Below are 55,242 nucleotides of genomic sequence, written 5' to 3'. Positions count from 1 at the left end.
TTACCGATCACACTTGAAAATCAGCAAGGCAGTAAATTCAAGCTGGCGAGCCAGGCAGGACATATCGTGATCACCAGCATGTTCTATAACTCATGTGAATATGTATGCCCGATGCTGATAGACACCATAAGAATGCTGGAGAAAAAACTGGATGAAAAAGAAAAATCCCGTCTATCCATCTTGCTGGTGACACTCGATCCTGCCAGGGATGATATCGCCACCTTACAATCAATTGCAAAAACCAGGGAGCTGGACATACAGCACTGGCTGCTGGCACGCACCACTGAAAAATCTGTGCGGCAATTGGCGGCTGTATTGAATATCCAGTATCGTCAAATGGAAAGCGGTGAATTCAACCATACCAGCGCCCTGATTTTACTAGATAAAAATGGCCGCATTCTCGCCCGTAGCAGCACCTTGGGAACGGTGGATGATGAATTTTTAAAGACGATAAAATCGGCACTCAAGAACCCGGATGTCAATTCCACTCAGTAAATTATTACTTCCTAACCGTCGCAAAAAAGCCGGGCTACTGATTGGTAGCCCGGCTTTTTAGATGAATAGGACTGAGGTATCAACTACGTACCTGGTTATCCGTTTTTTCTTTGTGAATTATTTTTGACTGGTGATTTTCTGCATGCTGTACGGCATGTTGTTCGGCAGCGCTGACGTGCCCATTTTTGGCAACGACCGCCTCTTTATGCTCCACTTTCGCCTGCCCTTTTTCGAGCCTGGCGACTTCGTGATTGGTCAGAGCGCCGCTCTTGACACCGTTTTCTATACGCTGTTGTTGGCTCACATTTCTTTGCACATCGGCCTGCATGCGTTTGCTTGATACAGAATTTGGGTTGCCAACTTGTCCGTCATGTTTTTCGGCATGAATATCGGCACTGGCCTTGTTTTGCATCCTGTCAATTTTTGCTTTTTCGCCGGCACTTACTTTGCCATCTTTCAGGGCTTTACGTTCTTCCCGCGATATCGCAGCCTGTTCACGCTCCAGTTTGCCCGCTTCTTTGGTCGTCAACTGACCTGTTTTCAAGCCATCTTCTATTCGTGTTTGCTGACTGACATTGCGCTGTACATCGCTGCTCACGCTTTGTGCAAATACTGGAGCAGTCAGCAAGCCAGCCAATAATAAAGGAATGAATTTCGTGTTCATGATAACGTCCTTGTAAAGTAATCAGAGAATTTTCGTGCTAGCCACAAGCCTATAACGAACAAACAAAAGTGAGCGATGACAGAAAACCTGTAAGAGAGCGTAACAAGCGTAAGTTTCAAAATGTAATGGCATTGCGAAATACAGACGAAAAAAAAAAGACCGATCTCGCAATCGGTCCTTTCTTTGCTTACTTTGACTAGCAGTTCTTGGCCCACATATCTTATTTACTGGCCAGACTTTCAGGCTTGGTCCAACCGCCACCGACTGCCTTGTAAATACTGACGATGGAAGACAGGTGCGCGCGCTTGGTATCGATCAGGCTGGATTGTGCCTGGAACAAATCCCTTTGTGCATTCAAGACTTCCAGAAAACTGCTATAGCCGTTCTTGTAGCGCAGATCTGCCAGACGCAGCGAATCCTTCAGTGCCACGACACGGCGTTCACTGGCAGCATTCACCTGCTCGTTAGCCGCCGTATTGTTCAGCGCATCATGGACATCATGGAATGCGCCCTGCACGGCCTGCACATATTGTGCCAGCGCCTGGGTCTTGCGGGCTTCTGCACCAGCCACTACCGCACCGATGGCACCGGCACGGAACACTGGCTGCGCCAGACTGGCACCCAGGTTCCACAACAGTGAAGCCGGATTCAGTAAATCCTGGAAAACGCGAGATTCATATCCAGCCGTGGTGGTCAGTTTCACGCTAGGGAAATACTGGGATTTCGCCTGGCCGATATCAGCATTGGCCGCCACCAGATTCTGCTCTGCCACCAGAATATCCGGACGGCGATTCAGCAGATCAGAAGGCAGGTCAGACGGTACAGTCAATTGCTGGTACAAGCCATCAATCGAATTACCGCGGGCAATCACTGGTTGGGCAATCGCCGTGGCAGAACGTCCCAGCAACACAGCCAGTGCTGATTCGGTATTCGACACAGCCTGTTTGGCCTGGGCGTAACTGATTTCGGCAGCAGCAGTTTCTGATTCAGCCACATGCAAATCCAGCTCACCGACCGCACCTGCGGTATACCGTTTCTGTTGCAGGCGCAAATTCTCTTGACGGGTCTTCAGTGTCGAATCGGCCAATGCGAGTTGGGCATCACCGGCGCGCAGGCTAAAGTAAGTCTGGGCTACGTTCGCATACAAACTGCTTTGTACCAGACCACGATTCGCTTCCTGCGCCAGCAAGCGGGCACGTGCTGCTTCATCGGCACGTGCCAGCTTGCCCCAGAAATCGACTTCATAGGAAGCTGTCAAACCGATCTGAAAATCCTTGCTGACCGGGTTGGCACCCGCACCCAGCTTGCCAGCATTTTCGCTGGTGCGGCTGCGGGAAGCACTCAAATTCGCATCCACTGAGGGATAACGGTTGGAATTGGTACCCACCGCCACGGCGCGTGCTTCTTCGATACGGCCTGCTGCCAGCACCAGATCCTGGTTATTGGCAGCGGCTTCATCCAGCAAGCTGTTCAGGGTCGGGTCCTGGAAGCTTTTCCACCAGGAGATATAGTCAGCCGCGGCCAGCTTGTTTTGCGTGGCGATACTGCCCAGGCTGGTCGGGGTGTCCAGGGCCGGACGTTGATAGTTGGGCCCGACCGATGCGCATCCTGCCAGCACCAGGCTGGCAACCAGCGTCGTTAATACTAATTTTGTTCCAGACATCATTATTCCTTCACATCTGCTTGAGGTGCATTGTGCAAAATATGGACAGGGTGTTCAAAATCCTGCTCAGTGGTTTTCAAGCGCCTGTCATTGATCAGCTTGAAGAACAAAGGCACGAAGAAGATCGCCAGGAAAGTCGCTGCCAACATACCGCCCAATACACCAGTACCCAGAGATTGACGCGCAGCAGCACCTGCACCGTGCGAGAAAGCCAGTGGTACCACACCCAAAATAAAGGCCAGCGAAGTCATCAGAATCGGACGGAAGCGCAAGCGTGCTGCTTCCAGTGCGGCAGCCACCGGCGCATAACCTTCATGCACTTTCATGACCGCGAATTCAACAATCAGAATCGCATTCTTCGCCGACAGCCCCAACAAGGTCACCAGACCGATCTGGAAGTACACGTCATTGTTGAAGTGACGCAGATACACCGCCAGCAAGGCACCAAAGATACCGAAAGGCATGGCCAGCAAGACCGAGAATGGCAGAGACCATTTTTCATACTGGGCAGCCAGAATCAGGAAAATCATCAGCACGCCAGCACCCAGTGCCAGTCCAGCCGCATTGCTGCTACGTTTTTCCTGGAAGGATGCGCCACCCCAGTCATACACGACATCGGCCGGCAAGACCTTCTTCGCAGCACGTTCCATCGCCGCAATCGCCTGACCAGAACTGAAGCCTGGTCCGGCATTGCCAAGCAATTTAATCGCAGGCAAAGCATTAAAACGCTGTACAGAATCAGGGCCGGTAATGAACTTCACAGTCGTGAAGGCACGCACCGGTATCATCTGGCCTGTGGCTGAACGTACATACATGCTGCCGATATCGTCCGGTTTGGCACGATACTGACCTTCTGCCTGCAACTGCACGGTATAGATACGACCGTTCTTGTTGAAGTCATTGACATAATAGCTACCCATGGTCGCGGCCAGGGTGTTATACACGTCCGACAAGGCCACACCCATAGAGCGCGCTTTTTCATTGTCCACGTCTACATACAGTTGTGGTGAATTAGCCTGCCACAAGGTTTTGACACCAGCCAGTTCAGGCTGCTTGTTGGCTTCAGCGATCAGCAAAGGCAACAGTTGCGCCAAACGCTTGACACCGCCTTCACCGGCATTTTGCATATAGAACTCAAAGCCACCCGTCTGACCCAGGCCCTGAATCGCAGGCGGGGCAAAGAACAAAGGCAGGCCTTCCTTGATACGGCCGGTTTTCATATAACTTTCACCCACCATCTGCTGTGCAGACTGGGTGCGCTCTTCCCATGGTTTCAAGGGGAAGAACATGGTTGCAGCAGAAGATTTCAAACCGCCACCACCGAGGAAATCCAGACCAACCAGGGCAAAGGTGGTATCGATGTTCTTGTTGGTTTTCATGATGGATTCAACCTGACGCACCATGGCATCGGTACGATCCAGCGACGCACCGTCCGGCATGATGGCCGCGCCGATGAAATACCCCTGATCTTCATCCGGCACCAGACCGCCTGGTACGTTTTTCCACAACAGACCAGTCAATGCGACCATGCCCAGCACCAGTGCCACACCCAGCACAGCACGCTTCATGAAGAAGGTAACGCCATCGGTATAACGCTTGGTCAGACGCAGGAAGGCTGCGTTAAACCAGGTAAAGAAACGGTTGTGATTTTCTGAACCAGGCTTGAGCAAGATCGCGCACAAGGCCGGTGTCAAGGTCAACGCAACGATACCAGACAAAACCACGGCGATGGAAATCGTGACCGAGAACTGACGATACAATTCGCCCGCCAGACCACCAAGGAAAGCGATAGGACCGAAAGCCGCTACCAGCACCAGCACAATCGCGACAACCGGGCCAGTCACTTCATGCATCGCTTCGATCGCCGCATCTTTCGGCGTCATGCCTTCTTCATTGATCAGACGTTCGACGTTTTCCAGTACCACGATCGCATCATCAACCACAATACCAATCGCCAGCACCATACCAAACAAAGTCAGGGTATTGATGCTGTAACCCAGCAAATGCAGACCGGCCATGGTACCAATCAGCGATACCGGCACCGCCAGTGTCGGGATGATGGTCGCACGCCAGCTTTGCAGGAACAGGTACACCACGATAAACACCAGCACCATGGCTTCTGCCAGGGTTTTCAAGACCTCAGAAATGGACTCTGTCACGAAAGGTGTGGTGTCATATGGCGTGGCATATTCCATGCCTTCAGGGAATTTGGCTTTCAGGTCTTTCAGGGTTTGTTCTACTGCTTTGCGGGTTTCCAGCGCATTCGCGCCAGTCTGCAAGAACACACCGATATTCGCGGATGGGTGACCATTGACGCGACCATACAGGTTGTAATCCTTGGAACCCAGTTCTACACGCGCCACGTCAGAAATGCGGATGGCAGAACCACCCTTGGCTGACTTGACGATGATATTGGCAAATTCAGACGGTTCCAGCAAGCGACCTTTGGCCGTGACTGTCATCGTCAGCTCTTCGGTATTGTTTGGTGGCGCACCGACTTTACCGGCAGCGTACTGGGCATTTTGCTCGGTAATCGCAGTGGCAATATCGGCAACCGTCACACCCAGTTGCGCCATGCGGTCAGGACGCATCCAGATACGCATCGCATAATCCTTGGCACCGAAAATCTGGATATTGGTGGTACCCGGCACACGCTTCAATGCATCCAGCACATTCTGGGTTGCATAGTTGGACAGATACAGCGCGTCATAGCGGTTATCCGGCGAGAACAAGGCAGCCACTACCAGGAAGTTGGACGAACTCTTGGACACCGTCACACCCTGGCGTCTTACCTCTTGCGGCAGCTTGGCATCTGCCTGACGTACACGGTTGTTGACGTTAACTGCAGCGATATCAAGATCGGTACCGACTTCAAATGTGACGTTGATCGATACCCGACCGTCAGCAGAAGAAACCGAATCCATATACAGCATGTGTTCCACGCCATTGATCTGTTCTTCGATAGGGCCGGCGACGGTACGTTCAACCACCTCGGCAGACGCGCCTGGATAGACCGCAGTCACATTCACTACCGGCGGAGAAATCTCCGGATAGCGCGAAATCGGCAGGACGCGCAAGGCGGCCAAACCGGCCAGCACGATGATCAGCGACAAGACTGTCGCGAAGATCGGCCGGTTAATAAAAAATTTTGAGAACATGAATAATTCCTTGTAGCCTTAGCTTCGTTATGCAGCGGATAGATCAGCTTGATGTGAGCATATTGCTGGCTTGTTATAGCTTATTATTACTTGGCAGCGCTGGCAGCCGGTGCAGAAGCAGTTGCGCTGGATGCAGCACCAGCAGATGCTTCCGGTTTGCCTTCTGGTTTGCCGGCAGCTGCTCCGCCTGGTGCGCCACCTGGGGCACCCGCTGCTGGCGTCGTCGCCGCCTTGGCAGTAATCGCTATCGGGGTCACCGTCATGCCTGGGTCATGCGCCTTGATGAAACCATCCACCAATACACGGTCACCACCTTGCAAGCCTTTGGTCACTATCCATTCACCATGGGACCAGCCATCCAGTTCAATTGGTTTTGGTACCAGTTTGTTGTCTGGTGATACCGTGAACACAATTTTACCCATAGGGCTATCAATCACCGCACGTTGTGGTATCGCTATCGCAGCACTACGCGTAGCACCGCTGAGTATCACGCGTACGAACTGGCCTGGGCGCAACGTACCGTCCGCATTTGGCACCTGGGCACGCGCATCAAAACCACCGGTGGCAGGATTTATTTTTTCACTGACAAAATTCATCTTGCCTGTGACCGGGGATATACTGCCATCAGCCAGTTTCAATTGCACATCAAAAGCCAGACTACCGTTATTGGTTTTCTTGCCAGGCAAGGCAATCTTGCCTGCGCCTACGTCCTTGCTCAATTTCAGGTAATCCGCTTCAGGTACGCTGAAGTTGACATACACAGGATCAGTCTGGACGATGGTGGTCAGCAAACTATCTGCTGCGGTCACCAGGCTGCCATTGGATTTGGCAGCGATGCCGGTGACACCGTCAATAGGAGCCACGACCCGGGTATAACCCAGATTCAGTTTGGCTTCATTGACCTGTGCCTGCACTTGCTTGAAGGTGGCTTCTGCTGTTTCCAGCGCAGACTTGGCATCGTCAAATTCTTTCTGGCTGATGGCTTTTTCTGCTACCAGCGGTGCCAGGCGCGCAAATTCGCGCTTGGACTGGTTCAGCTTGGCTTCGGCGACACCAGCGGCAGCTTCTGCAGACGCCAGTTGTGTGCGGTAAGCACCCTGGTCAATCTGGAACAAGACGGTGCCTGCTTTGACGCGGGAACCTTCTTCATACAAACGGTTTTCCAAAATGCCGGCAACACGGGCACGCACTTCCGTTTCGCGTGAACCTGCGGTTTGTGCCGCATATTCAAAATCCAGACCAAGGCTACGTGGCTGTACGGTCACCACATTCACTTCAGGTGGCGGCATGCCACCGGGTGGTGCTGCATTCGCACCCTGCTTGCCGCAAGCAGCCAATACCAGCAAAGGCAGGCTGACGGCAGCAATACGCAAGGCAGGCAAGGCCTGGGTCATGTGACTGGTAATCGATGAAAGCTTAAAAAACGGAGTAGATAATTGTGCAGGGGAGCGCATGGGAGATTCTTTCTTCTAAATTGAAAGGCGGTGTGCTATTATATACATTCACGAATGTTTGTAAATAAGGTTTTTTAACAGCCCTACAGGAATACAGGGATTTTGGGAAGATCTGGCTCTAACAAACACCGACAGAGTCCGTCAGAAAATTAGCAAATAGATATTTCTACTGTGTTCAGCACAATTAGCATCACCGGCATGACTGGGAGTGCGATATCTATTTTAGAGACGCAAAATGACAACCTGATCTCATGGGCTGCCACAGGTTTGATACGCTTGATACCGAAGCAATAAAACAAGTATAAAGCAGACAAGAAATTTCTGCTGCAAGACAACAAATTTGATATAGAACAGAGCCGTTTTTACTATTTGTACCAGTATCAATGCGTAACAAAGCAGGCTTTAAAAGCAGAAAAAAGATATAAGCACTTATTTCATTCATATTAGTGGGAAGCCTCGGACCCAGGCTACCGTAGCGACAGTAAAGTTCACTTACAATAACGAAGAGACGATGTAAAAAATTGTTCGCAGCGATCATTAATCCACGAATCAATCAGTGAATTAATCCGCGACGCACGCAAAGGAAACAAGATGGCCAGAAAGACCAAAGAAGAAGCGCAGGAAACCTATAATACGCTGATCGACGCTGCTGAAAAAGTATTCGCCGAAAAAGGTGTGACCAGCACAACCCTCAATGATGTTGCCCTTGCAGCAGGCATGACGCGTGGCGCTATTTACTGGCACTTCAAAGACAAAAACGCCCTCTTCCAGGCCATGTGTGACCGCGCCTTCCTGCCCATGGAAGCACTGCTCAATGAAATTGCATCGGCACCGCACCAGGATCCGCTGGCAGGCATCAAACAACTGAATTTGCATTTCCTGCAATTGGTGACTAGCAATGAACGCCAGCAAAAAGTATTCAATATCATTTTTCATCGCTGCGAAAAAAACAGTGAACTGATCTTCTTTTCCGCAGAAAATGAAAAACGCATCGAATGCCTGGCCAAAATCCAGGTACTGATGCAGAAAGCCGTTGACCAGGGCACCCTGCATGCCGATACTGATACCTGGATCGCCATGCAGGCGTTACACGCCTATGTCATGGGCATCGTCAACGAATGGTTGTACGATACGGCTGCCTATTGCCTGATGCAACATGGCGAAGACATGCTAGATATATTCATGGCAGGCTTGGTCGCCCGCCCGCCATTAAAAAAACCGCGTCCTGCGGAAAAGACATGCAATATGCGGCTGGTGGTCAATCAAAACTAGACCGGTAACTTCCAGTCAAAACGTACTGCCAGCATGCGCAGTACGAAGCATATGCCTACCCCAAACCCCAGCGCCACTGCCTCGCTGACCTGCAACCAGTTCAACAGCAGGTAAGCCCAGCAACCGGCAAAAGCGCAGGTCGCATACAAATGGCTGCGCCGGAACACCAGTGGTATCTCATTACAGATAATATCGCGCAAGACCCCGCCAAAAATGCCGGTAATGACACCCATCATGACGCAGACAAACATCGGCATATCTGCCTCTTGCGCCAGCGAAGCCCCGGTCACACTGAACAAACCCAGCCCCAGCGCATCCGCCAGCACAATCGCGCTTTCTGTCACGGCATTGCGTAAATGCCGCAAAAAGGGAATAGCAATAATCGACATCACAAAGATGAGAATAGGGTATTCCTGATTCTCGACCCAAAACAATGGCCGTCTGTCCAGCAGCAAATCACGCAGCGTGCCCCCGCCAAAGGCCGTAATGAAGGCCACCGTAAACACCCCCACCACATCCATGCGCTTGCGCCTGGCTTCAATAAACCCTGAACTGGCAAAAGCCAGTATCCCGGCGACTTCAATGCTATGCAACATCGAACTCATACCCAGATAGCTCGTCGTCATGGTTATCCTTCAGGACTTGGTTTATGAGGTAGGATTTTAGCAAGCAGGACAGGAATGGGATAGATTTGCCGGCCTTTTAAGATGAAGACCTCTCACCACAGAGGCACAGAGACACAGAGAAATGCAATGAGGAGGCAAAAAACCTGAGGGCTATTGGCACAGCCTAGCTCTCAAATTCGTCACTCCTGCGGAAGCAGGAGCCCAGCGACTTTCTTTGCACATTGATAAAAGTTATAACAAAAAGAACAGAAAAAGCACACAACAAGCAACATTCTATGGCTCAAGCCCACAACATCCCATCGCAAAATCCCCAATTTTCATTGTATAATCATGGGCTTGGCATTTTGGGCATCCAGAATCCAGACTATTAATTAACCTTTGGCAAGTGATAATGCAATCGGGTCAAGAAGCAGGGCGACCGACGAAGTGCTTATTGGCTACCTAACTTATTTTGAGGCAAACATGAGAGATGGCATCCACCCAAATTATCGCGAAGTGTTGTTCCACGACGTTTCTTGCGATTTCAAATTCATCACACGTTCAACTATCAACACCCGTGACAAAGGTGAGTTTGAAGGTAAAGAATATCCAATGGTAAAGATCGAGGTTTCTGCAGAATCTCACCCTTTCTACACTGGCAAACATAAAATCGTTGATACTGCTGGCCGCGTTGAAAAATTCCGCCAAAAGTTCGGCAAAGTCGGTTCCAAGACTTCTATCGCAGAAGGCTAATCGGCGCAGGGGAACACCGCGCACTCACGCACACTTGCAGCGCGCCGCCACTTTTTTTGCGGCACAGCACGTCTGCAAGCTTGCGAGCATTACAGTCCATCCTATGGGCCTAATATGTTCCATACAGTACGTTAATGTGTGCTTAACTGTGTTTCCCCACGATTTAAATTAAAAAAGGCAGCCCTGGCTGCCTTTTTTACTAACGCTTTACCCTACAATAAGCATCCTTTCCTTCCATCATTAAGATATGAAGCCAGTCCGACTTCCTGCTGCCGCAACAGTTGCGCTACCGCGCTGGGGAATCTTCGCCCTGTGTCTCTTGTATATCTTGCCCGGCCTGATAGGCCGCGACCCGTGGAAAGGGGACGATGCCGCCGGCTTTGGCATCATGTGGACCATGGTCCATGGCACCCTGGCCGACTGGCTGTGGCCACACATCGTCGGCCTGCCCATGCCAGAAGAAGGCCCGCTGGCATTCTGGCTGGGTGCCATCTGCATCAAATTATTTGGCTGGCTGGTGGGTGAACCCATGGCCGCCCGCCTTAGTACCGGCTTCTTTTTCCTGCTGGGTTGCCTGTCGGTCTGGTATGCCACCTATTTGCTGGGCCGCAGGCCAGAAGCCCAACCGCTGAAACTGGCGTTTGGTGGCCAGCCCGAACCCAAAGACTTTGGCCGCACCCTGGCTGACGGTGCCCTGCTCATCTACCTGGGCTGCCTGGGCCTGCTAGTACGCAGCCATGAAACCAGCGCAGAAAGCCTGCAAATTTCCCTGATCGCCTGCACCCTGTATTTTTGTGTGCGCCTGCTGGATGAACCCGGCAAACGCACCGCCATCAAAATCGGCGTCATCCTCGGTTTGCTGGTACTGACCAGGGGCTGGGTGCTGCCCATCGCTTTATTGATCAGCCTGTTGGCTGCCTGCGCTTACCGTCGGCAACGCCAACCCCTGCAATACCTGGCCCTGATCAGCCTGCCGGTTGCCTGCATGGTGGCCGCCATCTGGCTGACGGCCATCAACGTTCTGCATCCGTATGACAGCTCGCCGTACCAGGCCTGGATGTTATGGAATTATCGCCAGTTCAATATACCCAATGCAGACAGTATCGCTTACCTGTTCCGCAATGGCATCTGGTTTAGCTGGCCCGCCTGGCCTTTTGCAGCATGGGCCATTTACGCCTGGCGCAAACAAGAAAAAGCCCTGCACATTTCACTGCCTGTCAGCTTCCTGGTCTGCTTTGCCGTGCTGGCCGTCATCAATACCCAATCAGAAGAAGCCCTGCTATTACCCATATTGCCGCCGCTGGCTATACTGGCCGCATTTGGCTTGCCGACCATGAAGCGCAGCGCGATTAATGCGGTGGACTGGTTTTCCGTCATTGTATTTACCACCGTGGCCGGCTTCATCTGGTTTGCCTGGATAGCCGACCAGACAGGCTGGCCAGCCAACTGGGCTGGCAGAGCCAGCATATTGGCCCCTGGTTACAAGACCAGCTTCAACTTCTTTGTCATGCTGATCGCCATGGTCGCCACCGTGGCCTGGTTCCGCCTGGTGTACTGGCGCATATCACGCCAACCTGCCGTCTTGTGGCGCGCCGTGGTGCTGTCCAGTGGTGGGGTGATTTTGTGCTGGCTGCTATTGCTGAGCTTATGGCTGCCATGGGCCAATCAGAAAATCAGTTATGCGCCGCTGTCGCAAGAACTGGCTAAAAACCTGCCAGCCAACTATGGCTGCATACAGGCACAGATAGGTCCCTCACAACGCGCTTCATTTGCCTATTTTGGCAAAGTAAAATTTTCCGGCTTCTCTGACAACGACTGCCGCTTGCTGCTGATACAAAACAGTAAACGTGCCCATCAGGCTCAGGCCCAAGCCCAGACTGAAGGCCAGGGCCAGGACCAGGAACTGGCGCTGCCAGCCGAATACAAGCCTGAAGAATGGACTGCCATCTGGTTCGGTCACCGCGCCGCCGACAACGATGAAGTATTTACCCTGTACCAGCGTAAATAGTCATGAAATTCGAACACCCCAGCACCCTCAGCGGCAATATCAAACGCATCGCCTCACTGTCATGGCCCATGATGGTGGGCCAGATGGCCGTGGTGGGCAACGGGGTGATCGACACCGCCATGACCTCGCGCTTTTCAGCGACTGACCTGGCAGCACTATCCATAGGCATCTCGATTTACGTCAGCATTTTTGTTGGCCTTAACGGCATACTGCAATCCATCTCCCCCGTCGTCGGCCAATTGTTTGGCGCACGCAAGTTCAAACAGATTGGCGCAGAAATCAAACAAGGCGTATGGCTGGGCCTTTTCCTGGCCTGCATAGGCTGCCTGATACTGCTCTTTCCAAATGGCTTGCTATCCATCGCCAAAGCCTCGCCAACACTGAATGACAAAGCCGCGCAATACTTGCAGATATTGGCCATCGCCCTGCCCGCCACACTGGGCTTTCGCATCTATGGTGCGCTCAATAACGCAGTGGGCCGCCCCAAAATGGTCATGGCGATACAACTGGCAGCACTGGCGATTAAAATCCCGCTCAATACCCTGTTCATTTTTGGTGGGCTCGGCATACCTGCCATGGGCGGCCCAGGCTGCGCCGCTGCCACCGCCGTCAATGCCTGGCTGATGCTGCTTGTCGGCTGGCTGATGCTGAAACACGTCAAATATTATGACGTGTTTGCCCTGTTTGGCAGCGGCTTTGTCAAACCCAACTGGAAAGCCCTGCGCAGCCTGCTTAAGCTTGGCATCCCCATGGGTTTAAGCTACCTGATCGAAGTCACCGCCTTTGCCTTCATGGCCCTGTTTATCGCCAGGCTGGGCGAAGTGGCCGTATCTGGCCACCAGTTGACCGCCAACTTCGGCACCATTTTGTACATGCTACCGCTATCCATCGCCAGCGCCACCGGCACCCTGGTAGCACAAGCCATTGGTGCCAAACAAATGCAGGCAGCCCGCGTCACCGGCAATGCCGGCATCATCCTGGCGGCCATGCTGGCCGTGCCGATAGGTGTCATCATCTGGTTCAGCCGCGACCTGATCCTGCACGCCTATACATCCAACCCACTGATCATTGCCGCCGCCCTGCCCCTGTTCACCTTTATATCGGTGTACCAGATTTTTGATGCGATACAGGTCACCACCGCCTTCATCCTGCGTGCCTATAAAATCGCCATCGTCCCCACTATTTTGTACGCCTTTGCCCTGTGGGGCTGCGGTCTGGGCGGCGGCTTCATCCTGGGCCTGGATCCATACCACATCAGCCCCGTCTTCCTGCACGGTGCCGCCGGCTTCTGGATGGCCAACAGCACAAGCCTGGCCATCGTCGCCTTCAGCCTGTGGTACTACCTGCGCATCGTACAAAAACGCTTCCCCACGCCCGCCATGTGGCGCCGGAACGTTAAATTTGAACTCCCCGACATGACCCCCTGAACAGGAACCGAAAGCAGCAGAATCAGCCGCCACTTGCAAAAATTTGACAGCTCTGTCATAATTTCGGTCTGCGTTGCCGAGATGGCGGAATAGGTAGACGCACGGGACTCAAAATCCCGCGCCGCAAGGCGTGCCGGTTCGATTCCGGCTCTCGGCACCAAGACACATAAGTTTAAGCGCAATCAAATGCAATTAAACAAAGCAAAATCAAAGAGTTAGTGGCTTTAACTGGTAAGCAGTACGAAATCAAATCCGGTTAAATCCTACTAAACAAATGTAGCAAATCCCCCGAAGTCCCCCGCCTAATCCCCCGATATCCGGCTTACGATTTAATCGTATTCAAATCTATCAGGGGAACACAATGGCATCGTTTGAAAAACTAAAGCGCGGCGTGCGCGCTCAAATCCAAATCAAAGTCAACGGCGAGATGGTCCGCAAGTCGCAGACCTTTCCGACCAAGGCGCAAGCTGCGGCTTGGGCATCCGAAGAAGAAACCACACTTAGAAAACAGAAGGCGACCGGCGTTGTGGCCGGTAAGACTTTCACGCAGGCGTGCGAACGATACGACGAAGAGGTGTCGGCCACAAAGCGCGGTCATCGATGGGAGTCATTACGCCTGGGCACCATGCAGCGCGTTGTGATTGATGGTGTGCGCCTAGGTGACAGGTATTTGACCGAGATAACACCGGACATTATCGGCAAGTGGCGTGACATCCGTATGCAAATCGTCACAGGCTCCACAGTCAACCGGGAATTCAATTTGATATCCAACGTGTTCTCTGTTGCCCGCGACGAGTGGCGCTGGATGCCGGACAGCCCAACCACCAAAGTGCGCCGGCCTAAAAGTTCATTGCCACGTAACAGACTGGTATCCGACATTGAATTGGAAAAGTTGCAGCTTTCAGCCAACTACCAGGACGGGCCTGTCACGCAAAAGCAGCAAGCGGTAATGGCAGGGTTCTTGTTCTCAATCGAGACAGCAATGCGTCTGGGCGAAGTGTGCGGCCTGCGACCGTCGCACATCAATGGGCCTGTGGCATATCTGCCGATGACAAAAAACGGCACGGCAAGGCATGTACCGCTGTCCAAGCGCGCATTGGAGATACTGACATACCTACCCAAGCCCGAAGGTGATGGCACGCTGTTCATGGCCTCCGCTGACAGCGCAAGCACGCTGTTTCGGAAGATCACAAAGCGATGCGCGTTAGATGGTGATGATGGCATCCACTTCCACGACTCACGGCACGAGGCCATCACCAGGCTTGCGAAGAAACTAAACGTGTTAGACCTGGCACGCGTGACCGGCATCCGCGATCTGAAGATATTGAATGTGTATTACAACGAGACTGCGGAAAGCATGGCCGCTCGGTTAGGCTGAAAAAAGTTAAGTCTTTGCCAAATTGCACAAATACCCGAATTGGCCCAGAATACTGTACATACATTCAGTATTCTGAGCTATGAAATCACATGTTATCAAGATTAGACGGCGTGGCGTTGAATTGCCAAAGAAGTATCTGTTTGATCGTTTTAATCAGCCGACGCCAGGCGAATTGTCAGTCGGAGAGTCCAGCGACCAAGGCTTGCATCGTACGTGCATGCGTGCGCACTTTGTCCGGGATGGGTCAACGGTCGGGGGTGATTACCTATTTGATTGCCGCATCCTTTGGATTCACGATCAGCGCATGATGCTGACCGGCTTTGAAAAAGTAAAATCGGACGATGGCGAAATTTCTTACGCCCAGTCGTGGCTGTGCATGTTTGAACCACCGCCGCCAATGCCGGAGGGGCGCTAACCGAGCAAGTCAGGTTCTTTTGCTTTCGGCTTTTTTGTGCGTGGCGGGAGTGGTGCCGCTTCAGTTCGCATCAACTCGGGTGGGCACGGCAGCAAAAATGATCTTGCAAATTCTGGATTCTTACATGACAACCAATCATCCCAGTCTTCAGGACGGAGTATCACAAGGGAGCGTTTTTCGTCACCTGGCTTGTGGAACCGGCGCATGACAGGATGATCGTCAGCGTTGATTGTGATCTGTGTGAAGGAGTAACCGATCTTGCCCTCTGCTTCTGGCCATTCCTTAAAAAGGCCGGCGACCGCAAAGTCAGAAGCATCTTGCAGACCTATACGCCAATTCACTGCTTTGCCAGATTCGTAACACGGCTCAAAGAAATCTTCCATCGGGACCAAACACAGTTTGCCTTCGCGCCAGGGTTTCGCATATGTGCGAAGTTCGCCAATTGTTTCAGACCTTGCGTTGACTGTTGTGAACCGCACACCAGGTGGCAATTTGGATTTGGGCATCAACCCGTAACTGCCAAGTACCACTTCGCGGTTGCCGCTTGTTCCATGCATGATAATCGGTGCCGAGTAGTCCGGCCATGTCTCCCTGTGCCAGTCGTCTAAATCATGGCCCGTAGCTTCAAAATATGCGATGTGATCTGCGCGAGATGGGGTGTAGTGAGTGCACATGTCTTATCCAATTGGACATTGATACCGCCAAGTATAAAACGTTTAGGCATCGCATCAAGAAAAATCCCTGCTCGTGGCAGGGATTCTCTAACTTGCGAATTAATTCCAGAGTTTTTAGCAGTGTTATCAGTGTGGTTGTCCCCACTGCGTAACCGCTCTAAGGTACGATCCTTACTTGGGTCATACAGGAAGCTGGACCTTTATACGTTTGCCATCAACTATAAATCTTCTCGATCACTCTGAAGATAGCTTTATACGGGTAACTAGTGCACATAAATCCCGTTTGCCAGCGCCTAAAAAGAACCCTGCCGAAGCAGGGTAAATTCTCTACAGGAGTCCGACAAATTCATGTTAGCAGAATTTAGCAAATTGTAAAAGCTAAATCTTTCTTTTTTCCTTGTACTTCATGGCCCATGCAATCACCTCTTGCGCTTCATAAAGTGGATGGGCCTTCTGGCCGCTGGGGCTGGGCAAGCGTACTGCTCCGGGGAAATCAGGCAGGCATGCGAAGCGCTGCCTGAACGACGTGACGGACAGATTCAAGTAGTCCGCGCAAGTCTTGATGTCCCACAGTGCGATATCCACCGGTATCCTGGCCGCTACTTTGTTCGCCAGGCATTCTGCCAGTTGATCTATGATGTCTTCTTGCATTTATCACCGTCCCCATACTCGAAATCTTTCAGCAACTGGATGCAGTGAATCGCTTTATCCAGGTCTTGCACGCCGCCTTTTGCCTTGTACCGCATGATGTACTTGATCACGTTTGCCTGCGCGGCATTCAGGTTGTTGGCGAGGGCCAATTCCATTGGCTGAACAGGCATCGATTTGTAGTGGTCGCCACCCACTTGCACATCGAATGATGATTTAGCTTTTGCTAAATCAGTGCGCGCAACTTCACTGTTCGACGTGCTTGCAGCAAGTATATCTCTGGCCTTGTCGCTCATTGATAGTATGCTGTGAATCAATTCGCGGATTTCAGTTGGCGTTAAAATAGCGCCTCGGTATTGATCACCAATCGCAACCAGAGTATTGAAAATTTCCTTGGCTTCCGGTGGCAAAGTGGTAGGCGCAATTTCTATTTTCTCCATATCGCACACAACATCCTGGGCCTTTATATACATAGCCTCTAACTGATTTCTAAACTCTTGAAAGTTTAAATTACCAGATTGGGCCACATTATGCGTGGTGCGGATTCGGGATATCAGTGTTTGCAAACTATCAGGCATCTTCATCACACACCACCTTTCACGAAGCCGATTTTCTTTTTGATGTCTGCGATGGGCCACCCTGTTTCCTCGTGTGCGCTGATGATAAGTACAAAGCCGAAGGGTAGAACACCGGCGCGTATTTTGCTGATCACAGGCGGGTTGACGGCCAGCCGGCGTGACAACGCGGCATCGTTTTTGAGTTTCAGACATTGGATTATTTCATCCAGCAGCGCATTGTTTTTTGCTGCGTCAATATGCAATTTAGACATGTTGCTTTTTCCTTTTAAAATTGTTCAGTAGGTGAAAATCAAACCGCAACGGATACATCGGTCCTTAGCTACAGAAACGCGCTTTGTGGGACCGCATTGATATTCTGTTGCAATGTCTTGATATGGTTCTCCATGAAGGTCTTCACAAATCTGTACCACAGGTACCGACCGGTATTTGCATTTCCAGATTTTCTCGTTCTCGTCGCGCTCGGCCTGACATGTTATGTGTGACATGCATCCACCTCACGTAATGCTAATACGAAGAACATTCCGGGGGTGCTTAAACATGCTTTTTGAACCCCATTCGTACTCCCATGGCATTTTTACGCGGTATCTGTTAGGGGTGTTGCGCACCGGTGTAACCATCTGCCCTGGCATCGGGAAAGGCTGAGTACTGAGTGCGTTTCTTATGAGTGCTGCATATGCTTCTTCACTGAGGATCACAGTTTTGATACCTGTAGCTGGATCGGTAAATTCGAGGCCCGTTTGCTCCGTGCCAAAAAACTCAAGCATCCAGGCATTCATTTCCGCCCGGAATTCGGGCGTTACTGTGACCTTTGGACTTAGCGTCATGCGAGGCACGTCTTTCACATATGGGCTTGAGATGATGATTAGACCACCGATAATTACGCGGTCCATAGCTGCGGCCCCAATGTCTTTTTCAGGTACAACGGGTGCGCCGGGTGCCTGTATTTCGTCAGCTTCAGGACGTGCAATTTCGGTAGCGTTTTCTTGACGATGACATCCCGATTTTTGTACGATCCATTCACGCCCCACGCAGCAACTACCATGTCGGCCTCTGCGACGACCAACTGCAACCAGGCATCGTTATCAGGCCCTACTGGATCGAAAAATCGTTGCATGTCGTCTGGGTCCGTGGCACGGCACGCAAATAGGTTCACCACGCACAACCAACCGTAACCCCACGACTCGGCAAAGCCCATGCAGCGGGTGATGGTGGGATCATTGACCGTCTCGTCTGCGGTGCTGGGGTTGAGCATGACAAATGTGCAAACCGTGTTGTTATTCGGATCGGTACCAACCTTGCGCCACAAAACGTATCGGTAGTGGCGACCTGGCGATAAGATGGTTTTTCTTGCTTGTAGATTTTGTGCGCAAACGATGGGGTTCATGCTCTCACCCCGCGCTGACTTCTTGGTTTGGTCGCCCGGATACACCGGCATTTCAGTACGTCCACCCCGGCTTCATGTTCCATGCCGTATTCCGTCTCGTAACTTTCGGACCAGGGTTTAAGTAGGACTCGAAACTGCATAGTCTGACCGACCACGAGTCGGTGTAACCGCCAGATTTGGTCAAACACTTCGCCGTGACACCCCTCAATAAAGCTCAGTACGTCGCCGTCACCAACAGCCTTCTTGCCAAGATCGATACGCATATCGCAGTCGTAAGCACTTGCGCGACCTTCGCCCTCGAATCGATGCACTGTAACTATCGCCCGTAGTTTCATTTCGCAGCCCCTTTAGTGCGTGCCGCGACCGGAAAATTGCGATGTGATTCCCCCACAATGGATTCGGTAAGTGCAAGCAACTCACCTGCACTTAAAGCGATTTCCTCCATGATGCGAGGGCTTGAAACACCACCTTGTGTGTTGATGCCCAAGTACACCATGGCTATTGCCAACAACTGCAATTCACGTCTGGTTAGATGTAATGTTATTTCCCTTTGCGGTTCGACAATCGGACACAGCAATTGAGCGCTGTGCGCAGGCCAGTTAGCGGCCAGATCTTCCACAGTTTGTGTTACGACTGGCAAGTCGTATCTGCGAATCAAGTCCGCGCTCAGACTTGGATGCGTTTGCCTGCACGCTTTTGCGTATTCAGCCAGCGCCGGCTTCGCGTGGGGATCGTGCGACACATCAAGCACAAAGTATTCGCAGTCATGGTGCTTTTCACCTCGGGCGTCTTTGCCGTCGTTGCGCAACACAGTGAATTTCCCGAATAGGCCTTGTTGCTCGGCTGGCCTTGTTTTATCCCGCGCTGGAAGGGTTGTCTGCTTACCCGTAAATACAAGATCATCATCCCGTGACAACTCCAATTTGGGCTTCGGAGTTGGCCAAACAACATACCCGTGTGCGTGGCTCATGCCTTCACGGGCAGGGCCAACCTTTATTAAGGTGCCGGGTGTAGCGCCATCAGGGATCACAACATGTTTGGCAGATGGTGCTGCTTCCAACTCTTCTATGCGATGCACGAGGGCCAGTACCAACTTTGACCCTGCATGAACATCATTGCCTGAATACCAGGGTTCGCCGTGGCGACTGAACGACAAAATGCCGTTATTGTTTTCGATGGTGTACTTTCCATCCTCTAATGTGATTGTGGACATTTCATACCTCTGGATCAGATGGAGACATACGCAACTCTCCGTTAAAAACAAACGGCACGTTAATCCAAATACCGTCATCAAAATCATTATCGTGGATGCACCACTGCTGCAAAACAGCGGGTTTGCGGTCCCTTAGCCTTGCGTTGCATACCGCTAAAGGCTCGTGTGTTCGTTCGCGTTCTGCACGGACTATCTCGGCTGTAACGCCTGGATTTTCAACAATGTTCCAACGGAAATGTGCGGTTGGGATCATGGCTAGTATTCCTTTTCGATCCGGTCTGCTTCGGCGCGTAATTCCTTCGCACGAGCATCGTGGTACTTGACGCACTCCTCGTAATCACCAATGCTATCGGCATGGGACGCTTGGAAGTCGTTCCAATCCGCCATGACGCGCAGGACTTCTGGAGAGTCTTCGCACGCTTTCAATTCGCCTGGTGTGAGTGTCATGCTTTCACCAAATATGCAAAGACCCAGTTAGAAGGATCGCCGCCCAAACCCGCTCTTGATGGGTGAGGGTCAAATACAATTTGCCCGTTCTTCCCTACCACAGCGTGATACACGTCGCTGAAACGTGGTGATGGACCGCTGATTTCGTGATAGATATCCACGTCAGATTCACCTGTCCAAACGTTCCCGGTTGTTTTGGTTTCCAGGTACACGAAGCCTTTGGAAAGGCAGAACGCCTGAAGCAAATCCCAGTATGTGGATGGGTCGCCATTGGCTACTTCGATGAAGTGCGGAACTTCAGAGATAGGTAGTTCCATCAGCGATGCGATAACGGCTCTTTGGCAGTCGCCACGTACACCATTATCTGGGTCGTGTACAAATTCTTGATCAACGGGTTTCATGTCCTCTGCTCCTGTAGTTTTAGCAAATAGGAACAAATAGCCCCTACTTGCTAAACATTTTAGTATTTGCTAAATCTAATGTCAATAAGAAATTTAGCAAACTTTAAAACTACTTGATTCCGCAAAGTGCCTTTACCCTGCGCACGGCATTGCGCAAGGCATCCTGGACAGTGAACTTGCCTTGTAGCCGTTCAAAGATGTCTTCATCTATCGTGCCCTTGGCAATGAGGTAGTAGACGTACACCAGGCGGTCATAACCGGATTGCAACTGGCGAACCGGCCCGAGCCGTTCAAACACTTGCATGTGTTCTTCGAGGTTCCAATTGATTGAGAAGTACACCAGAATGTGACCCCCGTCTTGCATGTTCAAACCATGGCCGGCGCTGGCTGGGTGGACAAACATCATCGGCAACTTACCGGCGTTCCAGTCGCGCAGGGTCTTGGGCTTGTCATCCAGCGCCTTGCCTTTCGGGAACGCTTTTTGCAACCGTGCCAAGTCAGATTTGAAGTGGTAGGCAACAAGTATCGGTGAGCCGTTCCACTCGTTGACGATGGATTCCAGCGCTTGTAACTTGATGTCGTGTACTTCTTTGAATTCCTTTGCCTTGGGGTGGTCGTCATCGGTGACATCGGGTTGCAGGTATATCGCGCCATTTGCCAACTGGTGACACTTTGCAGCCTTGCTGGCCGCGTTGAACGCCTCCACGGCATTTCCATCAAGCTCAAGGTACATGCGCTTTGCCATGTCCTTGTACAAGCCCATAGCCCTGTCCGGCAGTTGCACCTTGATGACTGTTTTGACGGCTTCTTTCACGTCGAAATAATCCTCTGCCTTCAGCGACAGAGTGATGTCGCGCAAGGCATTTGACATCTGCTCCTCGGCATATGGCAATGGCTTCAGAAGAGAGAAATCCCCACGTGTTTGAACAGACTGAAACCAGCGACCCTTAAACGCCTCGAACGAACGGCCTAAGCGCTGCCCCCTATCCAAAGGCCAGTTTGGCCCCCACAAGTCAATTAGGCCGTTAGGTGCTGGCGTACCGGTCAGGTTGTGCCACCCGGTTACGTCGGAATGCGCGATCTTGGCAAGTTCACGCAGGCGTACCGATCCGCCTGCGGCCTTTGTAAAGTTCTTACCCTTTTTGCTCACCTGGTCAGTGATGCGCAAGGATTTCAGCTTGGTGCTTTCATCCGAGATGACGCGACCGAAAGGCCATTTGCCGTTCAGCGTTTCCATCAGCCAGGGTATGTTCTCGTAATTGATCGTGAACACGGCAGCATGCTGATTGCGCAGGGCAAACAGCCTTTCGGTTTCGGTACCGAGGATGGGGGATACTTCCATGCCAGAAAGGTGGTCCCACTTCTTCACCTCGTCCGGCCAGGTGGACTGCGCAACGCGCTTGGGTGCGATCACCAACACCGGTTTGGACTCGATACCGGACAAGTGCAACATGTCGATGGCTGACAGTGTGGTCACTGTCTTGCCGCTGCCCATGAACGACCACAGGTTGCTTCGCTTGTGGTCCGTGATGAAATCGATGCTTGGTTGTTGGTACTCGTGAGGTGTGAATTTCATTATGCTGTCTCACCCTCTTTGACTATATCAGTCAGCGTTGTGATTCTTACAGGCACCTCTTCGCAGTTGGGGAAATCACTAGATATAACATCTCGTATCTTTCCGCGTAATGCGAGTTGACTGTAAAAAACAGTGGCATCGGCTAGGATGTATGTTTCTTTCACTTCGTAACGATCACTACCATGGCCTTGATACGTGTGCAGAACGATGTACATGCCTTGCAGGTTCCGGAGTACAAAGCCGGTGTTTATTTTCTTGTTCATATCAAATCACCATAGATTCGTTTGTCTTGTAGAGCTTCGTATTCCTGGTTCAACTCGCAGCCGATGAATTTTCGCCCATGTCGCAACGCCACTTCTGCCGTGGTGCCGCTGCCGATGAATGGATCAAGCACGATGTCACCTGGGCGTGATCCGGCAAGAATGCAGGGTTCAACTAGCGCCGGCGGGAACGTCGCAAAGTGGGCACCCTTGTATGGCTTTGTGGCGATGGTCCAGACAGAACGACGGTTGCGCTTGTCTATCGGGTACTCAGACTCTGCACGGTCGGGCCGGTGGGTTCCAAGTAACTGCCCTGGTATGGCTTGGGCGCGTTTGCTGTCCTCTCGTTTGAAACTGTCCCGCTTGCTGCGGCCTCGATCCATACCACGGCTGTCGCGAGGATCAGTGTCGGATACCTTGTTCCAGCCAACACCAGTACCGGATTGAATGCCCTTCGCAGGCTCTTTGACTGCTTCGTGGTCATAGAAATACTGCTCGGTCTTACTGAGTAGGAACACGTACTCATGGGCCTTGGTGCAGCGGTCTGTAACGGACTCGGGCATGGGATTTGGTTTGTGCCAGATGATGTCCTGCCGTAGGTACCAGCCGTCAGCACGTAACGCAAAGGCCAACATCCAAGGGATGCCGATCAGGTCTTTTGACTTGAAACCATCCGAGGGCTTTCTTGGTACGCCGCCTCCTGGGTTACCGCTTCCAAGTTTGTTTCCACCACCACCAAGATTACGGCCTGCGTCAGTTCTACCCACCTTCCCAGCGGCATAGCTATCGCCAATGTTGACCCAAAGAGTACCGTCTTGGGTTAGCACGTCTCGCACACAGCGAAATACTTCAACTAGATTGGCAATGAAACGTTCCGGTGTTTCCTCAAGACCTATCTGCCCATCAACCCCATAATCGCGGAGGCCAAAGTATGGCGGGGATGTCACGCACATCTGCGCTTGAACGCCCCGCGCAGCCAGCGTGCGCAAGGTATCGCGGCAATCCCCGAAAAATATTTTATTCATATCAAATCAAATCCAGGTAGGACGTGTCTGGCAGCTTTGATGAACTCGACTGCCGTTTGCGAGTTGATCGCGTTGCCGTAGGCACGCAGTCGTCCCACTCTTTGGGGAGCCCCATTAGCCAACGGGCTAACCCCGGGTTCAACTGGCCTGAACTTTCCATCTTTGCATCCAACCCAGTCAGCACTTCGCCAAAAACCGTTAGTCGGACCGGCTGCGTGATTTGCACGACATCCTGTAAGTTCTGCTGCCGTTTGTCTTCCTTCCGTTTGGAGAAAGACTCCCAAGTCGTGCAGGCCCCTTTGTTGTTGGCATTCGGTGTCGGCCAGCCCGTCAGGAGGGTTTGACTTGACAGCGGCGCACTCCCGCAACCCTTGGCGTTCCCCGCCTCCTTCATCCGAGTGTTGCGTGCGTCCCTTGATTCCAGGCTCTCTGTCCGCACGTCGGCCACTTTTGGTGTCACCCACCCCGCAAGCATCGCTACATACTGCAACGTCACTTGCACTTTCTTGCCGGCAGGCGTCATCCCCGTAGCGCTCGTTCCTTCCGGCGCTGTCTGTCCGCCCGATGGGGTCGTGGGCGTCGGCCAGCCCGTCAGTTGCGCTGACACGTCCAGACGATCCGTTGACCAGTGTCCGTTCCTCATTCTCCCCCCCCGTATCCGCCTTTGTGGTCCGTGGCCGTTGGTGTAGCCCATCCGACTAAATGCACGGCCTGATTGTTCAGTTGTTCCCCCTTCTTGCCCCCACCTCTTTCCGCCCAGGCTGTTTTGTTCGCAAACTTCCCGTCCCGCGCTGTAGGCGTTGCCCATCCGGTGGGCAACAAAATAGAGGCGTTGCCTGATGTGCGGGGCACCGACGCCCGCAGCGCAGATATCGACCGCTGCGCTGGCGTAATTCGCTCTTTCCAGGTCAGCTTGTACATCGTCGAGCCAAGCGAGGCCGTCGCTACTTGCAACCTGCTCACCAAACACTGTTTGAGGTTGGCATTCAGCAATGAGATGGTAGAAGGTGGGCCAGAGATGGCGCTCGTCGTCGAATCCTCGTTTTGACCCAGCAGCACTAAATGGCTGGCATGGACAAGACCCCGTCCAGACTTGCTCGTCATCGCGCCATCCACCCTGGCGGAGAGCGTAGGACCAGACGCCGATTCCTGCGAAAAAATGGCATTGCGTAAAATCTGTAAGATCGTCGGGTGATACATCTGCAATGCTCCTGTTATCCACAATGCCGTGTGCAATGTGGCCTGCTTTAATTAAATTGCGTAGCCACTCCACGCAAAACGGGTCTATCTCGTTGTAATAGGCAACTGGTTTTTTCATTCCACACCGTCCACCACATTGACGTGGAAGCCTTGCTCCCGCAGGCGCACATGCTCACGCTCTTGTGCCGCGTTGGGCTTCTTACCTGGCTGTTTCAGTTCCGTGAATTGAATGGCAGCGGCCACGATGCGCTTTGCCATCTCCCGGCATTCGTGCCAGTTCAACTGGCTGACGCCAAGAGCGTATAACTCTTCGTTCAATTGCCGCGCTGCGCTGTCCGCACCAATCAGATCAATGCGGTCAGGGACGTTGCTGTACTGTGGCGATTTGAATTTGAGGCTGCGACCACCCATGTTCTTGACGCGCTTGCAATGGTTCTTTTCGACTGTAGACTCAAGCACGGTTCGCCTCGCTCTCTGCAATCGTCGCTCCGCCCTCTGCCACCATCGCCTTGGCTGCTGCACTCTTCACCCCGGCCTCTACCCTCGCCGCCTCGCTCTCCGCAATCATCGCTCTGGCGAAGTCGTACTTTGCAGATGCCCACACAGCGAAAAAAGCCAGGCGCACTCTGAAGTCGGCCAGGTTTATGTCGTTCACGTCACGTACACCAAAGACCAAGGCCGCTGTTTTTAAGTCGATGGGCGCACTGTCGGCCATTTGACTTAAATGCGTTCTGTAATTCTGGTTTATGAATTCCGCGATTTCATCTTCCGCGAATCCTGCGATTCGCAATGTCCTGCGCATCTGCACATTTTTTGTTATTGATAGTCTAGACATACCAATCCTTTCTAAAATAAATCCATTTGCTCCGGGCAAAAATAATTTGATTTACTGCCGTTGTGCTTTTTCGTGATCACTTGCAAATTCCACGCGACATGGAGGCCGCAGACTCGCGGATGGTTCAACGGGATGATGTGATCAACAACATGCGCAACGCCTGTTAATTCGGTCATCGCATCTGCTTGCTGGTACACCTGGCGAATCAACTTGAAACAGGCCCATGGCGGTGTGGCAAGAATGCGCTGGATGATCCACTGCCTGCGCCATGACTTCGGCAATGCCTCTGTGCCCTGTGTTATCAGCCGTGCGCGCATTGCGGTACACGGTCTGGCACCGAAGCTACCGGCCTTGCGTTTCTTAATCGAAGTCCTCGGCATTGGCTACGCTGCAATCGTGTCTTGTGTTGTTGGGGTTCCACAGGATGAATTCCGACTTGGACAACATGATCCATTCCAAACCTTCAGCGCCACACCGGTTGCATGCCACCAGTTGGCGTTCTTCGTCCTCGTCGGGTTCTTGGTCCAGGAACATGGAATTCATCACTTCACCCCGTTAACTTTTTTCATCCGGTGCATGACTTGCCAATCACCCAAGCACGTTGCGAAGTGCTGGCAACCTTCTTTCGCCACCTCCTGGGTGATGCCAGAACAGTCAACGCAATCCAGTTCCGGCCTTTCAGCCGCCCTGGCAACAGTCAGTGCTTGCTGGATGCGCAAGGCATGTTCCTGTTCCATGTGCGCCGTTGCGCGGTCGACGTCATCCATGGTTATGCCAGGTCTTCTTCAGGGTTGTTGACCGCGCTGATCAGCGAACTTGCCAGAGAAGACAACGATGCGCCGGCAAGATAGATGTCGTTGTGAAAGCGGTCATGCTCATTGCCTGCTGCATCACCCTCGTCCAGGGTGTCAAATACCTTGATGCTTTTGAGCTTCAGTTCTGGGGTGAGAACAAAGCCGATCTTGTCTTTGTACGACATCGACAAGCTGCTGATGGCGCGACCGGCGGCAAATTGCTCCTCCAGTTGTTCTTGCGCGATGTCCACGTTTTTATAGGCAACCTTGCTGCCGCCCGATCCGGCCAGCACGATGGCCGATTCAATGGTCATATCCGCAGGTACGTCACCCCGGGCCCAAGCACGCATCTGACTTTCCAGGGAGTGTTCCAGCGAGATTGATTCAATCGGGAATTTGTCGTCCAGATTAAGAAGGCTTTTGATGATTTCATTGATAACACCATTGCTGGTGCTATCGATCATGAGCAAATTCCCGTGCGGTGCGTTGTCTATGAAAACGTTCGTGTACTTGGTTACAGGGAATGCCAGAGCGGTCAACGCAACGATGGCGTCCTCTTTAATTTCGCGTACCGCCTTGCGGCCAGGTGCAAAGCCCTGCTCTTTTTCTCGTTCCAAGCAGCGCTTTTTCACTTCGTCTTTGATAACTGCAGTTGGCAACAGGCGCTTGGTAATACCGAAGCGCATCATGATGACGCCACTGGAGTTGTAAGCCAGGACGCCATAATCGTCGCGCACAGGTGCCCATCCGGTTGTCGCTATTTCAGCGTCCATGATGGGCGTGAGTTGGTGTTTGCGCAGTGATTTGTCCAGCGTGTCAGCGTTGACGATATCGGTCAGCGCATAAAGGGTGCAGGCTTTTGGGAACATGATTACTTCCTTTCAAACGTGATGAATTTGGTTGGGTCAGCCAGGTGCGCTTTCAACCGAGCAATACGTCCCTCCAGGGCTTGCTTGTGAGCGCGGAAGTCTTCACAAACTGTGGTAACCTCCAGCAATTCCATCTCTGCACGTTCCAAATCGACTTCTGCGATTCGGGTCAGCGTCGGGTTGAAAAGGTTGTTTAGCATTTTGAGCAACAGCATTTATTTGACTCCTTTTAGATTTATGTAAAAAAGAAACTTTACTTTAGCGTTTGCTAAATGTTTAGTCAAGCGAATTTAAGCAATTCGTAAAACTTTCTGATTCCAACCGAATATCCCGAAAATCCTTGTCGCCTTCCACGCGCTGGGTGCCGTCCGCACGAAACCAACAGTATTTCGATCCTTTCCGATGTGGGAACACCCTGCCGGTGGCATGCACATATCCTGCGCAATCGCATGACATCTGTTTCGTATTGCGCTGGTTCATCCACTTGTCGATACCAAAGCTTGTGGCGCCACAGTGCCGGCACTTTGGCAGACGGATGTAATCATCTGGTTTTTGCCTCAGCACACATCGCGTGCGGCACTTGCGGCACCGGCAGTGGTAGCGACTCATACATCAATCCTTTCGATACCGGTAGCCAGAGAATCCAGCAGCGGCTAGCGGCAATCCGATGGCCCATAGTGGAACGGTTGACATGTGATCTGCCAAGCGGTTTTCGTCGTAATCGTCGGTGTCCGGTGCTTCGGTGATAATCTCGTCATGCACGGTGAGGACAATTTCAAAGCCATCATCTTCAATGGCCGGCATGTTCGCAGCCATCACATCCCGCGCTGCTGCCTGGGTAATGTTCTCCACCAACTTGCCGCCATACGTTGTAAGGCGTTGCCACTTGCGTGTGTACTGATGCACGCCCAAATATGAGATGGTGCCGCTTTCGCTGACTTCTGGGCCGGGGTAACACAGGCAACGGCCACTTGGCAGTTGTATGCGCAACCAGCTACCGCTACGGCGCACTTTGACTTTGCGGCTGGTGAATGTCTCGCCAGGATTTTTGATGGCCTGTTTGACCGTGTTCTGTAGCTCTTTCCACCAGGTTGATGTGCGGGGGTGAGCAAAACGCCACATACGTTTTAACGCATCGCAAACAACAAACACTTTGTCTGTCAGCCCGTAGGTGCTTCGCTTCTGGCGTTTGGTCCAATCCAGAAAGCCTTGCGCCTCTTCCAGGATATCGAAAGGAATTGTCTCGTATGCCGCTTCGGCCAGCGCGGTGAGGTCCAGGCGATAGACAGCGGCGAATGTCAGGAAGGCCCCTACCCCACCTTCATACCCCATCGCCAGTTCCATGACCTTACCAATTTGCCGTTGGTCCTTGGTCACATCCTTGGGCAGTATCTGGAACGCTTTGGCGTACGCCAGGTTATAAAGGTCAGGGCCTTTGCGTATTGCTTCGCCTTCTTCGTCATATCCCAGTATCGTGTCGTAATCACGGAAGGCATCCAACTTCCACGCCTCGCCGGACAGCCATGCCAGCTTACGGCCTTCTATGTTGGACAAGTCCGACACCACCAGCTTTTTGCCTTTGGCAGGTACGATAACACCCCGGATGGCCGAGCTACACAGTTCCATTACATCCGCAAACACCAGGTCTTCGGCATCGGCTTTCATGAGTTCGATACCCAAATCAACCAGTTTGTTTTTCAGCTTAGGCCGGGGGAGGTTTTGCGGCTGGAACAGTCGGCCAGCCCATCGGCCTGTACGTGCAGCGCCACAGAATTGCAAGAGACCACGTAGGCGACCGTCGGCATTGGTGCCCTTGATCACCTTCAGGTACTTGCTTGACGACGTTTTACTGGATGACAGCCGAACAAGTAGCAACTCGCGCAGCGCCAGCGGCAAATCGGGATCTTCGGCACGTCGCTCAAGCGTCGATGTCTGCATATCCGGCAGTTGAACACCGTATGCCTCAAGGATGTGGGCCAGCATCTTGTCGCGCTGTGTTGCGGCCTGCACGGCATTGTCTGTGCGGTCCTGAGTCTCTTCCGCTAGTCTACCTTGCTCACGTGTGGCAGCACGCACGGCAGCACTGCAAAGGCTCAAATCAACGCAGACGCCACGATCATTGATACGCTGATCCAACAGCCACAATTCGCGCTCAAAACCCCTGGAGTTCCACTTAGGCATGCGCTTGTGGCATTCACGCATAGCGACGATATCAGACTTCGCATATTCTTTGAACGCCGCCCACTCTCGCGGATGGGTCAACCTGGTGGCACGACGTACCAGCATGTTTTTTGGACGTGGCTTGCAGAACAGTTGAATGAGCGATTTACCGGCTTTGTCCTTCGCCTGATCTGTAGGCACCTTCAATGCGGCACAGAGAGTGTCCAGCCCTGCCGGCAATGAATGGGCAAGGGCCTGGACCATCGTGTCATGCCATCGGCTTGCCGGCACGGGCATCTTGTTGTGGCGAAACACCGTGCGGTCAAAGCCCTGGTTATGCGCAACGATAGTTACCTGGTCGTCAGCCATAGCGTCTACCAGTTCGGCAGGCAGTTTTTCGCCGGCTGTCAGGTCCACTACTTTCACGGTGCCGTCATCCAGCGCATAGGATATGAGCATGATTTCTGAATCCGTGGCATAAGCGTGTGTACCATTTTTGATGGGCGTTTCGCTGAATGTTTCGCTATCCAGATAGAGTATTTCAACTGTCATGTGCAGCCTTCTTTCTTGGACTTGCGTGCTACTCGCTGCCTTTCTTGCCACATGTCCATGCACTCCAGACACGCCGCTGTTTTCGTGTACCGCATTGTTTTGTGGCCGTGCTTACATGGCTTTGGCGATTTGTACATGAGCGCGCCAGCGGCCAGCGCTTTAGCCCTCGGCCCTTGTGGCCTTTTGGTGTAGGAATACCTGTTTTTTGAACACTCCACACAGGCATTACTTAGCGTGTACCTGATTGAATCGTGTCCTCTATGGCATGGAATGCCAGTGTAGAAATACCTAAGTTTTTTCTCTTTGGCTTCGGCCCTTGTGATGATTTCCACGATCAGGACTCCTGGAGGATGTCGTGTTGGAATCGGGCCAACTGACGCTTGCGAACGGCTTCAGGCACCTTGGGAAAAGGCATCCAGGCATCGAATGTGCTGATACTGTGGCTTTGCCATGCGGCCTGAACAAGAATGCCGCCTATAGTCAATCCAAGAACCGTTTGGCCCATGGCTGGTGGCGAGACATGCGCGTCGATCAGTTCAACGGTTTTTGCGGTTGGTCTTGTGGGATCGCTCATTATTTGGACGGATAAAAAGGCACTTCGTTGGTGCCTTTGTTGATGGGATGAAATCGGTTGGCTTATCCGGCGAGAGTGTGACCCGACGCATGCCAGATGCTGTTCGCACGCGCTTTGACCTTCTTGATGCGGTTTGGCTTGGACGACCAGTTGATACCAACACGGTCAAAATGCGCCATGAGGTTTGAACCGTACTGCGTGGAAGCGCGACGAGTAAGTATTGCGGCTTGCTTTGGAACGGTGCTTGTTTTTATTTTGCTGCGACGTTTCTGCCCTGTGGGCTTTGCATCTGGCGTGCGCAACATCTCGGCTGCACGAGAACCCATGAGGCGCATTTGGGAATACGCAGGGGCAACGAAGCCCATAAGGGCGGCATGTAAAAGAGATGGGATTCGCATGGTGATTCCTGTATTGATTTGTTTAAGGTCACTACCCCGAAGGGCAGTGAAATTTACGTTTTGCTAAATGCTAGGGCAAAATTAAGCCAGAGGGCCGTCGTCAGCGCCATCTTCCGCTTCGAATTCATCTTCAGACGCTGCGCCGCCACCAGCAAAGGCATCGCCGTCACGATAAAACTGGACGCCGCGCAGGGATGCATTGACGCGCTTGCCGTAGCTGTTGTCCTGTGCCCACAGTTCGATACTGACGTTCACGTAACAACCTGAGTAAGGCTTGCCGTCTGCCTGAGTCAGCGGAGTTTTGTCGCGGTCAAACACCGATGGGCGCGACTTGTTGCGTGCGGAGATAAACAGATTGCCCGGGAAGCCGTCATAGTCGGCTTTGGCATCACCATCATGAATCGCCAAACGGTCCTTGGTGACCATTTCTTTTTTGATCTGCGCGGCTTTGGTCGTCCATTTATCCTTGATGACCTGCTCTTGCAGCGCTTCCAGTTCCTTGATTTGTGGGTGATCTGGCGGCAGCAGGAAAGAAGCGGAGAACGCCGGTTCGCCTTCACCGTTAACGGTCTTTGCCTCGAAGATGCTTGAGAAAGCCAAACGCACATTTTTCAACAGAATTTTTGCCATTTTTGATCCAATCAATTTCAATATTTATATTTTGCTAAATCTACGGACGTGACTAGGCCAAGTCGCCTAGTGTCTCGTCTTCAAATTCAGAGCCGGGAGGTGCAATTACAATCTCGTCCCGCTTGTCACCTTCCTCTACTACAGTCGGTTGCCCTGGCTTCCGTACAATCAGCGTTCTGAGTTTTTCCCACTGCTTCGGCTTGTCTGAAAGTAGTTTCTCGGCCTGTGTCGGTGACACAATATCCAAGGTGTACATTTCGTCTCGCTTCAGGCGCAGTGCCTTCATTACTTTTTCAACTTCCACAGGGTCAACCCAGTTGCGGTTCCCTTGCTTACCCATCACCAGTTTGTATCCTGGTATCTTGTTGCCGGCGTGGATTGATGCCTCACCTTTTGCAATTACCGCTTTGCACCAGGCCTGTATCAAGCCGATCATTGGCATGAGTTTGGCCAGCATTGCAATGTCGAAGTCCTTCACCTCCTTTTTCGCTTGTATAAGGGCGTCAGCATCTATTGCGTCCAGGTCTTCAAAATCCGCAGATATTGTGGTGAGTACCTTGACGCGCAATGCCACACATGTGGTTTTGGCCTTGCAGAAACGGCAGTTATCGTCCGAGGGTGCAAAGAATTCCTGCTTGTCCTGTTCCAGTTTTGTCTTGCCACATTCCTGGGTGTACTCCAGCAGCAAGGTTGCGATTCGGGCGTTGGCTTTCAGGCCTTCGCCAATGGCATACAACTCAGCCACTGTGATACGCCATTCGTCTATGTGATTCAGACGAGGCTGGAATATCATCAACACAACTTCGTCGAAGTCCTGTATCAACTCGAATTCGCGCAGGGCAGCGAGGGCATAAGTACACAGTTGCTTGTTATCCTTGGCGAAAACCTGTACACCCATTCCCCACTTCAGATCGCAGATATACAGGGTACGTCCGTGCAAAATAACCACGTCGCTGGTACCGTATGCATCTTCCTCGCCAGTTATGTGGGTGATAGACAGGCGCTGTTCGACGAACAATGTTCCGCCTTGCGCGAGGGTCCAAACCGGTTGAATGTAGCCCCGGTCCAAGTCCCTCGCACTTTCAACGGTCAATTCAAACCCGTTGAACTTCTTCCCCACATAACTGTAGATGCTCTCCCCTGTTGGCAAAACTGTCTCTGCCGCTTCGTGCATGCCAGTCCCCTCTGCAGCGTCATTGCCGGACTTGTCAGGCATACCTGACTGCATCGCGGGTGCCGCGTGGCACGATGACCACTGCGAAGCGCTGCTTGGGGACAAAATGGCATGCTTGGCCATGATTACGCCAGGTCGCCGTCGCCAGCCAACAAGGCTTCGATAGCTGCGATTACTGGTGCGTACTGCGCTGGCTTCAGGTCAGTGCCTTTGGTAGCGCCGAAGTTGCCCAGTAATTCAACAACCGCTTCGCGCCCTTTTTCTTTGGCAGCTTCCAGAATCTTCTTCTGGGCCACTTCGTACGCGATGGCTGGTGTGTCTGTGCCCGTTTCGGCTTCCTGTTTTTTATCAGTTGCTGCATCAGATTTAGCATTTGCTGTATCTGTGGACGTGTTTGTAGACTCGCCCGTTTTTGCAGCCTTGTCCTTTACCTTCTTGGTGGCTTCCGGTTTAGTATCGGCTGGTGGCGCAGAGGTTTCAACTGCGCCAGACGATGCAGCAATGACACCGGAGGACAGCAAGGCGATCAGGCTGTTGATGGCAGTGGTGTTTTCTTGGATTACGGTTTCGAGGGACATCTTATTTTCCTTCAGGGTTTGGGGTACTACATTGAAAAGCATCATTAATGGTGATGCCGGTTAATAACTGGAAACGGCGCAATAACTCCATTTCCAAATTCGTTGTGGTCAATGGATCGCGCTCTGTCAAACAGTGTTTGACGAGCTCGGCATCTGACAAATTACGCAATGGCGTTACCATACGAAAAATGGCCTTAGTTCTGCTTGCAACTGGTCCATCGCCTTCTGCTCATACTGCGTGTTTTTGCCGCAGTTGATCCACACAATGGCATCGCATTCTGCAATGTCGTATCCATCAACCATGGGCACGTCGTTTTTGACAGCCCACTTAGCAACCACACTATCAGCGCCAACCCATCCGCCCGTGCAAATACGAGTGGGTTTTGCGCCGATCAGATCAAGGGCCGCAATGCAGTCGGCAACAACACGACTGCTATGCTGGCGCCAGGATCCCGTGATCAGAACGAGCATGGCACCCTGCAATTTTTACGGACATTGTAGAACTGGCGATGCAACGACATGTAGCGGTCGTGTTCGTCGGTGTCGTGCAGATTTGTTTGTAGATGGATGTCGGCCAGGAAGGACAGGGCCACATCGCAGAAAGCCATTTCTGATGTTATCTCGAACGTTGGTTCAGGCTTCTTCAGGCTTTCCATGTCAGAGGCTTGCAGCCAATCCAGGAACTGGCCGGACACCTGGTCATAGAACATCTTTCCGGTAGGATTACCTGAGTGAAAATGCAGATTTGCAAGTAGGTTCAGCGCCACAACGGAGTGCGCATCTGACGCCTTGAGAATTGTTGATGGCGATTCGCTTGTTGGAACTGGAACCGCCTTTTTTACTGCGGGGTTTTCGGCAACTAACATGTTTCTCCCTTATTAGTGTTGGACTAATTCGGCAATGTTTTTCAGTGCCGATGGAAGAATAATAAGCCGTGCAAAATAATTGTGTCAACAACTTTATTTAGCAAACATTAAATTAATACTTAGCGTTTGCTAAATACTGGATGTAAGTTCCACGAGGTCGGCTATGTGGCGTGCAAGTTCCTCACCGTTCTTTCCGCTGTTGTAGGCGTTCAGAATAATTTTCGCGGTCTGTTTGCTACTGATCTTGTCAGCATGCGTGATGACAAGTTCCACACAGGATTCCAGGCGCAGGGGGTTGTACACTTCGGCCCTTGCCGCTGGCGCAGCGGTGTACGCAACTGTCGGTGTTGTCTTCGGTTTCTTTTCGCCTGCAACTCTGTAGGTAGCCATGGTCTGAGGACTGTCCATCCAGTTTTCCACCAGGCCTAACTTCTCTTCCATCTCCCGGGCTTTTTTCTCGTTGATCGTGCGTATCGGGTTTGCCCCTGCGATCTGCGACAAGTAAGACGGGCCGCTGAGTTCCAGCTTTTCAGCGAGGCGCGTTGTGTTGCCGTATTCCTTAATCAGCAATCTAACGTTTGCTAAACGTATCTCGGACATACTCATGTCAGTTTCCTTTAGTAAGTGCTAATTTTATTCGATACCAGCTTTCCGATATCGCCATTTCGTAAATACAATAACGGGATCATAAATGATTTTATATAAAATGCAAGTATTTATTTAATATTTGCTAACATTTGCTAAACTCACATAAAATGATTAGAATTCGTTAAGCATTAAAATAACGACGACTTAACAGAAATTAAGGTGAGATGATGGCACAATCCAATCAATTGAAGCTTTGGCTTAACGCGGCCAGCGCGGTAGAACGTAGAAATTTAGCTAAAGAAGCGGGTACAACAGTTGGAACTCTGCAACAAATCGCAGGCGCGTATCGCAATGATGGCGTGGCTCAAATACGAAGCGGCCTTGCTGGCAAAATTGCCAATGCGGCAGCGCTACTCCGCAAGAAGAACAAGGAACTGCCGGAGATTCTCCGTACAGACTTATCGCCCGAATGCCGGGGGTGTGAGTTCGCGCAAAAGTGCCTGGGCCAAAGGGCGGTTGCTAGCGAATTCAATGCAATTGAGGACGACGTAAGCGACCTTTGCTAAAATTATTTTACGCAAATGTTTAGCAAAGTGTAAAATGTAAGCGCCAAGCGTAAAAATCAGAAGCCGTAGGAAGTACCCCACCCTGCACATTGTGCGGGGCGCTTGGCAGCATGGGGGTACTTCCTACGGCTTTTTCTATTTGGTACCCACAACATCAATCAAGCGAGGATCACATGAACAAATCTACAGCGCTGACCGACAAGGCCGCATGATATGGGAACAGATGTAATTTCAGTATTGTCCCATGGTAGTAGCAAGCTGGCGAAAACCTGGCTGGCAGATGGCACGATCAAAAACTATGACGATGCGAAATACTACAGGCATCAAACTGTCACACTCTCCGGAATAGCCGACTTATCGCGCCTGCTGGCCAAGTTGCAGGACAAGCCCCGTTCGTGTGTCGTTCGGGGGCAATACATCGGTGACGACCGTTCCGCCAAGATCGATTTGGAGTACCAGGCTGGGCGTGTACGTCGCACCCTGGAGAATTTCGAGGATGCGCCCCGCCACGCCATCATGGTGGAAGTGGATACGTTCGAGCCGCTCACCGCTGACCCGGTGACCGATCCGCAAGTTGCCATTGATGAGTATATCCAGTGCTGTTTGCCTGAAGCGTTCCATGGCGCATCGTATCACTGGCAAATGTCCAACTCTGCCGGCAGTGCCAAGAACGTGGGCAAGCTCAAGGCCCATATCTGGTTCTGGCTGGAAACGCCCTATCGAAGTGATCAGCTTCGTGCGTGGGCAAATTTTGAAAATTTGGATTTAGACAAATCCGTTTTAAACCCGGTCCAGATCCACTACACATCTGCCCCTGTATTTGAGGAGGGTGTCACAGACCCTATCCCCGTGCGATCTGGCTCTGTTGCTGGTCTTTTGTCAGATTCGGTACCACTGGTACTGAGTGACGCTGCCATGGCCGGTGTGTCGTCTGGTCCTCGCATCTCCAAGAAAGAGCGCATCGACGCAATGATCGAGGCCGACCCGCGTGCCAGGGTGTTACGCGACAAGGGCATGATAAAGAACATCGGCAAAGAGTCGCAGCTATTCATCCAGTGCCCACGGGAGAGTGAACATAGCGGCGACTCTGGCGAAACGTCAACGATGTACTACATGCCCAACACAGGCGGTTTTACCGAAGGGCGTTACGTCTGTCTACACGCACACTGCAATGGCGTACACCGGTCTGTATTTGACGAGGCCCTGGGCTTCGACAATATCGCAGATGACTTTTCCGAAGTGACTGCCGGCGACGAACTGTTGGGCGAATCGCGTACGGCCAGCGGCAAGGACAAGGTTATCCGCACGGTGCCAAAGGCAAACTACCTGACGACCGACCAGGCCAATGCCAATCGCATCGCCAAGCACTTTCGTAAGCAGTTGCTTTTTTGCGAGGGCAAGTGGTACGGCTGGACGGGCAAGTTTTGGGATTGCTCCAGCGCTGACGCCTACATGAAGGCGCTGAAGTTATCAGACATCATTATCCGTGAAGCGCATGCCTACCTGGCAAAAGACAAGGTACAGAAGTCGCCGTATGTGGTGGACTCCAAAGGCAAGGAAACCAAGACCACAGAGAACGAGGCGACGGCAGCATCGTTGATGAAGTGGGCGCAGCGTAGCGAGATGAAGACAACCATCGATGCGGCGTTGGCCACGGCCACAAAGCTACTTGAAATTGATTCAGTGGACCTGGACGCAGCCCCCTATGTACTGAACGTTGCCAACGGCACGATAGACCTGCGTACAGGTGAACTGAGGGGCCATGAGCCGCGTGACTTCATCACAAAGATGATTGATGTGGTGTACAACCCCGAAACCGTCAGCGAGACATTTACAGACGTTTTGACGAAGGTATGTTGCGAAGACCATTTGCCTTGGAAGCACAGACACGTATCCAACTTCCTGAAACGTTGGTTTGGATACTGCGCGACATCTGATATTAGGGAGCATAAATTTGTCGTCCATTATGGCAACGGTCGTAACGGCAAAAGCACGATCATTGATGCAGTGACCGGTGTGCTTGCGGATTATTCAGGGGTGGCGGCACCTGGCTTATTGATTAGCTCAAAAAACGAAAAGCACCCCACAGAAATCGCTTCGCTCATGGGCAAACGAATGATCACAGTCCATGAAACAAACGAAGGTGGAATGCTACGGGAAGATTTCATTAAGCAAGCCACAGGCGGTGACAGGCTTACGGCGCGTTTCATGAGGGGCGACTTTTTCGAGTTCACACCTACCCACAAGTTGCAGATGCTGACCAACTATAAGCCCTCGGTAAGGGGTCAGGACGCCGGCATATGGGGGCGTGTTTTGTTGGTCCCCTACCAGGCAAGATTCGACACGCAAGAGGAGTTAGATAGGGGCTTGGCAACACATCTAGTGGATAGAACAGTAGCTGAAAGACTCGCAAAAGAACGATCAGGGATACTTACCTGGATCGTTCAGGGTGCAATTGAGTGGTTTTCAGTGGGTTTGCTCCCCCCGGATTCCATTTTGGCAGCTTCATCTGAATATAAAAGTGAACAGGATCGCGTCGGCCAATTCGTTTCCGAGCGTTGCGAGTTGTCAGATGATTATGAATGTGCGCTGTCAGGAGACTTCGACGGCCTTTATCCCGCATATCAAGGTTGGTGTAAAGACTCCGGATTTCAGGCCTTATCGAAAAATAAGTTGCTTCAGGAGTTGGAAAGAATCATCCCGAAATACAAAAAATCAAAGGCTTTAACATCTGCTAATGAAGGTTCGAGAAAAAAGCAAACACTGATAAAAGGCATAAAACTTATCGAAGATACATGACTACGTTGCTTTTATACGACAATAACGTCTCTAAAAAACAACGTTTGATACCTTGATACCTGACTTTATATGTTTTTCATATTCCCCGCATACGAGAGAAATCAAATTATATAAATAACAATATAAGAAGTTACATAAAAACTAACGTGGTATGCCTCACGGAAGCCGAATACGGAAAACGCATCAAATCAGGTATCAAGGTATCAGATGTCGTTTTTATGCAACAACGGTCCTAAACGAGGAAAAATTGTATTTTTTGAAATACTGAAAATCTGAAAATTTGGTTTTTTGAAAATTCCAAAAATTGAAAATCTGAAAAATCTAAATTTTGAAAAATTGAAAGATTCAAAATCTCGATTTTCCGAAAAGGACCACAACCGAAACCCCGAAAGGAAAACCCATGAGCTTTGACACAAAAAACGGATTGGCAGAGGACATCAGCGCCAGCATCGGCTACACGGCCACAACGGCCTTGATCGACTGGCGCGGCGGTACATCGCTGTACGTGCCCAGGACCGCTACCGAGGATCACAACATCGCAAAATTGATCGGCATGCCGGCGTTCCGTCGCCTGGTCGCCGACTTCGGCGAAACGATGATTTCCCTGCCGCTGGATTACCGCAGAACCCGTATCCAGCGCGACCGGCTGATCGGCGCATTGATCGGCAAAGGCACAGGCGTTGACGAAATCGCCAGGATTGCGGGCCTCGGTCACAAGCAAGTCACGCTGATTCGCCGCGAACTCGAAACGGCAGGCTTGATCCCCCTGGTCCTTGGCACCGAGGATTTGCTTTTGATCGAACCCGAAGAAATCGCAAAAGTTGATGAATTTGAAATAGAAAATACCTGATTTTTGTCAAAAATAGCGAAAATTGGGGTTTCGGATTGAACGGCAATGTGGTTTCCGCTTGAAATGAGGCACCGCCAAGCGTTTTTTTTAAGGGGGTCGCCACATCGGTATAGGCCACCCCTTTTTAAATCGCTTAAATCGCCGTTATTACGTTTTGCTAAATTTCGCAAAACTCAAATTTAATTGCAAATATGGAAATCAAAGAGCGCTTTCGAGGAACCCAAAAAGTTCGGGTGCTTTTCCACTTTTTGAATTGAACCGGGCATGCTTTGAAAATTTGGACCTGATAGTTTTTTGGAACCCGCAACGGGCAGACATCCAAGTTTTTGGACCGGATAGCTTTTAGAATTTTGGACCGGATAGGCTTGAGAAAAATGCCTCATTTGTCTATGGAAAATGGCATCAAGGTCAGGCCAAAAAACCGGCAGACCAGGGTGAAACCCTGGAGAAAAATGCAGACATTCACCCCTGAAAATCAAGCGCGCCAGGCAAGCGCAACCAGGCCAGCAAAGAGACGACCACAACGGCAGTCAATAGCAGACCAGCGACACTATTTTTGCCAAGTCATACCGGCATAACCCCAGAAAAATAAACCGCCTGGATGCACGCATTAAATCGCACTATTCCTACTTGCATTTAAACTTTGCTAAACGACCGATGATGCATAAATCCGCGCGCTTTCCTTCCTGGATCGTGTAAAAAGCACGGGGCCAGAAAGTAAAAAACGCTAGGGCGTAATGCTGAATTCAATCAACATCACGCCCTAGCGTTTTTCGATTTTTGGTAGGCTATCGGTAAAGCCTTAAAAAGCTAGCTAAAGCCTGTCAGGCCTTAGAAAATGGTGAGTATGTCAGCATGGTTGCCAAGTCCTGAGCATCAAGCAAAGCACCTCTAAAAGGCAAAACCATATCGCCATCACGATGCCCGATAGCTTTACAGCGAGCCTCGTCACGAGGCCCCGAATCCTCTTGAGTAGCTTGGGGGTAAATCCAATCACAGCGACTAACAAAAAGATAATCGCCATCTACGCGCAGCCAATCAAGTCCGGCATTCTCTGGCGCTTCAGCCTTGGCCGCAGCGTCACGGGCTTGCGCGAGTGTTTCAGGGCCAGATACAGCAGCATTTTGGTTTTCAGGCAAAAGTGCTTTTAGTGCCGCCAACAAATCCGCGTTTTGTTGCCGTAGCATCGCAATGGTCAGATGATCCATAGGGTAACCTTTCGAATAATGACAAAAAGCCGCTTTTTACTAAAAAGCGGCACACGATCAGATGCTATTTATTTTAGTCCACAAGCCAGCAAGAATTCAGCCTTTTTCACGCTGGCGTCATCAGAAAATTTATTAGCAACGGCTAAAAGCGCTTCGCGGTAACCGCTGGCGAATTCTGCATGTACGGCACCGGATTTATCCACTGCCTCAATGTTGTCGAATTCCTGGCTTACGATCCGCGCAAGCAAGGTGTAATCAGCTTTCCTCATTCCGCAACATCTCCAAATTTTGGGGCGTGGATAACGTACCCATATGCGAAACAAAAGGATATGGCCTCCTCACGGTCCGCAATGTATTTAATTGCGCCACAAGGGTGCACACATTTGTACTTCAGATCGTTAGGACTATTCATTTTGTGTTACCTTTTGCTAAATCGTTAGACGTGAAAAATCACTTCAGCTACTTGACCTATACGGTCATTGCCGCCATTGCCGATATTGATACGCCCGCCGTTTTGCGCGTAATACGCCAGCACTTCGTCAGCGGTACCGTTTATCCGTGTAGACACTGAATCGATAGCGCCATCATCAAACAGCACTTTTACAGTGATGCTGTGTGTTTTCATTCTGTTTCGACCTTCACATGACATGTACTTAAAACGGGAACGCTTTGCAACCGTTGCCCACATCCAGACAATTCAACGTAAGCTGGGCCGGCGTCAAAAAGCACATCTAAAAACCCCTGATTGCGCCCAACTATGGTACCGGCAGCGCCAGCAGCTACATGTAACCGGCCATCAATCCAATAAACATTTTCCCGAATGATCACCCGGTTAAGGTCAATTGCTCCATCGATAGTTTCAAGTATGGATTTCATTTTTTTTGTCTCAGTCTAAACAGGTGATTGTGAAAACATAGAAGCCCTTTCTAGGCCTGTTTTCAACGTGAATTGCGCCCATTGCGGGGGCTGCTTGCTTCACTGCCTTGCGTATCGTGGATGCATCAATCCGGCTATCCGTGGATATCATCACAACACCAGCAGCAACGCCCACATCACAATGCAGGCCGATACGTTTTAAACGGGCCATGCAATCAGCAAACTGTACGGCCTGCATTTCACTTTTATTTGTTTGCATTGCCGGCACCTTTAACGATGTAGACATGCCTGATATGCCCTTCAGAACGGTCACCAATTACAGTAAGTAGTTCGAGAGTTGATGTGTTCAAACCGGCCTTGCGCAATGCATCAGGGACATATTGCCCCCGGTCGTTGCCATAGCCTATTTGCGCACGGCGCTTGGCTTCGTACAGCGTGGAAGATGCGCGCATTAAATCGGCATCAGCATCGCGGTACCCAAAGACGGTATGTAACGCGGTGGGGTTGCCGTTTGTGTCGTGGCTGAAGTTATCCAGAAGTACGACATATTTAGCAAAGTTTGGTTGTGCCATGGTTACACCCCTTGCAGTTTGTTAGCGAAATACAGGCCTGCTTCAATAAGCAGAGTGAGAGTTATTACTGTGATCATGTTCGGCCCCATGTGAGTGTTTAGCGAATGAATTGATTATATGCCCCTCTATTCATTTGCACAAGGGATTTATAAATTTTTTTTAGTGTTTGCTAAATATATGCCGAATAAAGACAAGCGCTAATTCGCGTTTTGCTCGGTGTTCTAAGGGGTTATCAATTACTAAGGTCTATATACAATAGGCATGCATACATTCATGGCATGACCACACTGCGGGGTGATAGGTACTAAGGGGTGCCAACAGGTACCAGGTAGAGCTAACCACCAGGGCATGCCTACATTTCCCATTTCTGAAAATTCGGAATTAAGTATTAGCAGGCACTAATAAGCACAGTGCACAATGCACCAGGTAGACCAGGAGTCAGACATCGCGGCGCCATGCATAGATATACCAACAATCAAGCATAAAAACCTTAAACGAAACATTCTCTCACCACATTAAGCATTTAGTAAATGTTTAGTCTGTTTTATGCATCCACAGCCATATATTCAAACAGTCAGGGGACCCTGAGAACTTTTTCTGATATACGGGGGCGCGGAGCCTCGGTCATCGGCAGTTTTTCAATTTGCTAAACTTGGCTACCAATTGTTTTAGCATTTGCTATATTTAGCAAACGTTAATAGCTAAATGAGCCAACAATGCACGGAGATGACGACTTTTCAGATTTAATAGGCCCACCAACAACCAAGCCAAATAATGGGCATGGCGGCAAGCGCGAAGGCGGTGGCGGAAGGACTAAACGAGTCCGCACGGCAACCGAAGACAACCAGATTGCCTATGCCAAGTCACGCGCCTTACACGAAGAACAAAAGGCCAAGTTGGCCGAACTTGAATACAACATCAAGTCGGGTAAATACCTGCTGCGCGAAGATGTCCAGCGCGCCACGGCCACGGCTTTCGCTACCGTTTCTCAAACGCTTCGGTCTATTCCCGACAACCTCGAACGGCAATTGAACCTGGCGCCAGAAGTGGCCGAACAAGTCGGCATCCAGATCGATGAAGTCATGGGCTTGCTGGCCGAAGAACTCGAAGCACTGAATAAATCCAACATGCCTGAACTGATCCAGATAGGAACGACCGATGCCTGATATCGCAATACATGATGTGACAAGCGGTTACTCGGCTTTTCGTCCACCGAAGCGCGTCACTGTAGCCGAGGGCGCTGCAAAGACCCTGTACATCAAACAGCCAGGCGGATATAACGGCTACTGGTCGCCGGCAGAAACACCGTACATGATCGAGCCGATGAACATGATGGCAAGTCGCCGGCATGAGGCCGTATCGTTCATCGGCCCTGCCCGTACCGGTAAAACAGTCGGCTTGCTGGATGGCTTTATTGCCTATGCCGTGACATGCGACCCTGGCGATACGTTGATTATCCAGATGACGCAGGAGAAAGCACGGGAGTTTTCCAAGCAGCGTATTGATAGGGCGCTACGTCACTCCCCTGACCTCGCGGCCCTTAAAAGTTCCAGGGCAAACGACGACAACACCCACGATAAGACATTCAAAAACGGGATGACCTTGAAAATAGGTTGGCCAACGGTGTCGCAAGTATCCTCCTCAGATTACCGGTATGTGCTGTTGACCGACTATGACCGAGTGCCGGATGACATCGACGGCGAAGGTGCACTGTTCCCCCTGGCAAAGAAGCGTACCACTACGTTTCTGTCCAGGGGCATGACGGCAGTAGAGTCATCCCCCGGCAGGCCGATAGAAGATCCGTTCTGGAAACCGGCTACCTCGCACGAAGCACCACCGGTAAAGGGTATCCTTGGCATATACAACACAAGCGACCGTCGGCGCTGGTACTGGCAGTGCCTGGACTGCTATGAACACTTCGAGGCAAAGCCAGGTCTTGACCTTTTCAACCTGCCGCCAGATGACGAATTGCTGGCTCTCGTGCGGACCACCGACATCGATCTGCTGGCGAGGGAACACGACACAGTGAAGTGCCCCCACTGCGGTTCCATCGTCAACGCAAAGCACAAGTATGAACTGAACCGGAACGGCCTATGGTTGCCAGACGGTGTGTACATTGATTCTGATCGGGTGATCCAGGGCACGCCAATGACATCAAACATCGCTGGGTACTGGCTTGGCGGCGTAGCGGCGGCATACCAAAGCTGGACATCGCTGATTGTCCGGTATTTGCAGGGCCTACGCTCGTACGCACAATCAGGTGACGAAACAGCCTTGCAAGCGACGGTCAACACTGATCAAGGCATGCCGTACACCCCGCGAATTTTGATCGAGGCGGCGAAAGGAACAGAAGACCCATCCAAACGTCGTGAAAAAGACCTTGAAAGGTTCCTTGTCCCGGAAGAAGCGCGTTACCTAGTCGCATCTGTTGATATCCAAGGCGGTTCAGGTGCACGCTTTGTGGTCCAGGTACATGCCGTCGGCGAAAGTATGGAACAGTGGTTGATTGACCGATACAGCATTGAACTGTCAAAACGCGTCGGCATGGGCACTGACTTTGCTCCTGTAGACCCAGCATCGTACCAGGAAGACTGGGAATTACTGACTGAACAGGTGGTTATGGCTACATATCGGCTGGCCGGCGAGGAAGACAGGGAAATGCGTATCAAAATCGTGGTCGTTGACACCGGTGGCGAACATAAAAAAGAGAAATTAGGGTTCAGCGAAAAGAAAGTCGGCGTGAGTGAGAAGGCGTACCAATGGTACCGGAGCTTGCGCACAAGGGGTTTGCACGGCAAAGTGATGCTGATCAAAGGTGCATCCACTCCCAAAGCCCCCCTCTTCCGCCCCACGATGGTTGGCGCACAGATTAAAGGCCAGGAAGGTGACGTGCCGTTGTACCTACTGAACACCAACACACTGAAAGACCAGGTGCAAACATCCCTGAAACGTACCGAGTACGGCCCTGGATACATGCATTTCCCCTTGTGGCTTGGTCAATGGTTTTTTGACGAATTGCAGGCCGAAGTGCGGAACGCAAATGGCACATGGATGAAGGTAAAACGTCGGAATGAGGCACTCGATTTGAGCGCTTACATCCGCGCCGGCTGTATGCGCCTGGGTGCAGACAAGATAGAGTGGTCAAACCCGCCTTCTTGGGCTGCACCCCTGTCCCAAAACACTGATGTGATCAGCGCGCAGCTACGTCGGAAGTTGCAAGAGGCCAATGCGTCAGGCATAAAGACAGTCAGACCACCTCGCCGGAGAAGTTCTGGCAGATCAGGGTACCTATCCTGATCACTTTTTGTCTAAGGCATCGCGCTCGGCACGTAGCCGAGTGCTGTCTGCTTCCACTTCCTTGATTTTGTTTGCGTAGGAATTCGCTACTGAGATGGATTCGGTAGCGTCTGCCTGCTTCTTCGTTGCTGCCGTCAAATCGCTACCACCCTTATAAGACCGATTTTTCAAAGCCGCAAGGTCAACATCCATTTGCTGATTTAACTGGCGAATCTTTTCCTGGTTGCGTTCAATGTCATCTGTGATCAGCTTTTTCTTGATACGAACGGTACTTTCGTCACGCGCTGATGTGACCGATGCAGATGTTTCACTCTTAACAGACGGTGCCGCGCCTCTTTCGTACTTCACTTCAACAGGCGTGCCAGCACCTGGGCATGGTTTGTCACGCCAAACGGTGTTTCCGTCAATCTTGCATTTATAGACCTCGGCCTGCGCAGCCGAACTAAGTACAGCCAGTACAAAAACAAGTGCGATACGCATAATTCCCCCAGATAAGGGACTTATTTTAATACTAATTTGTGGAGACTTCGACAAGTTTCTGTTTCAAGAGCAATTTTGCCGCTCTATCCAGTCCTTCAGAGAAGTTGCCATCTCCAAATGCCGAAAGTATCGCCTCGGTGGAGTCGGTAACTGTGCATTTTTTAGGCTTCTTCGGTCCCATCTCACCCACCGGACGGCCAGCCCCTTCACGTGCTCCGCCCCTCTTTTTGACTTCCATAGTAACCCCGCTGTTTATTGATATTGATAATATGCCCCTATTATCTAATCAAGTCAAGAATTCTGTCCACTGGCTGCGTATTTTTTTATCGCCAAGAATCCATAGAACTGAAAAAAGGATTCGCCATGGCCGTAACACAAGCAGACATCGACGCGCTGGACAAAGCAATCAGCCGAGCTGAAAAGATCGTCAAGCTGGATAACAAGTACGTCGAGTACAAGTCAACAGAGCAAATGATTCTCGCACGGGACACATTGCAAAAGCAATTGAACCAGGCGACGCCACGCACTCGGATTGTGTACTACACGCAGACAGGGCGGGCCTACTGATGGCAGGCAAAACGTCAAAAACTGCCATCGTCGCACAGACGCCTACGTTTTCCCCAACTGTGCTAAACGCCATGAAAGCCATGGCGCGGTATGACGCTGCGTCTACTGGTCGCCGTCTTCGCAGTTGGAACCCCCCAGCTTCTGGACCTAACACCTCGATAGAGAATATCGAAAAGCTGCGTAGCCGCAACAGAGACGCAGGTCGCAACGAATGGGCAGCGGAAGCCGCAACACGATTGCGCGTTGTGGATATGGTCGGCACAGGTATTGTTGCCCGACCCAAGACGAAGCGTGTTGCACTGAAACAGACACTTAGCGGACTGTGGGAAAAGTCTCTCAAGGAAATTGATGCCGACGGCACCAACAATTTTTATGGGATGCAAGCCCTGGCCTGCCACTCCTGGGAAGAGTCCGGCGAGGTGTTCGCACGTATCCGTGCGCGCAGGATGTCGGACCCAGTAGCAGTACCTATTCAAGTGCAGTTGCTTGAAGCGGACATGGTGCCCATGTTGAATACGGACACGTACACCGGCCTGCCAACGGGTAACCGAATTCGTTACGGCATTGAGTTGGACCCCATTGGCAGGCGGGTTGCGTACTGGGTCTACAAGTCACACCCTGGCGACAACATCGCCAGCACTTTTGACGCTTCATTGCTGACACGGGTACCGGCAGACGAAATGATTCACGTCTACCAGGCGAAGCGCCCCGGCGCACTGCGAGGTGTTCCGGATGGCACATCCTCAATTGTGCGGATGAAAACTGTATCTGACTTCGACGATGCGGTCACGGAAAAAGCCAAGATTCAAAACTTGTTTGCTGGCGTGATACACAGGCCGGCACCAACAGCGGGACAGCTAGGGACGGACCCCCTCACAGGCCAAATAATCGAATACGCAGAGAACAATATGCCAATGGTTGGTTTAGAACCTGGTGCAGTAATTGAACTCGCTCCGGGCGAGGAAATGACTTTCTCAAACCCACCAGCCACGGGCGTTGGGTACAACGACTATACCCGTGTTCAGAATCTAGCCATTGCTAGTGGCCGTGGTGTTCCCTATGAAATGCTGGCCGGCGACATTGTGAATGTGTCTGATAGAACGCTGCGCGTCATCATTCAAAACTATCGCAGGGCCATAGAGCAAAAGCAATGGCTGGTCCTTATTCCGAAACTTTGCCAAGCCATTTGGGATGCCTGGGTAGACGCAGCCGCGCTGATTGGCCTGATTTCATTGAGCGATGTGGACGAAGCCAAACGGGTGCAGTGGTCGCCACAAGCGTGGGCTTACATCCACCCTGTTCAAGACGTTGCGTCCAAAGTGGCCGAGATAGACGCCGGCATTACCAGCCGCGATATGGTCATTAGCTCCAGAGGTGATGACCCCGACGAAGTAGATGAATCACGGGCGGAAAGTCAGGCAAGGGAAAAATTGCTCGGACTGGTCGCAGCGGTCCTTGCAAATCCAAAAATCAAAGCTGAACTCGAAAAATTAATGTAACGGAAGAGGTAAAACGATGGCTGCAACAACACCAGATGTCATGATCCCCAAAGGCACATGGACAAACCTTCACGCTGGAACAGGTATCGCTGTGGGTACCGCAGTGACAGTGGAAAACAAGGGCAATTTTTACTGCCTCCTTGCAATCTCAAGTACAGCGCCGGCGTCCCCAACCCTTGGCGCAATCCTCTTTCCAGGACCAGAAGGATTTTCACGCGCCGTGAAAGCCAGTGAGCCTGGGTTATGGGCCTACTGCCCTGACGGCACAACAACGGTACTCGTGCAGGGATAAAAGAATTTCATCCACTGGCGACACGTTGCAACGCGCCCATAGAATCGGCTAAACATTAAAAAGGGGTAATACCTTGAAAAACTGGTACACAATCAAGGCGCAGGCAGGCGCAACGAACGCAGAAATTACCATCCACGATTACATTGGTAATTGGAACATCAGTGCGTCTACTTTCCTATCCGATTTGAAAGCGGTTGGATCGTCCAACCCTGGCTTGAAAAATCTCGATGTGTCGATCAATTCCCTTGGCGGTAGCGTTATTGATGGTGTTGCCATTTACAACGGCCTCCGCTCTTTTGCCGAAAAAACTGGCGCAACGATCACCACCAATGTAATCGGTATCGCTGCCAGTATTTCCAATCTGATTTCGCAGGCTGGTGACAAACGAAAGATGGCAAAGAATGCGTTTGGCATGGTGCATAGCCCCTTGGCTACAGCGCAAGCCAATGCCAACGGCATGCGCGATCTGGCAGACCTTCTGGATAAGTTCGAGGGTTCCATCATCGGCACCTATGTGCAACGCACAGGGAAAACCGCAGATGAAATTAAAGCGCTGTTTGATGCCGAAACTTTCATGACAGCCGATGAAGCATTGGCCCAAGGCTTTATTGATGAAATCACTCCGGCAGTGACCTTGACGGCAAGTTTCAGCCTTGACAATCTGCCCGAAAAAATCGTTGCGATTTTCAACAACACCAACGACAAAACGGACAAAGGTACGAAGGCCCCTGAATCCAAACCTGTAACAAAACCTGAAACGAAACCAGAAATGAAAACAGACCCTAAAGCAGACGCCGGTACCACTTTCGCCAATTCCATCTTGGCGCTGTCGAAGCAGTATGACATTGAAGCGCACGCAGAATCCTTTATGTTGGACCTGAAACTGACCACCGTCGACCAGGTAGAAGCCGCAATGAGAGAAGCTGTTGAAGTGCGCGACCTTTGTGTGTTCGCCAAGATGCCAGATCAAGTATCTGCGTTCATTGCAGAGCGCGTTACGTTGGTGGAAGCGCGCAAGCGCCTGGTTGATATTCGCGCTGAAAAGTCCGACAAGACACATGTGGACAACACAACGCCTATTGACGCGAAGGGTAAAACCCAAGAAAACGCTGGCGGAACACTCAGCCCGTCCAAGATTTACGAAGCACGGGCGAACTTCGGCAAAGCCACCAAGTAACAGAATCAAGTTATCCGAATCCAAGCAGCCGGACTAGAACGAGTCACACCGGCGGCAGTCATCACCGTTAGAAATACGTGACTCGTAACCAGGCAAATAAGGAGAAGTAAGTATGTCGAATACATTCACAGAGGGCACCCACACCGGAGAATGGTTGTTGTCCGAAGCAAACGGCACCCAAAGCCGTGACAAGGCGACTTTGCTGGCACAAACAGCCGGTTTGCCATCAGGCCAGGTGCTGGGCAAGGTAACTGCGTCAGGTAAGTACACAAAGTACGACAACACAAAATCGGATGGTACCGAAACGGCAGCAGGCGTTCTGTACACCCAAGTGGGCATCACTTCTGGGGATACGCAAGTTGCAATCATCTCGCGTAACGCAGAAGTGGCCGGTGGTCGTTTGACAGGTTACGACGTAGCCGCCAAGCCGGAATTACTGGTACTGGGCATCGTGGTGCGTTAATTCGCCCTCATATTTAGCAATTGCTAATTTACTGAATAAATATTTTACGAAAAGGTAACAACGATGGCCACCATAGACATCTTTAACAACGACGCATTCAACGTAATTTCGTTGACTGGCACGATCAATGACACAAAATACAAGCCAGAACGGTTGGGCGAACTCGGTTGGTTCGATGAAAAAGGCATCAACACGCTGTCTTTCTGGATCGAACGCAAGGGCAATCAGTTGGCCCTGATCCCTAACACACCACGCGGCGCACCAGGCATCGTCAATCCGATCAACCGCTCGAAAGGCATCCTGTTTGGTGTGACGCATTTGCCTCAAACAGACGCCATCATGGCAGATCAGATTGCAGGCGTCCGCGCATTCGGTACCGAATCCGAATTGCAAACCATGCAGGGCGTCGTCAACGAGCGCTTGCAAACCATGCGCGATAACATCGACGTGACACTGGAATACCATCGTATAGGTGCGCTGAAAGGCGTTATTCTTGATGCAGATGGGTCTACGGTGATCGAAGACCTGTACAACCGTTTCAATTTGACACAACAAACCAAAGCCATGGCGTTGACAAACGGGGCAACGGATGTCAAGCAGAAAACCATCGAAGCAACACGACTGATCGATGAAGCCCTGGGTGCCGTCCGTTACACAAGTCGTCGCGCCCTCTGCTCTCCAAGCTTCTTGGATAAACTGGTCGCCAATAAAGCCGTTAAGGCCGACTTCGACCGTTTCAATAACGGCTCGTTCCAGCGTGACGATTACCGCACGGGTTTCCCATATGCTGGTGTGTACTGGGAAGAGTATCGCGGCGGCGTTGGTGGTCAGTTGTTCATCCCTGATGGTAAAGCGTACCTGGTACCCGAAGGTGTCGCCGGCATGTTCCAAACCAAGTTTGGCTTTGCCAACTACATGGAAACCATCAACACGGTAGGCCTGCCGTACTATGCACGTCAGGAAGCCATGGCAATGGGCAAGGGCATCAACCTGGAAGCACAGTCAAATCCGTTCTGCATCAACACACGTCCAGACTGTGTGATCGAACTGACTGCATAACCATGGATGATCCGTTCGCACGGATGACAAAAAGCATCTTCGCTCAACTGGGCGGAGATGCTTTTTTACGTGGTACTGAGCCGTGCAGTATCGAAATTTCTCATGGTGTTGAAGTGGTCACCCCTGGCGAGTACAGCGACATCGTGGCGCATAGAACCGTGGCAAACATATCCTATGAGGATTTGCCAAAACCACAAAAAAATGACGTTATCTCTGTTGGCGGCACCGAGTACCATCTTGACGCCCTCCTAAAAGATGACGGCTATTCTGCGCGCTGGGTAGTGCTATGAGTGTCAGCGTTTCCGCCAACCTGAATGATCTTATCGCCTTGCGCGATGATCTAAAGATCACCCCCCAAAGGCTGGCGGAAATCGCTACACAAGCCGTCAATCACACCGCGCTTCAGGCCTTGCAAAACAGCCGCAAGCTTATCGTCAACCAGGTCAATCTACCGGCGCAATATGTTGAAGAAAAAACACAGCTACAACAAGCCACAGAACAAAATCCTATTGCCATCATCACGGCCCGGGGGCGAGGTACGCAGCTTGTTCGGTTTGACTCGAAGCAGATCATCACACCGGCAAAAAACCCGAAAAAAGCAAAAGGCGGCGGACCTGGCGGCATCCCATCGGGGTACAAAGCAGCCGGCGTATCGGTGAATGTAAAACGCGGCGCAGCCAGGGCAGAACTGCCCCACGGCTTTTTCATGAAACTGCGCAACGGCAACGGCTACGGCCTTTTCACCCGCTCACCGGACGGCAAAATCCGCAATCGCTATGGGCCTTCAGTTGACCAAGTGTTCGTTGGCGTGATCCGCGATACTTCGCCGCAAATTGCAATTGATCTTGAACAAGATGTTATCGCCCGGTTGGACGGGCTGTTAGGAAAATGATGGCAACAAAAGCAGCGCAAATCGCCTCGAAAATAGAGGAAAAAATAAGGGGCATTCTGACCACCAACGGTTTTGAAACCAATATAGGTGAAAACGTGTATCGGGGTCGCATCCACCCGGACGGCATGAAACTGCCATTCACGGTCATTGGTGAGGCAGATGACAATCCAACGGGTTCCACGAGTCGGGGCACTGAAACACGCATATCGCAAAGGTACATCCTCGAAGCAACTTTGAATTGCGACAGGGATAACCCTAACGACGCGGCCCACCAGGCAATAGGCGATCTTAAAAAAGCCATTTTCAAGGACGTGGCGAAAACTGCGCTGCAAACGCTGGGTGGCCTGGCAATCAGCGTTGCCTATAGCGGTAGGATGATATCGCCAAGACCGGACGGCACAGCCATGGTAACGGCATCGATCACCATCACCGTTGACTACACCGAGAATCTGGCAGAGCCATAGAATTCTGTCCACTGGCTGGGAAAACTTCATCTGATTAATGTGGTACACGCGCCAGTTTTGGCGACCACGTTAATTTTTATGGAGAGCTAAAATATGTCCACCGGATTCTTAGGCGCAGGTGATGTGTTCATCGAAAAATTCGACCCGGCGACCGCAGCATGGTTGCCGGCTGTCGGGCCTTACGAAACAAGCAAGTTGGAAATCAAAATGAATTCCGATTTGAAAGAGCAAACAAGTAAGCGCAAAGCAACCTACGGCCAGACAACCACGTCGGTAGCCTTGCCAAAGCCAGCCGATTTTTCAATCGAATTTGCACAGGTAGACGCAGAAACCCTGCAAATGGCACTGATGGCCGAAGCGACAACTATCAACCAGGCGTCAGGCACCGTAGCTGATGAAGTAGTCGTGGCTAAAGTCGGTGCGTGGGTAAAACTGGCACATGATAACGTGGCCGGCACCGGTGTCGTGGTGAAAAATTCCGCAGGCACAACGACGTATGACAAGGACGTTGATTACGAAATCAATTATCGCCTGGGCATGCTCCGTGCGTTGAAAGACAGTGATATCGCTGATCTGGCCAGCTTGAAAGTCAGCTATGGCTATAACGCCGTAACAGGCACCTTGCTTTCTGGTGCCAAGGTCAACCAGATCAAGATTCGCATCACGATGGATGGTGTGAACTTTGCCGACAACTTGCCAGCCGTGTTGAAAGTCCATCAAGCTGTACTCTCTCCGGACACTGCATTTGACTTCTTGTCCAACGACTTCGGCAAAGTGGGCCTGAAAGGCCGCATGGAAACCCCAGCAGGCAAGTCTGAGCCATTCACAGTGGCGATGCACGACACCGTGTAATCAATCAGGTTGTAATGTGAAGCGACTCGCAAGGGTCGCTTTGCAATGCAACTTGCGAGGTGAAACGTGACTGACCGTGAAATTAATTTAAAGATATCCGCCAATGCTGACGGTGCGGATAAGATAAAAAAGCTTGCGGACGAGGTTACGGCTCTTGTCAAGACGGGCGGAGATGCCGCACCCGCATTTAAGCAACTGAGCGACGAGTTAGACCAGCTTGCGAACCAGCAAGCCCTTGTGACCAAGTTCGCTGACCTCACCGAAAAATCCAAAGCACTCCAGCAGAGCATTGAAACGCTGACACAAGCTACGGTCACGTCTACGGAGTCCGTTGCGAGTCGCCGTAAGGCGTTGGACGAAGCCATTGCAACCGAGCGCAAGAGCGCCGAGTCGGTCAACCTGGTCAATACAGCTATCCGGGATGCCGAAGTAGGTATGCGCCAGGCAAAGGCAACTATTGCCAGCTACAAAGCGGAAATCGCAGCAAGTGGTGACGTAACAGACAAGCAACTCATTGGTCTGAGAGATGCCAACATCGAATTAAAGCAGTATGCAGCCGCCCTCGCCGCTTCCAAGTCGGCGTTGGATGGTGTTTTGCCAGCGCAGATACAAAATGCGGAAGCCTTGAAAGAATCACAACTTGCAATCAGCAAGGCATCAGCCGAGTACGACCGGAACAAAGCAAGCCTTGCTGATCTGGAAGGCAAGTACACGCAACTGACCGGCGCCGTTGGTGCCGTCGAAAAGGAAATGACTGCCGCAGGGTTGGCATCTACCGAAGTGGCCACTGCGCAAGCCAGCATGGCAACCGGTGTACAAAAAGTCACTGAGGCATTCAACGCGGAACGTGCCGCCCTCGAACAAAAAATCGCAGCGGACAAGGCCGAGGTGGAAGCCCTTCGACTGGCAGACGCGGCCTACAAGGAAAAAACAGCGACAATCAGGGCGAATGCTCAACTACAACAAGAATTGATCAGTCTTGAAAAAGCAGAGAATCAAGTTCAGATCGAAAACGCAAGGGCCACTCAGGTCGTCGCCCAAGCCAAAAAGGATGAACAGACCGCAAGGGAATCTGCGTTGACAGTGGGATCCCTTGAACTGAAAAACAAACAATTGGCTGTTGACGCAACCAAGTTGGAAGCGCTTGCCGAGGGTGAACTGATCCAGGCGAAACAAGAATACCTGCAAGCTACAAACAGAGAAACGGAAGCCACACAAGCCGATATCCTCGCGGCAAAAACAGCCGTAGAAAGTAAGCGCACTCTTGCAAGGGCAACGGAAGAGTCCCTAGTCGGCCTGCAAAAGGCGGCTGAGATAAACAACACTGAACGTGCCGCGCTGGAAGCCAAATTAGCCGCTGAAAAAGTCGTTGCTGAGTCAATACGCCAAGCGGATGCAGCCTATAAGGAACACACCAACACACTGCGCGCCAACGCACAAGTGGAACAAGAACTGATCACACTCGCCAAGGCAGACAACCAGGTACAAATCGAAGCCGCACGCACTACATTGGCGGCGGCACAGGCAAAGAAAGACGAGAAGGCGGCAAGAGAGGCCGCACTGAACATACGTCAGTTGGAAGTGCGAAACACGCAACTGACGGCAGATGCCCTGCGCGCTGAAGCCAGTGCCGAAGACCTGTTGATCCAGGCGAAACAAGAATACCTGCAAGCTACAAATAGGACAACCACGGCAACAGAAGCCGAAATAGTGGCCGAACGTCTGGCAGCAGATAGCAAACGCACCTTGGCCCGTGCCACATCTGACGCGGCGGCACGTCAAAACGAGTTCCAGCAAGAAGTCGGCAAAACAGGCGGCGTGATGTCCAAGGTATCTGGTCTGTTCCAGAGTGCCATTGCGCCAATTGTGGGCTTCATCGCCGGCATCACTGAATTTGTGCGCGTCAACATCGAACTGGAAAACATTGGCCGGACGTTGAAAGTCGTCACGGGGTCAACGCAAGGCGCAAAAGCCGAGATGGAGTTCATCCGGAAAACGTCAAATGACCTGGGCCTTGAACTCATATCGACGGCCAAGTCCTATTCGCAGTTTGCAGCCGCAACCAAAGGGTCTGCCATCGAGGGTGACCAGGCACGCAAGATATTTGTGGCAGTGGCGAACTCCATGGCGCTGGCAGGCAGATCGTCTGCCGAGATGGAGGGCGCACTGAACGCCTTGGCGCAGATGATAAGCAAAGGCACCGTGCAGATGGAAGAGTTGCGAGGCCAGTTGGGCGACCGGCTACCAGGTGCACTGAAACTCGCTGCGGATGCATCCGGCCTGACCACGGCCCAACTGATCAAGATGGTTGAAAACGGTCAGGTACTGGCGGCAGATTTGTTGCCCAAACTGGCTGATGCCCTAAACACCACGTTCAAACAAGCCCCGGGCGACATAGAAACCACCACGCAGGCATTCAACAAGCTACGCAACGCGATGTCTACCACGTTCGAGGATATTGGTAGTTCTGGCGCCCTGAAAGTATTTGTGGACATTGGTGCGGGGTTCGCCGCAGTGGTATCAGGCATTGGCAACACGCTAGCGATCTTCATACGAACTGCCGCTGCCTTCGTGGGATTTCTCACCAAAAACATCAGTGATGTCTATGACTTT

At 51.6% G+C, this 55,242-nt stretch carries 65 protein-coding genes and 1 tRNA gene (2 of these 66 running past the window's edge); 23 read left to right on the top strand and 43 right to left on the bottom strand.

What is annotated here, in order from left to right:
• Positions 1-495: the 3' portion of an SCO family protein gene (locus tag ACO0LM_RS12165; protein ID WP_423037412.1), read on the top strand. The gene continues 168 nt to the left of window position 1, outside the view; only the last 495 of its 663 coding nucleotides appear in the window; the start codon falls outside the window, past its left edge; it ends in the stop codon at positions 493-495.
• Positions 496-574: 79 nt separating this feature from the next.
• Here the strand turns inward: ACO0LM_RS12165 and ACO0LM_RS12160 are convergent, their stop codons facing one another.
• The 4 genes from ACO0LM_RS12160 to ACO0LM_RS12145 all read right to left on the bottom strand — a co-directional run bounded on the left by ACO0LM_RS12160 (position 575) and on the right by ACO0LM_RS12145 (position 7,434).
• On the bottom strand, positions 575-1,159 hold the full coding sequence (locus tag ACO0LM_RS12160) for a hypothetical protein (RefSeq protein ID WP_423037410.1): 585 nt from the start codon (positions 1,157-1,159) through the stop codon (positions 575-577).
• Positions 1,160-1,379: 220 nt separating this feature from the next.
• Positions 1,380-2,825 (bottom strand): efflux transporter outer membrane subunit, encoded by a 1,446-nt coding sequence (locus ACO0LM_RS12155; protein ID WP_423037408.1) that lies wholly within the window; start codon positions 2,823-2,825, stop codon positions 1,380-1,382.
• Positions 2,825-5,980 carry an efflux RND transporter permease subunit gene (locus ACO0LM_RS12150; RefSeq protein ID WP_423037406.1) on the bottom strand — a complete coding sequence of 1,052 codons (3,156 nt, stop codon included), beginning with the start codon at positions 5,978-5,980 and terminating at the stop codon, positions 2,825-2,827. Before ACO0LM_RS12150 ends, ACO0LM_RS12155 begins: the two co-directional genes overlap by 1 nt.
• A gap of 86 nt (positions 5,981-6,066) precedes the next feature.
• Positions 6,067-7,434 (bottom strand): efflux RND transporter periplasmic adaptor subunit, encoded by a 1,368-nt coding sequence (locus ACO0LM_RS12145; protein WP_423037404.1) that lies wholly within the window; start codon positions 7,432-7,434, stop codon positions 6,067-6,069.
• A gap of 591 nt (positions 7,435-8,025) precedes the next feature.
• Between ACO0LM_RS12145 and ACO0LM_RS12140 the strand changes: the two genes are divergently transcribed.
• Complete coding sequence (locus ACO0LM_RS12140; protein ID WP_423037402.1) at positions 8,026-8,706, top strand: TetR family transcriptional regulator; 681 nt, start codon at positions 8,026-8,028, stop codon at positions 8,704-8,706.
• Here ACO0LM_RS12140 and ACO0LM_RS12135 read toward each other — a convergent pair.
• Complete coding sequence (locus ACO0LM_RS12135; RefSeq protein WP_422987451.1) at positions 8,703-9,332, bottom strand: trimeric intracellular cation channel family protein; 630 nt, start codon at positions 9,330-9,332, stop codon at positions 8,703-8,705. The genes ACO0LM_RS12140 and ACO0LM_RS12135 overlap by 4 nt on opposite strands.
• A 462-nt stretch (positions 9,333-9,794) precedes the next feature.
• Between ACO0LM_RS12135 and ACO0LM_RS12130 the strand changes: the two genes are divergently transcribed.
• The 6 genes from ACO0LM_RS12130 to ACO0LM_RS12105 all read left to right on the top strand — a co-directional run bounded on the left by ACO0LM_RS12130 (position 9,795) and on the right by ACO0LM_RS12105 (position 15,292).
• The gene (locus ACO0LM_RS12130; RefSeq protein WP_422987453.1) at positions 9,795-10,064 is read left to right on the top strand and encodes a type B 50S ribosomal protein L31; all 270 of its coding nucleotides are present in this window, start codon (positions 9,795-9,797) and stop codon (positions 10,062-10,064) included.
• 247 nt (positions 10,065-10,311) lie between these two features.
• Positions 10,312-12,072: an ArnT family glycosyltransferase gene (locus tag ACO0LM_RS12125; protein WP_423037400.1), complete on the top strand. Its 1,761-nt coding sequence runs from the start codon at positions 10,312-10,314 to the stop codon at positions 12,070-12,072.
• Between the two features lie 2 nt (positions 12,073-12,074).
• The gene (locus tag ACO0LM_RS12120; RefSeq protein ID WP_423037398.1) at positions 12,075-13,499 is read left to right on the top strand and encodes an MATE family efflux transporter; all 1,425 of its coding nucleotides are present in this window, start codon (positions 12,075-12,077) and stop codon (positions 13,497-13,499) included.
• A 75-nt stretch (positions 13,500-13,574) separates the two neighbouring features.
• A tRNA-Leu gene (locus ACO0LM_RS12115) sits at positions 13,575-13,659 on the top strand.
• Positions 13,660-13,860: 201 nt separating this feature from the next.
• On the top strand, positions 13,861-14,877 hold the full coding sequence (locus tag ACO0LM_RS12110; protein WP_423037396.1) for a tyrosine-type recombinase/integrase: 1,017 nt from the start codon (positions 13,861-13,863) through the stop codon (positions 14,875-14,877).
• Positions 14,878-14,956: 79 nt separating this feature from the next.
• A complete protein-coding gene (locus ACO0LM_RS12105) occupies positions 14,957-15,292 on the top strand; it encodes a hypothetical protein (RefSeq protein WP_423037394.1) in 336 nt (111 codons plus the stop codon).
• Here the strand turns inward: ACO0LM_RS12105 and ACO0LM_RS12100 are convergent.
• The 30 genes from ACO0LM_RS12100 to ACO0LM_RS11955 form a co-directional block, all read right to left on the bottom strand.
• A complete protein-coding gene (locus tag ACO0LM_RS12100) occupies positions 15,289-15,966 on the bottom strand; it encodes an SOS response-associated peptidase (RefSeq protein ID WP_423037392.1) in 678 nt (225 codons plus the stop codon). The genes ACO0LM_RS12105 and ACO0LM_RS12100 overlap by 4 nt on opposite strands.
• Positions 15,967-16,344: 378 nt before the next feature.
• Complete coding sequence (locus ACO0LM_RS12095) at positions 16,345-16,617, bottom strand: hypothetical protein (protein WP_423037390.1); 273 nt, start codon at positions 16,615-16,617, stop codon at positions 16,345-16,347.
• A complete protein-coding gene (locus ACO0LM_RS12090) occupies positions 16,599-17,198 on the bottom strand; it encodes a DUF3310 domain-containing protein (protein WP_423037388.1) in 600 nt (199 codons plus the stop codon). The genes ACO0LM_RS12095 and ACO0LM_RS12090 overlap by 19 nt, the downstream gene beginning before the upstream one ends.
• Positions 17,198-17,443, bottom strand: a complete 246-nt coding sequence (locus ACO0LM_RS12085; protein WP_423037386.1) for a hypothetical protein — start codon at positions 17,441-17,443, stop codon at positions 17,198-17,200. Before ACO0LM_RS12085 ends, ACO0LM_RS12090 begins: the two co-directional genes overlap by 1 nt.
• Before the next feature lie 243 nt (positions 17,444-17,686).
• Complete coding sequence (locus tag ACO0LM_RS12080) at positions 17,687-18,082, bottom strand: hypothetical protein (RefSeq protein ID WP_423037384.1); 396 nt, start codon at positions 18,080-18,082, stop codon at positions 17,687-17,689.
• Entirely contained in the window at positions 18,070-18,576 is a 507-nt protein-coding gene (locus ACO0LM_RS12075) for a DUF1643 domain-containing protein (RefSeq protein ID WP_423037382.1), read from the bottom strand. Before ACO0LM_RS12075 ends, ACO0LM_RS12080 begins: the two co-directional genes overlap by 13 nt.
• A gap of 331 nt (positions 18,577-18,907) precedes the next feature.
• The gene (locus ACO0LM_RS12070; protein ID WP_423037380.1) at positions 18,908-19,789 is read right to left on the bottom strand and encodes a hypothetical protein; all 882 of its coding nucleotides are present in this window, start codon (positions 19,787-19,789) and stop codon (positions 18,908-18,910) included.
• Between the two features lies 1 nt (position 19,790).
• Positions 19,791-20,042: a hypothetical protein gene (locus tag ACO0LM_RS12065; protein WP_423037378.1), complete on the bottom strand. Its 252-nt coding sequence runs from the start codon at positions 20,040-20,042 to the stop codon at positions 19,791-19,793.
• Between the two features lie 2 nt (positions 20,043-20,044).
• Entirely contained in the window at positions 20,045-20,236 is a 192-nt protein-coding gene (locus ACO0LM_RS12060) for a hypothetical protein (protein ID WP_423037376.1), read from the bottom strand.
• A complete protein-coding gene (locus tag ACO0LM_RS12055; protein ID WP_423037374.1) occupies positions 20,233-20,637 on the bottom strand; it encodes a hypothetical protein in 405 nt (134 codons plus the stop codon). The genes ACO0LM_RS12060 and ACO0LM_RS12055 overlap by 4 nt, the downstream gene beginning before the upstream one ends.
• 109 nt (positions 20,638-20,746) lie before the next feature.
• Entirely contained in the window at positions 20,747-22,213 is a 1,467-nt protein-coding gene (locus ACO0LM_RS12050) for an SNF2-related protein (RefSeq protein ID WP_423037372.1), read from the bottom strand.
• Entirely contained in the window at positions 22,213-22,476 is a 264-nt protein-coding gene (locus ACO0LM_RS12045) for a hypothetical protein (RefSeq protein WP_423037370.1), read from the bottom strand. Before ACO0LM_RS12045 ends, ACO0LM_RS12050 begins: the two co-directional genes overlap by 1 nt.
• Positions 22,473-23,498, bottom strand: a complete 1,026-nt coding sequence (locus ACO0LM_RS12040) for a DNA-methyltransferase (RefSeq protein ID WP_423037368.1) — start codon at positions 23,496-23,498, stop codon at positions 22,473-22,475. The genes ACO0LM_RS12045 and ACO0LM_RS12040 overlap by 4 nt, the downstream gene beginning before the upstream one ends.
• A 1-nt stretch (position 23,499) precedes the next feature.
• Complete coding sequence (locus ACO0LM_RS12035; RefSeq protein ID WP_423037366.1) at positions 23,500-24,816, bottom strand: DNA cytosine methyltransferase; 1,317 nt, start codon at positions 24,814-24,816, stop codon at positions 23,500-23,502.
• Entirely contained in the window at positions 24,813-25,157 is a 345-nt protein-coding gene (locus ACO0LM_RS12030; RefSeq protein ID WP_423037364.1) for a hypothetical protein, read from the bottom strand. The genes ACO0LM_RS12035 and ACO0LM_RS12030 overlap by 4 nt, the downstream gene beginning before the upstream one ends.
• Positions 25,150-25,533, bottom strand: coding sequence for a hypothetical protein (locus ACO0LM_RS12025; RefSeq protein WP_423037362.1), 384 nt, complete (start codon positions 25,531-25,533; stop codon positions 25,150-25,152). Before ACO0LM_RS12025 ends, ACO0LM_RS12030 begins: the two co-directional genes overlap by 8 nt.
• An 11-nt stretch (positions 25,534-25,544) precedes the next feature.
• A complete protein-coding gene (locus tag ACO0LM_RS12020) occupies positions 25,545-25,850 on the bottom strand; it encodes an HNH endonuclease signature motif containing protein (RefSeq protein WP_423037360.1) in 306 nt (101 codons plus the stop codon).
• 43 nt (positions 25,851-25,893) lie between these two features.
• Positions 25,894-26,076: a hypothetical protein gene (locus ACO0LM_RS12015; protein WP_423037358.1), complete on the bottom strand. Its 183-nt coding sequence runs from the start codon at positions 26,074-26,076 to the stop codon at positions 25,894-25,896.
• Positions 26,076-26,300, bottom strand: a complete 225-nt coding sequence (locus ACO0LM_RS12010) for a hypothetical protein (RefSeq protein ID WP_423037356.1) — start codon at positions 26,298-26,300, stop codon at positions 26,076-26,078. Before ACO0LM_RS12010 ends, ACO0LM_RS12015 begins: the two co-directional genes overlap by 1 nt.
• A gap of 2 nt (positions 26,301-26,302) precedes the next feature.
• Positions 26,303-27,196 carry a recombination-associated protein RdgC gene (locus ACO0LM_RS12005; protein ID WP_423037354.1) on the bottom strand — a complete coding sequence of 298 codons (894 nt, stop codon included), beginning with the start codon at positions 27,194-27,196 and terminating at the stop codon, positions 26,303-26,305.
• A 2-nt stretch (positions 27,197-27,198) separates the two neighbouring features.
• Positions 27,199-27,411 carry a hypothetical protein gene (locus tag ACO0LM_RS12000; RefSeq protein WP_423037352.1) on the bottom strand — a complete coding sequence of 71 codons (213 nt, stop codon included), beginning with the start codon at positions 27,409-27,411 and terminating at the stop codon, positions 27,199-27,201.
• Between the two features lie 397 nt (positions 27,412-27,808).
• A complete protein-coding gene (locus tag ACO0LM_RS11995) occupies positions 27,809-29,908 on the bottom strand; it encodes a DNA polymerase I (RefSeq protein ID WP_423037350.1) in 2,100 nt (699 codons plus the stop codon).
• A gap of 334 nt (positions 29,909-30,242) precedes the next feature.
• Positions 30,243-30,482, bottom strand: a complete 240-nt coding sequence (locus ACO0LM_RS11990) for a hypothetical protein (RefSeq protein WP_423037348.1) — start codon at positions 30,480-30,482, stop codon at positions 30,243-30,245.
• Positions 30,483-30,544: 62 nt separating this feature from the next.
• Positions 30,545-30,880 (bottom strand): hypothetical protein, encoded by a 336-nt coding sequence (locus ACO0LM_RS11985; protein WP_423037346.1) that lies wholly within the window; start codon positions 30,878-30,880, stop codon positions 30,545-30,547.
• 81 nt (positions 30,881-30,961) lie between these two features.
• Positions 30,962-31,510, bottom strand: coding sequence for a DUF2815 family protein (locus ACO0LM_RS11980; protein WP_423037344.1), 549 nt, complete (start codon positions 31,508-31,510; stop codon positions 30,962-30,964).
• 52 nt (positions 31,511-31,562) lie between these two features.
• A complete protein-coding gene (locus ACO0LM_RS11975) occupies positions 31,563-32,807 on the bottom strand; it encodes a DUF2800 domain-containing protein (RefSeq protein ID WP_423037342.1) in 1,245 nt (414 codons plus the stop codon).
• A gap of 2 nt (positions 32,808-32,809) precedes the next feature.
• The gene (locus tag ACO0LM_RS11970) at positions 32,810-33,262 is read right to left on the bottom strand and encodes a hypothetical protein (RefSeq protein WP_423037340.1); all 453 of its coding nucleotides are present in this window, start codon (positions 33,260-33,262) and stop codon (positions 32,810-32,812) included.
• A 174-nt stretch (positions 33,263-33,436) separates the two neighbouring features.
• Complete coding sequence (locus tag ACO0LM_RS11965; RefSeq protein ID WP_423037338.1) at positions 33,437-33,733, bottom strand: hypothetical protein; 297 nt, start codon at positions 33,731-33,733, stop codon at positions 33,437-33,439.
• Entirely contained in the window at positions 33,721-34,128 is a 408-nt protein-coding gene (locus ACO0LM_RS11960; RefSeq protein ID WP_423037336.1) for a hypothetical protein, read from the bottom strand. Before ACO0LM_RS11960 ends, ACO0LM_RS11965 begins: the two co-directional genes overlap by 13 nt.
• Before the next feature lie 129 nt (positions 34,129-34,257).
• Positions 34,258-34,734: a hypothetical protein gene (locus ACO0LM_RS11955; RefSeq protein WP_423037334.1), complete on the bottom strand. Its 477-nt coding sequence runs from the start codon at positions 34,732-34,734 to the stop codon at positions 34,258-34,260.
• 206 nt (positions 34,735-34,940) lie between these two features.
• On the opposite strand from ACO0LM_RS11955, the gene ACO0LM_RS11950 reads away from it, so the two are divergent.
• The 3 genes from ACO0LM_RS11950 to ACO0LM_RS11940 all read left to right on the top strand — a co-directional run bounded on the left by ACO0LM_RS11950 (position 34,941) and on the right by ACO0LM_RS11940 (position 38,931).
• Positions 34,941-35,282 carry a hypothetical protein gene (locus ACO0LM_RS11950; RefSeq protein WP_423037332.1) on the top strand — a complete coding sequence of 114 codons (342 nt, stop codon included), beginning with the start codon at positions 34,941-34,943 and terminating at the stop codon, positions 35,280-35,282.
• 213 nt (positions 35,283-35,495) lie between these two features.
• Positions 35,496-38,081, top strand: coding sequence for a DNA primase family protein (locus ACO0LM_RS11945; RefSeq protein ID WP_423037330.1), 2,586 nt, complete (start codon positions 35,496-35,498; stop codon positions 38,079-38,081).
• A 400-nt stretch (positions 38,082-38,481) separates the two neighbouring features.
• Positions 38,482-38,931 carry a hypothetical protein gene (locus ACO0LM_RS11940; RefSeq protein WP_423037328.1) on the top strand — a complete coding sequence of 150 codons (450 nt, stop codon included), beginning with the start codon at positions 38,482-38,484 and terminating at the stop codon, positions 38,929-38,931.
• 824 nt (positions 38,932-39,755) lie between these two features.
• Here the strand turns inward: ACO0LM_RS11940 and ACO0LM_RS11935 are convergent.
• From ACO0LM_RS11935 to ACO0LM_RS11910, 6 genes are all read right to left on the bottom strand, one after another.
• Entirely contained in the window at positions 39,756-40,139 is a 384-nt protein-coding gene (locus ACO0LM_RS11935; RefSeq protein ID WP_423037326.1) for a hypothetical protein, read from the bottom strand.
• Positions 40,140-40,207: 68 nt separating this feature from the next.
• Entirely contained in the window at positions 40,208-40,408 is a 201-nt protein-coding gene (locus ACO0LM_RS11930) for a hypothetical protein (protein WP_423037324.1), read from the bottom strand.
• 167 nt (positions 40,409-40,575) lie between these two features.
• Positions 40,576-40,764 carry a hypothetical protein gene (locus ACO0LM_RS11925; RefSeq protein WP_423037322.1) on the bottom strand — a complete coding sequence of 63 codons (189 nt, stop codon included), beginning with the start codon at positions 40,762-40,764 and terminating at the stop codon, positions 40,576-40,578.
• Entirely contained in the window at positions 40,761-41,015 is a 255-nt protein-coding gene (locus ACO0LM_RS11920) for a hypothetical protein (protein WP_423037320.1), read from the bottom strand. Before ACO0LM_RS11920 ends, ACO0LM_RS11925 begins: the two co-directional genes overlap by 4 nt.
• 10 nt (positions 41,016-41,025) lie before the next feature.
• Positions 41,026-41,274: a hypothetical protein gene (locus ACO0LM_RS11915; protein ID WP_423037318.1), complete on the bottom strand. Its 249-nt coding sequence runs from the start codon at positions 41,272-41,274 to the stop codon at positions 41,026-41,028.
• Positions 41,261-41,587, bottom strand: coding sequence for a hypothetical protein (locus tag ACO0LM_RS11910; protein WP_423037316.1), 327 nt, complete (start codon positions 41,585-41,587; stop codon positions 41,261-41,263). Before ACO0LM_RS11910 ends, ACO0LM_RS11915 begins: the two co-directional genes overlap by 14 nt.
• Positions 41,588-42,303: 716 nt before the next feature.
• On the opposite strand from ACO0LM_RS11910, the gene ACO0LM_RS11905 reads away from it, so the two are divergent.
• Together ACO0LM_RS11905 and ACO0LM_RS11900 are read left to right on the top strand one after the other, a co-directional pair.
• Positions 42,304-42,753 (top strand): DUF1441 family protein, encoded by a 450-nt coding sequence (locus ACO0LM_RS11905; protein ID WP_423037314.1) that lies wholly within the window; start codon positions 42,304-42,306, stop codon positions 42,751-42,753.
• Positions 42,746-44,884 carry a phage terminase large subunit family protein gene (locus tag ACO0LM_RS11900; protein WP_423037312.1) on the top strand — a complete coding sequence of 713 codons (2,139 nt, stop codon included), beginning with the start codon at positions 42,746-42,748 and terminating at the stop codon, positions 44,882-44,884. The genes ACO0LM_RS11905 and ACO0LM_RS11900 overlap by 8 nt, the downstream gene beginning before the upstream one ends.
• Here the strand turns inward: ACO0LM_RS11900 and ACO0LM_RS11895 are convergent, their stop codons facing one another.
• Both ACO0LM_RS11895 and ACO0LM_RS11890 read right to left on the bottom strand, forming a co-directional pair.
• Positions 44,885-45,364 (bottom strand): hypothetical protein, encoded by a 480-nt coding sequence (locus tag ACO0LM_RS11895; RefSeq protein WP_423037310.1) that lies wholly within the window; start codon positions 45,362-45,364, stop codon positions 44,885-44,887. It abuts the gene before it with no gap.
• 31 nt (positions 45,365-45,395) lie between these two features.
• Complete coding sequence (locus ACO0LM_RS11890; protein ID WP_423037308.1) at positions 45,396-45,602, bottom strand: hypothetical protein; 207 nt, start codon at positions 45,600-45,602, stop codon at positions 45,396-45,398.
• A 125-nt stretch (positions 45,603-45,727) separates the two neighbouring features.
• Here ACO0LM_RS11890 and ACO0LM_RS11885 point away from each other — a divergent pair, with 125 nt between their 5' ends.
• From ACO0LM_RS11885 to ACO0LM_RS11840, 10 genes are all read left to right on the top strand, one after another.
• Positions 45,728-45,931: a phage head-tail joining protein gene (locus ACO0LM_RS11885; protein WP_423037306.1), complete on the top strand. Its 204-nt coding sequence runs from the start codon at positions 45,728-45,730 to the stop codon at positions 45,929-45,931.
• Positions 45,932-46,002: 71 nt separating this feature from the next.
• A complete protein-coding gene (locus ACO0LM_RS11880) occupies positions 46,003-47,430 on the top strand; it encodes a phage portal protein (protein ID WP_423037304.1) in 1,428 nt (475 codons plus the stop codon).
• 365 nt (positions 47,431-47,795) lie between these two features.
• Entirely contained in the window at positions 47,796-48,899 is a 1,104-nt protein-coding gene (locus tag ACO0LM_RS11875) for a head maturation protease, ClpP-related (protein WP_423037302.1), read from the top strand.
• A 112-nt stretch (positions 48,900-49,011) separates the two neighbouring features.
• Complete coding sequence (locus ACO0LM_RS11870; RefSeq protein WP_423037300.1) at positions 49,012-49,362, top strand: head decoration protein; 351 nt, start codon at positions 49,012-49,014, stop codon at positions 49,360-49,362.
• A 63-nt stretch (positions 49,363-49,425) separates the two neighbouring features.
• Positions 49,426-50,421, top strand: coding sequence for a major capsid protein (locus ACO0LM_RS11865; protein WP_423037298.1), 996 nt, complete (start codon positions 49,426-49,428; stop codon positions 50,419-50,421).
• A gap of 2 nt (positions 50,422-50,423) precedes the next feature.
• A complete protein-coding gene (locus ACO0LM_RS11860) occupies positions 50,424-50,711 on the top strand; it encodes a head-tail joining protein (protein ID WP_423037296.1) in 288 nt (95 codons plus the stop codon).
• A complete protein-coding gene (locus ACO0LM_RS11855; RefSeq protein WP_423037294.1) occupies positions 50,708-51,313 on the top strand; it encodes a phage tail protein in 606 nt (201 codons plus the stop codon). The genes ACO0LM_RS11860 and ACO0LM_RS11855 overlap by 4 nt, the downstream gene beginning before the upstream one ends.
• Positions 51,310-51,777 carry a hypothetical protein gene (locus tag ACO0LM_RS11850; protein WP_423037292.1) on the top strand — a complete coding sequence of 156 codons (468 nt, stop codon included), beginning with the start codon at positions 51,310-51,312 and terminating at the stop codon, positions 51,775-51,777. Before ACO0LM_RS11855 ends, ACO0LM_RS11850 begins: the two co-directional genes overlap by 4 nt.
• 93 nt (positions 51,778-51,870) lie before the next feature.
• A complete protein-coding gene (locus ACO0LM_RS11845) occupies positions 51,871-52,629 on the top strand; it encodes a hypothetical protein (RefSeq protein WP_423037290.1) in 759 nt (252 codons plus the stop codon).
• A 66-nt stretch (positions 52,630-52,695) separates the two neighbouring features.
• Positions 52,696-55,242: the 5' portion of a tape measure protein gene (locus ACO0LM_RS11840; RefSeq protein ID WP_423037288.1), read on the top strand. Its footprint extends 1,932 nt past the window's final position; 2,547 of the gene's 4,479 nt are visible here — the first part of the coding sequence; the start codon lies at positions 52,696-52,698; the stop codon falls past the right edge of the window.

The sequence above is a fragment of the Undibacterium sp. Di26W genome, from assembly GCF_049340265.1.
Classification (GTDB): Bacteria; Pseudomonadota; Gammaproteobacteria; order Burkholderiales; family Burkholderiaceae_D; genus Undibacterium.
Note: the sequence above shows the minus strand (reverse complement) of the source record. Positions and strands in the feature narration are given on the sequence as shown.

Bases quoted from the DNA above. Each gene is read 5' to 3' on its own strand.
- ACO0LM_RS12160 (WP_423037410.1), bottom strand. From the start codon at position 1,159: ATGAACACGAAATTCATTCCTTTATTATTGGCTGGCTTGCTGACTGCT.
- ACO0LM_RS12155 (WP_423037408.1), bottom strand. From the start codon at position 2,825: ATGATGTCTGGAACAAAATTAGTATTAACGACGCTGGTTGCCAGCCTG.
- ACO0LM_RS12150 (WP_423037406.1), bottom strand. From the start codon at position 5,980: ATGTTCTCAAAATTTTTTATTAACCGGCCGATCTTCGCGACAGTCTTG.
- ACO0LM_RS12145 (WP_423037404.1), bottom strand. From the start codon at position 7,434: ATGCGCTCCCCTGCACAATTATCTACTCCGTTTTTTAAGCTTTCATCG.
- ACO0LM_RS12140 (WP_423037402.1), top strand. From the start codon at position 8,026: ATGGCCAGAAAGACCAAAGAAGAAGCGCAGGAAACCTATAATACGCTG.
- ACO0LM_RS12135 (WP_422987451.1), bottom strand. From the start codon at position 9,332: ATGACGACGAGCTATCTGGGTATGAGTTCGATGTTGCATAGCATTGAA.
- ACO0LM_RS12130 (WP_422987453.1), top strand. From the start codon at position 9,795: ATGAGAGATGGCATCCACCCAAATTATCGCGAAGTGTTGTTCCACGAC.
- ACO0LM_RS12125 (WP_423037400.1), top strand. From the start codon at position 10,312: ATGAAGCCAGTCCGACTTCCTGCTGCCGCAACAGTTGCGCTACCGCGC.
- ACO0LM_RS12120 (WP_423037398.1), top strand. From the start codon at position 12,075: ATGAAATTCGAACACCCCAGCACCCTCAGCGGCAATATCAAACGCATC.
- ACO0LM_RS12110 (WP_423037396.1), top strand. From the start codon at position 13,861: ATGGCATCGTTTGAAAAACTAAAGCGCGGCGTGCGCGCTCAAATCCAA.
- ACO0LM_RS12105 (WP_423037394.1), top strand. From the start codon at position 14,957: ATGAAATCACATGTTATCAAGATTAGACGGCGTGGCGTTGAATTGCCA.
- ACO0LM_RS12100 (WP_423037392.1), bottom strand. From the start codon at position 15,966: ATGTGCACTCACTACACCCCATCTCGCGCAGATCACATCGCATATTTT.
- ACO0LM_RS12095 (WP_423037390.1), bottom strand. From the start codon at position 16,617: ATGCAAGAAGACATCATAGATCAACTGGCAGAATGCCTGGCGAACAAA.
- ACO0LM_RS12090 (WP_423037388.1), bottom strand. From the start codon at position 17,198: ATGAAGATGCCTGATAGTTTGCAAACACTGATATCCCGAATCCGCACC.
- ACO0LM_RS12085 (WP_423037386.1), bottom strand. From the start codon at position 17,443: ATGTCTAAATTGCATATTGACGCAGCAAAAAACAATGCGCTGCTGGAT.
- ACO0LM_RS12080 (WP_423037384.1), bottom strand. From the start codon at position 18,082: ATGGACCGCGTAATTATCGGTGGTCTAATCATCATCTCAAGCCCATAT.
- ACO0LM_RS12075 (WP_423037382.1), bottom strand. From the start codon at position 18,576: ATGAACCCCATCGTTTGCGCACAAAATCTACAAGCAAGAAAAACCATC.
- ACO0LM_RS12070 (WP_423037380.1), bottom strand. From the start codon at position 19,789: ATGTCCACAATCACATTAGAGGATGGAAAGTACACCATCGAAAACAAT.
- ACO0LM_RS12065 (WP_423037378.1), bottom strand. From the start codon at position 20,042: ATGATCCCAACCGCACATTTCCGTTGGAACATTGTTGAAAATCCAGGC.
- ACO0LM_RS12060 (WP_423037376.1), bottom strand. From the start codon at position 20,236: ATGACACTCACACCAGGCGAATTGAAAGCGTGCGAAGACTCTCCAGAA.
- ACO0LM_RS12055 (WP_423037374.1), bottom strand. From the start codon at position 20,637: ATGAAACCCGTTGATCAAGAATTTGTACACGACCCAGATAATGGTGTA.
- ACO0LM_RS12050 (WP_423037372.1), bottom strand. From the start codon at position 22,213: ATGAAATTCACACCTCACGAGTACCAACAACCAAGCATCGATTTCATC.
- ACO0LM_RS12045 (WP_423037370.1), bottom strand. From the start codon at position 22,476: ATGAACAAGAAAATAAACACCGGCTTTGTACTCCGGAACCTGCAAGGC.
- ACO0LM_RS12040 (WP_423037368.1), bottom strand. From the start codon at position 23,498: ATGAATAAAATATTTTTCGGGGATTGCCGCGATACCTTGCGCACGCTG.
- ACO0LM_RS12035 (WP_423037366.1), bottom strand. From the start codon at position 24,816: ATGAAAAAACCAGTTGCCTATTACAACGAGATAGACCCGTTTTGCGTG.
- ACO0LM_RS12025 (WP_423037362.1), bottom strand. From the start codon at position 25,533: ATGTCTAGACTATCAATAACAAAAAATGTGCAGATGCGCAGGACATTG.
- ACO0LM_RS12020 (WP_423037360.1), bottom strand. From the start codon at position 25,850: ATGCGCGCACGGCTGATAACACAGGGCACAGAGGCATTGCCGAAGTCA.
- ACO0LM_RS12015 (WP_423037358.1), bottom strand. From the start codon at position 26,076: ATGAATTCCATGTTCCTGGACCAAGAACCCGACGAGGACGAAGAACGC.
- ACO0LM_RS12010 (WP_423037356.1), bottom strand. From the start codon at position 26,300: ATGGATGACGTCGACCGCGCAACGGCGCACATGGAACAGGAACATGCC.
- ACO0LM_RS12005 (WP_423037354.1), bottom strand. From the start codon at position 27,196: ATGTTCCCAAAAGCCTGCACCCTTTATGCGCTGACCGATATCGTCAAC.
- ACO0LM_RS12000 (WP_423037352.1), bottom strand. From the start codon at position 27,411: ATGCTGTTGCTCAAAATGCTAAACAACCTTTTCAACCCGACGCTGACC.
- ACO0LM_RS11995 (WP_423037350.1), bottom strand. From the start codon at position 29,908: ATGACAGTTGAAATACTCTATCTGGATAGCGAAACATTCAGCGAAACG.
- ACO0LM_RS11990 (WP_423037348.1), bottom strand. From the start codon at position 30,482: ATGAGCGATCCCACAAGACCAACCGCAAAAACCGTTGAACTGATCGAC.
- ACO0LM_RS11985 (WP_423037346.1), bottom strand. From the start codon at position 30,880: ATGCGAATCCCATCTCTTTTACATGCCGCCCTTATGGGCTTCGTTGCC.
- ACO0LM_RS11980 (WP_423037344.1), bottom strand. From the start codon at position 31,510: ATGGCAAAAATTCTGTTGAAAAATGTGCGTTTGGCTTTCTCAAGCATC.
- ACO0LM_RS11975 (WP_423037342.1), bottom strand. From the start codon at position 32,807: ATGGCCAAGCATGCCATTTTGTCCCCAAGCAGCGCTTCGCAGTGGTCA.
- ACO0LM_RS11970 (WP_423037340.1), bottom strand. From the start codon at position 33,262: ATGTCCCTCGAAACCGTAATCCAAGAAAACACCACTGCCATCAACAGC.
- ACO0LM_RS11965 (WP_423037338.1), bottom strand. From the start codon at position 33,733: ATGCTCGTTCTGATCACGGGATCCTGGCGCCAGCATAGCAGTCGTGTT.
- ACO0LM_RS11960 (WP_423037336.1), bottom strand. From the start codon at position 34,128: ATGTTAGTTGCCGAAAACCCCGCAGTAAAAAAGGCGGTTCCAGTTCCA.
- ACO0LM_RS11955 (WP_423037334.1), bottom strand. From the start codon at position 34,734: ATGAGTATGTCCGAGATACGTTTAGCAAACGTTAGATTGCTGATTAAG.
- ACO0LM_RS11950 (WP_423037332.1), top strand. From the start codon at position 34,941: ATGATGGCACAATCCAATCAATTGAAGCTTTGGCTTAACGCGGCCAGC.
- ACO0LM_RS11945 (WP_423037330.1), top strand. From the start codon at position 35,496: ATGGGAACAGATGTAATTTCAGTATTGTCCCATGGTAGTAGCAAGCTG.
- ACO0LM_RS11940 (WP_423037328.1), top strand. From the start codon at position 38,482: ATGAGCTTTGACACAAAAAACGGATTGGCAGAGGACATCAGCGCCAGC.
- ACO0LM_RS11935 (WP_423037326.1), bottom strand. From the start codon at position 40,139: ATGGATCATCTGACCATTGCGATGCTACGGCAACAAAACGCGGATTTG.
- ACO0LM_RS11930 (WP_423037324.1), bottom strand. From the start codon at position 40,408: ATGAGGAAAGCTGATTACACCTTGCTTGCGCGGATCGTAAGCCAGGAA.
- ACO0LM_RS11925 (WP_423037322.1), bottom strand. From the start codon at position 40,764: ATGAAAACACACAGCATCACTGTAAAAGTGCTGTTTGATGATGGCGCT.
- ACO0LM_RS11920 (WP_423037320.1), bottom strand. From the start codon at position 41,015: ATGAAATCCATACTTGAAACTATCGATGGAGCAATTGACCTTAACCGG.
- ACO0LM_RS11915 (WP_423037318.1), bottom strand. From the start codon at position 41,274: ATGCAAACAAATAAAAGTGAAATGCAGGCCGTACAGTTTGCTGATTGC.
- ACO0LM_RS11910 (WP_423037316.1), bottom strand. From the start codon at position 41,587: ATGGCACAACCAAACTTTGCTAAATATGTCGTACTTCTGGATAACTTC.
- ACO0LM_RS11905 (WP_423037314.1), top strand. From the start codon at position 42,304: ATGCACGGAGATGACGACTTTTCAGATTTAATAGGCCCACCAACAACC.
- ACO0LM_RS11900 (WP_423037312.1), top strand. From the start codon at position 42,746: ATGCCTGATATCGCAATACATGATGTGACAAGCGGTTACTCGGCTTTT.
- ACO0LM_RS11895 (WP_423037310.1), bottom strand. From the start codon at position 45,364: ATGCGTATCGCACTTGTTTTTGTACTGGCTGTACTTAGTTCGGCTGCG.
- ACO0LM_RS11890 (WP_423037308.1), bottom strand. From the start codon at position 45,602: ATGGAAGTCAAAAAGAGGGGCGGAGCACGTGAAGGGGCTGGCCGTCCG.
- ACO0LM_RS11885 (WP_423037306.1), top strand. From the start codon at position 45,728: ATGGCCGTAACACAAGCAGACATCGACGCGCTGGACAAAGCAATCAGC.
- ACO0LM_RS11880 (WP_423037304.1), top strand. From the start codon at position 46,003: ATGAAAGCCATGGCGCGGTATGACGCTGCGTCTACTGGTCGCCGTCTT.
- ACO0LM_RS11870 (WP_423037300.1), top strand. From the start codon at position 49,012: ATGTCGAATACATTCACAGAGGGCACCCACACCGGAGAATGGTTGTTG.
- ACO0LM_RS11865 (WP_423037298.1), top strand. From the start codon at position 49,426: ATGGCCACCATAGACATCTTTAACAACGACGCATTCAACGTAATTTCG.
- ACO0LM_RS11860 (WP_423037296.1), top strand. From the start codon at position 50,424: ATGGATGATCCGTTCGCACGGATGACAAAAAGCATCTTCGCTCAACTG.
- ACO0LM_RS11855 (WP_423037294.1), top strand. From the start codon at position 50,708: ATGAGTGTCAGCGTTTCCGCCAACCTGAATGATCTTATCGCCTTGCGC.
- ACO0LM_RS11850 (WP_423037292.1), top strand. From the start codon at position 51,310: ATGATGGCAACAAAAGCAGCGCAAATCGCCTCGAAAATAGAGGAAAAA.
- ACO0LM_RS11845 (WP_423037290.1), top strand. From the start codon at position 51,871: ATGTCCACCGGATTCTTAGGCGCAGGTGATGTGTTCATCGAAAAATTC.